This window comes from Alteromonas sp. G4i35, assembly GCF_054960375.1.
In genome coordinates, this window is the sequence record NZ_JBHNZD010000001.1 from 1 (window position 1) to 57,671 (window position 57,671).

A 57,671-nucleotide genomic window follows, 5' to 3' on the forward strand; every position below is an offset into this window, starting at 1 on the left:
CACATAAGGGGCAGTAATGCGTGGGCTAAAATCCGAGCGAAGCGACAGAGCCCACGTGTTACTGTCCCAGCGAGCCTGCGAGCGACTTAATGTGTTTGTTAGCCGCGTTCCTGCCAATACCCTGGTTTTCTGTGATTATGCATTACTGCCACAACATGAATTGTATCTGGCGAAACAATTTTATAGATAACAGAAAAAGGGAAGCGGCTTAAAATGAAGCGACGGTGATACTGCCCCATCTTTGGCCATGAAGAAGGCATAGTTCGAATTGACTCGAATGACTCTTCTAGCTCATGAATAAATTCGTGACCCAAGCCCTTATACTGTTCTTGGTACCACTCAAAGGAGTACTTCACCTCAATTTGGACATCTGGATGAAAAATAAGTGAATGCATTAACTCAGAACATTGCTTTTCAGTTCATCCCAACTAAGCCCACTAACACTGCCTGTTTCAAGCTCTGAACTTCGAGATTCAGCAAGTTTAAGCCAATCAGCGTCTACGTCATCTTCCGAGGTAGAGTTCAAAGAAGTTAAAAGGCAGTGGGCAGCAAGAGCCTTTTCTTTTGGACTAAGTTGCCCGATATTTTCGAGCAAAATTTTTAATGCGTCTGACATGTTTCGCCTCCATTGAGCCTTTATTCAATAATAACACCAAACAGAAACTGGAGAAGTATAAAAGTTCACCAAGTGGCTAACACCCCACTAAGGGGCAGTAACACGTAGGCTAAAATTAGGAGCGGAGCGACAGAGCCTACGTGTTACTGTCCCAGCGAGCGAAGCGAGAGCCTTGAGTGGTTTGTTATGCACGCACCAATACATCATACCGCTAGCGAAACTTCAAACCAGCTATATGAAACTTGCTTAGTTAACGGTGTTTCATAAATCAGAATTTCCACAATTTCGCCTTCTTCAAATCTGTTTGGTATTGGTAAAAACCTTGAAACACCTGCTGAATTCTCTATTTCTATTCCGTTTGAGTTAGTCGATATGATCCTGCCTTTAACTGTTTCTTGAATTCGGGGAGAGTCATATAGATATATTCCACAAATGAGAACTAAAGCACCGAATGAATACCCGAGGGCTTTTTTGAGGTTCACTATTTACTTTTCCTTGTAGTGCATAACACCCACATAAGGGGCAGTAACACGTGGGCTAAAATCCGAGCGAAGCGACAGAGCCCACGTGTTACTGTCCCAGCGAAGCGCCTTAATGTGTTTGTTATACCTCGATTTTTGCATGATTAACGGTGATGATAAAAGCTTCTGGCGAGTTAACACCCAAATAAATTTTCGTTTTTCCCTTAATAGGTGAACAGAGTTTGATAACAACATTCGGAACACCAGAGTAGTTAAACCGTTTGACGTCACGCGAACGCTTCACAAACGAATTATTTGGGCTTATTTCAGATATGTCCTTTAACGGTATGGTTAATGGTGCATAAAGTCCGTAACGGATGATTAAGTTTTTCCCATGAATTGAAATGGGACGCTTACCAACAGCTTTGTATTCTGCCAAGAAAAATATAAGCCCGAAGAGTGTAAGTCCTGTTGTGATATTTGCGGCGACGCTTGACCATAAAAAGTGAAGGAGTAAGTGGACAAGTGGCATTTCGATAATGATGAGGAGTATAAAGCCAAATAAGTTACTCTGAGCGTCATCCTTTCTATCGTAGAAAAAATGTTGTTCGCCACGATATGCGTTACTTTCTATTTGGGAAGCAAAAAGTGCAAAGCTCCAGACGCGTCCTTCAATTGCTAGAATTGAGCTGAACAGCGAAAAGCCGAAAATTTTCTCGATAGGATTTGCTACTGCTAAATCTGGATCTTCTTTGTTCGCAAGCGCAGCGCGAACGGCTAAACATACCGTAACTATTGCTACGAGCTCTAACACAAGAATGATGGCTATGACAAAATAACGACCACTTTCAAGGAAATGGAAAATGACTTTGTTTTGTTCGGGAATTACAAGGCTTCCTATGAACACGGAAGTGCTACACAAAATTGCCGCTTTTAAAAGTGCTTGTTGTTTATCTGATTCGCAAAGAAAGCACAAAATTGGAAGTGCTAATAGTGCGTCTAGCATAAATAGCCATTCATATTTGGCATTTCCATATTCGTTTAGGGCATTTGAAGTCGCGTAATAATACCACCACCAAATCGAAATGATGGTCAGAAACACTAGTGGAATTTTGCTTTTAACACTCGGGTTCATAAAATCCTTTTAGCGGTATAACACCCAAATAAGGGGCGCAAACATGGCGGCTATAATCGGAACGAAGTGACACAGCCGCCATGTTTGTGTCCCAGCGAGCCCGCGAGCGGCTTAATTTGATTGTTAGGCGGCATGCAGATCTATTGGCTGCACGTTATCTAAATTGATATTTTGCTTTGCCTGCCAAAGTTCATAGTTGTCTTGCATACTAAGCCAACTCTCAGGGCTGCGCCCTAATACCTTTGACAGTCTTAATGCCATTTCTGGCGTTACTGCACTTTTTCCCTTCACGACACGATTAAGTGTTGAAGCGGCAACCCCAAGATGGGTCGCAAGAGTCCTGCAACTTATGCCGTGTGGTTCCATATAGATGGACTCAATAAATTCACCGGGATGTGGTGGGTTATGCATATTCATTAGTGATAATCCTCGTAATTTAAGATGTAAGCATTACCATCCGTGAACTCGAAAGTTACTCTCCACTTGCCATTGACTGATATCGACCAAATGTTTGACCTTTCTCCCTTAAGTTGATGTAGAGAAAAGCCTGGTAGATTTATGTCATCGATATCTTGTGCGGTATGGATAGCAGCTAACTGCATACGAAGTTTTTTCGCATGCTTAGTCTGTATGCCTGAAGTTTTACCTTTTTCGAAAAAGAGCTTCAGACCCTTATGTTTAAATGACTTAATCATAGGAAGAGTGTAGCGTATTGCGCAACGCGGTGCAACTTAACGCCTAACAATTTAGTGTAAGGAAAAAATCCTTTATGCAAGGTGGATAGTTTCCGTATATCACATTTATAGTTTTATCACTTTCGCACGGAAATACACTTTCATCAATAACCTACACTTAGTATCTGAAAATACTGTACTTAAGTACGGAATCTTTCCTTTTTATTTTACGGACGAGTCAAAAACCGCAATTCTGTTTTTATTTACAGTAATTAAAATCAAAAAAATGAAATCAATGTTCATGCAAATGGTGATTGAGCATATGCACAACCGTCGCTATGCGAAGCGTTCGATAGAACTCTATAGCAAATGGATCATTAGCTTTATTCGATTTAATAATAATAGGCACCCATCTGAAATGGGAGATAAAGAAGTTGAAGTGTTTCTGTCTCACTTAGTTAACGCTAAAAATGTGGCTCCGGCCACTCAAGCTAGCGCGCTAAATGCGCTAGCGTTCTTGTATCGCGATATATTGGAAAGGCCACTTTCATGCGAACTCAACTTTGTTTCAAGTCGTAGGCAAGCCAAGCTTCCAGTTGTATTAACGCAGGAAGAGGTCGTTTCTCTTTTTGAGCAAATTCCTGCCAACCTAAAGTTACCAATATCTCTATTGTACGGAAGTGGTTTGCGGTTAATGGAAGCGGTTAGGCTACGAGTTAAAGACATTGATTTTGACTACAACGCTATTCGCATTTGGGATGGGAAAGGCGGTAAGCATCGCATTGTCACTTTGGCCGCGGAACTAAAGCCCGGTCTTACACGGCAAATCGCTATGGTAGAAAACTTCTTGGCGGCTGATTTAGAAAATCCAAAATACGCAGGCGTTTATCTACCTCACCGATTACGTTTGAAATACAAAAACGCGCCCAGAGAGTTAGGCTGGCATTATTTATTTCCTTCTTCTCGATTATCTGTCGATCCTGAAAGCAAAAGAGTGCGACGACATCATATTGATGAATCGAGTATACAAAAAGCAATACGGAACACGGCAAAAACTTGTGACATTAAAAAGAAAGTTACGCCTCATACGCTGCGCCACTCTTTTGCAACGCATTTGCTGCAATCGGGCGCTGATATTAGAACGGTGCAAACACAGTTAGGTCATTCAGACGTAAAGACCACGCAAATTTATACTCACGTGCTTCAGCAAGGTGCGCAGGGGGTGATAAGTCCTTTATCTCGTGTTTTGAAGTAATCTGAAAGGTATTAAAACCAACAAATAAGGGCCCGAAGGCCCTTTTCAAAACTTAGCTTTAAAATCTCTTATTTAAACGCTTATACACGCTCAAATACGGTAGCAATACCTTGGCCTAAACCAATACACATAGTCGCTAAGCCTAGGCTTACGTCTTGTGATTCCATTAGGTTGATAAGCGTACCCGAGATACGTGAACCAGAACAACCTAGTGGGTGACCAAGTGCAATAGCACCACCGTTAAGGTTAATCTTAGTATCTAGGTGGTCCATCCAACCTAGTTGCTTAATGCACGATAGCGCCTGTGCCGCGAACGCTTCGTTAAACTCAGCAAGTTCAATATCGTCCATAGTAAGGCCAGCGCGCTTAAGCGCTTTTTGTGTAGCTGGCACTGGGCCGTAACCCATAATTGCCGCATCACAACCAGCCACAGCCATTGCACGAATTTTCGCACGTGGCGTTAGGCCAAGCTCTTTTGCACGGTCTGCCGACATAAGTAGCATACCTGATGCACCGTCAGACAGCGCCGAAGATGTACCCGCAGTAACAGTACCGTTTACTGGGTCGAACACTGGGCGAAGTGCCGCCATGCTTTCAGCCGTGCTTTCTGGGCGTACTACTTCATCGTAGTCAATTAACTTTAACACGCCGTTTGCATCGTGACCTTCAACAGGCACAATCTCGTTAGCCCAGCGGCCTTCAAGGTGTGCTTTGTGCGCTAGCTGGTGCGAACGCGCACCGAATGCGTCTTGTTGCTCACGAGTAATACCGTTTTGACGGCCAAGTAGCTCGGCTGTCATACCCATCATACCCGACGCTTTCGCCGTGTACTTAGCAAGACCAGGGTGGAAGTCGATGTTGTAGTTCATCGGTACGTGACCCATGTGCTCAACACCACCAATCATGTAAATGTCACCACGGCCGCTCATGATGCCGCTTGTTGCATCGTGAAGGGCTTGCATTGATGAACCACATAAACGGTTAACCGTTACCGCGCCTGTTGTGCGTGGAATTTTTGTGAGTAGTTGCGCGTTACGTGCAACGTTGAAGCCTTGTTCTTTAGTTTGCTGAACACAGCCCCAAATGATGTCTTCAATTTCCGCTGGGTTTACGCCAGGGTTACGCTCTAGTAGCGCGGTCATTAGTGCTGCAGATAGGTCTTCTGCACGCACATTTCTGAAAACACCGTTTTTTGAACGACCCATAGGGGTACGTACGCAATCGATTACGACCACTTCTTTCATTAGTTTTTCCTCCGGGTCTTATGCGAAATAGGATTTACCAGAAGCGGCCATTTCACGAACGCCGTCTGAGATCTGATAAATAGGACCAAGTTCAGCGTACTTGTCTGCCATAGCAACAAAGTTCGCCAAGCCAATGGTTTCAATCCAACGGAAAATACCACCGCGGAATGGAGGGAAACCTAAGCCGTAAAGTAGCGCCATATCTGCTTCAGCTGCGCTATCTACAATGCCTTCTTCTAGGCAGCGAATTGCTTCGTTTGCCATAGGGATCATAAGGCGTGCAATAATGTCGTCTGCTTCAAAGTCTGTCTTCTCAGCTACGTGTGGCGCCATTAGTGCATATGCTTCTTCAGCCGGTGTTTTAGACGGCTTGCCGCGCTTATCAACACCGTAGTTGTAAAAACCTTTACCGTTCTTCTGACCTAAACGCTCTTCTTTGTAGAACAGTGTTACAGGGTCGTTGTCTAGGCGAGCCATACGCTCTGGAATACCCGCTGCCATTACGTCTGCTGCGTGATCGCCCGTGTCGATACCTACAACGTCCATTAGGTAAGCAGGGCCCATAGGCCAGCCGAAGATTTTTTCCATTACTTTATCAACAGCAACAAAGTCTGCGCCGTCGATAAGTAGCTTACTGAAGCCCGCAAAGTATGGGAACAATACGCGGTTTACCAAGAACCCTGGGCAGTCGTTAACCACAATTGGGGTTTTGCCCATTTTAAGGGTAGCGGCTACTACCGCATTGATGGTTTCTTCAGAGGTTTTTTCGCCACGAATAATTTCAACAAGCGGCATGCGGTGCACTGGGTTAAAGAAGTGCATACCACAGAAGCGCTCTGGCTTGTCTAGGCTTTCAGCGAGCTGATTGATAGAGATAGTAGAAGTGTTTGAACAGATGATAGCGTCGTCCGCTACGTTGTCCTCTACTTCTTTAAGCACAATACCTTTTACTTTCGGGTTTTCTACAACCGCTTCAATAACAAGGTCTGCATCTTTAAGCGTGCTGTACTCAAGGGTAGGCGTGATAGCGTTAAGTGTTTGCGCCATTTTGGCCGCGTCTACTTTACCGCGCTGCATGCCTTTACCAAGGATCTTCGCTGCTTCTGAAAGGCCAAGGTCTAGTGCACCTTGGTTAATGTCTTTCATGATAACTGGCGTGCCTTTCACAGCGCTCTGGTATGCGATACCGCCGCCCATGATGCCTGCGCCTAGCACAGCGTTAAGCTTAGATTGCTTAGTCGCTGCTTTCGCTTGCTTTTTACCTTTGCTTTTAACTAGCTGGTCGGCTAGGAAAATACCAATTTGCGCTTTCGCAGCGTCTGTTTTCGCTAACGCTACAAAGCCTTCATTTTCAAGCTTAAGTGCACCTTCACGGTCTAGGCCCGCTGCTTTTTGAACAGTCTCAACCATTTTGTGCGGTGCTGGGTAGTGTTTGCCAGCTTGCGCAAATACCATAGCTTGAGCAGTACTAAAGCTCATCATGGCTTCGTTTTTGTTTAGCTGTAGTGGGGCTTTCTTAACCGCACGACGAGCTTGCCAGTCAAATTTACCGTCAGCGGCGTCTTTCACCATTGAAAGCGCACCTTCAACAAGTGCTTCTGGTGCAACAACGGCATCAACTGCGCCTTCAGCAAGGGCTTTCGCGCCTTTTCTGTCGCGGCCAGTGGTCATCCACTCAAGGGCGTTGTCTGAACCAATAAGGCGAGGTAGACGAACCGTACCACCAAAACCAGGCATTAGGCCTAGTTTAACTTCTGGTAAACCAATTGAAGCAGTAGTGTCTGCAATACGCATGTCACACGCCAATGCCATCTCACAGCCGCCACCTAGAGCGAAGCCGTTAACTGCAGCGATGGTAGGGAAAGGTAGGTCTTCGAAGCGGTCGAATACTTGTGATGTATTGGCAACCCACTGTAGTACTTCTGCATCGTCCATGGCGAATAAACCAGTGAACTCGGTGATATCAGCACCCACGATAAATGCAGGTTTTGCACTGCGTACCACTAAGCCTTTAACATCGCCTTTAGCAAGTAGGGCTTGAGTTGCTTCGTCAAGTTCACTCACCGTTTGGCGGTCGAACTTGTTTACTGAACCTTGGGCGTCGAATACCAGCTCAGCAAAGCCGTCTTCTAACAGGCTGACGGAAAGACTTTTGCCTGTGTATATCATTATCATCTCCTTCGGCATTGGCCAGGATGTTAGTGAAGTAATCCAACTAATTTGTAGGGTCGTATGCATTCACTAACGCGTTAGGGTGGCTAGATTCTTTACAAAGCCACACAAAATTTCAACAAAAAATCAAACAAGCGTTTCAATTTGTCTAAGGTAGTGGTCGGATGACTTAAATTCAAGTGTAAATATCGAATTCAAGCTTCATTTCGCCATTGGTGGTTGTATAATGAGCGTTATTGACGCAAAGCGCCAATCCAGCAAAAGAATAATCTACAATCATGTCAACTATGTGTGTAAAGCATAGCTAACGACAGCTGGCACAACATCTTCTTTGGCAAGGAGCCAGGCTGAAATCTTCCCTTCGTTTATCAAACGAACGTAGTGGATCAGTCGCAATGCTGCTTTTTCAGCAACATTTTACAATCAGCTCGATTCGGCAAATTTGCCAGCGCTCATAAGCGTTCGAGTGTAGAGCAGGGTAGGAGTTCTATTGTGTCTGGTTTTTATTTTAGTTCGTGGTTAGGTCAGCGCTCGCTGACAAAAAACAATAAATTGTTCGCCACCGTCGTGGGGGCATTTGTTTGCTCACTCTCTTCATTTTTCTCTATCGGCGCATGGGCTACACAGCCTTTAACACTACCCGAAGATATTTTCGAAAAGGATCGCGCTCGTTATCTGGAAGTTGAAAAAAAGCTGTTAACGTATTCGAAGCGAAGCGTTCAGCGCCTCGATAACGACATTTATGAACTGGCGCATTATCCACTTTATCCTTATCTGCTTAGACTCAAGCTAGAGCGCACGATGTCAATAAGAACAAAGCGCGAGGTTAAGCAGTTTCTAGAAGATTTCAATGGTCAGCCGGTAAGCTACGGTGTGCGTTATAAATGGCTTAATTACCTTGCTAAGAACGATTATCGCAGCACTTTTTTAGACAATTATCGCCCAGGTATGGGCGCAAGGCTAACCTGTATTGCGCTTAATTACCGTTTAAAAGAAGGTGAAAGCGAACAAGCTATTTTGTCCGAAGTCGACGCTTTATGGCTTCACGGTCAGTCGCAACCGGATGAATGCGATCCGCTTTTTGCTAAGTGGAAAAAAGCGGGCATGATGACACCCGAAATGGTGATCAAGCGCATAGAGATTGCCGCGAAAGAAGATAACCGAAGCATTATCTCTTATCTTAAGCGCCAACTTCCCGGTGATAAGCAATACCTGGCTGACGCGTGGCTATCGGTAACCCGAGACACCAGCCGAGTAAATAGAACGGCGCTCTTTCCACTAAAAAATGCATCGCATGAAGCTGAGGTAATCGTATGGGCGGTCGAGAAACTTGCTTGGCGAAACCCTGACTTAGCCGGCACGGTATTTAACCGCTACAACGACAAAAACGTGTTCTCGACAGCGCAGCAGCACGTTATGCGAAGAGCAATAGCGCTTAGCTACACGCTAGACCGCCTTCCTCAAGCGCATCATTGGCTTGAACTTGCTGATGTGCAGGGTGCCAGTGAAGATGTAAAGCTTTGGCATATTTCCCATTTGCTTCGCACGAAAAAGTGGCAGGAAGTGGTTAATGTTATTGATAGCGCTCCTGCCAGTTTGCAGCAAGAAGAAAACTATCGCTATTGGAAAGCCCGTGCTTTAGAAGCGCTTGGTCAAACTATGCAGGCTACGGTGCTTTATAAAGAGCTTTCTCAAGAACGCCATTATTATGGCTTTATGGCAAGTGCGCACATAGGCGAAATTCCGTCGCTCGCACACACGCCAGCGCCAAGAGACACGGCAGCTATTGCCAGTGTGGCGAAAACTCCTGCTACTATGCGCTCTGTTGAATTTTTCAGGTTAGACAGAACCACAGAAGCGCGCCGTGAGTGGTTCTATTTACTGTCGCATTTACCCGAATCGAAAGTGACCGATGCGGGCATTTTGGCGTATGAGTGGGGCTTGTACGATCAAGCTATTACCAGTTTTGCGCGAAGTGGCTATTGGGATGATGTCGAGCGCCGATTCCCACTGGCCTTTAACGATGTATTCAGCGAAAAGTCGCAGGCATACAGCATTTCAAAGTCGCTGGCTATGGCTATTGCACGCCGCGAAAGTTCGTTTAGAAGCGATGCTATCTCTTCGGTGGGAGCGGCAGGGCTCATGCAGCTTATGCCGGGAACCGCGCGTTATGTAGCAAAAGAGAAAGTAAGTCGTAACACACTTTTTCAAGTAGACGATAACGTTGAATACGGCGTGCAGTACCTGCGTTATTTAATGGACAAGTTAAACAATAACCCTGTGCTGGTGTCCGCATCTTATAACGCTGGTTGGCGCAAAGTGTTGGAATGGTTACCTGCTAATGAAGCGCTGCCCGTGGATATTTGGATTGAGAATATTCCCTACAAAGAAACCCGTGCTTACGTGAAGGCGGTGATGGCGTATCAGCATATTTACGACCAGCAGTTAGGTGGAAACGAGAATATCTTCCCTCAACTTACCCGCGATATGATCCCATCGGCAGATGCAGTAAGTACACATCCGGTAACAGGTACACTGCAATTAGCACCGCGATAGCTATCAAAGGTTAGGCGTATACGGGTACGCCTTTCATTACGTTATTGTTTTACAGGTACGGGTTTACCAGTATAAGAAACTTAACGTATACAACAGCACAGCGGTCTGAGCCAGTATGCATGTCATGCTGGCCTCGTGATACACTAGTAGCTAACTAACGATTAAAAAGATAAGAGGGGCTATGTCGCAACATAAAGCAACCTACCAACAGCATATCGAAGAGCTTCAAGCTAGAACTCGCGAAGCACTGCAGCGAGAAGGGCTAGACGGACTAGTTATTCACTCAGGGCAGGGCAAACGTCTTTTCTTGGACGATAATCACTACCCATTTAAGGTAAACCCGCAGTTCAAAGCATGGGTGCCTGTTATTGATAACCCTAACTGTTGGCTGGTGGTAAACGGTGTAGACAAGCCTACGCTTATTTTCTATCGCCCTGAAGATTTCTGGCACAAAGTGCCACCAGAGCCAAATGACTTTTGGACTGACAGCTTCGACATTAAACTACTTCAACAGGCCGATGCGGTAGAGAAATTTCTGCCTTACGATAAAAGCCGTTTTGCCTATGTAGGCGAATATATTGAAGTGGCAAAAGCGTTGGGTTTTGACAATGTAAATCCAGACCGCGTGTTGCACTATTTGCACTATCAACGTGCTTATAAAACCGACTATGAACTTGACTGCATGCGTGAAGCTAACAAGCTGGCGGTGGCAGGCCATAAGGCAGCTGAGCAAGCCTTCCGTGAAGGCAAAAGCGAATTTGATATCAATCTTGCCTATGCCGCAGCAAGCCGACAAGGTGACAACGACGTACCATATACCAGTATTGTGGCACTTAACGAGCATGCTTCAATTCTGCATTACATGCAGTGTGATACCGTAGCGCCAAAAGAATCACGTTCGTTTCTGATTGATGCGGGTGCAAATTATCATGGCTATGCGGCAGATATTACGCGTACTTACGCTCAAGAAGGTGTTCATAATTCAGCGATGTTCCGCGACCTCATTCAAGCGGTAGATAAGGTAACGCTGACCTTAGTCGATTCGTTAAAGCCGGGTGTAGCCTACACAGACATTCACTTGTTAGCCCACGATGGTATTGCGCAAATTCTTCACGATACCGGCATGGTGAATTTAACGCCACCTGAGATTGTGGAAATGGGCATTACACGCACGTTCTTCCCACATGGCATTGGCCATTTCTTGGGGCTGCAGGTACACGATGTGGGCGGATTGGTTAATGATGACAGAGGCACGCCTAAGCCTGCTCCTGATGATCACCCGTTCTTACGCTGCACGCGTATGGTAGAAGCGCGTCAAGTGTTCACTATTGAGCCGGGCCTGTACTTCATCGATAGTCTACTGCGCGACCTTAAAGCGACGCCTGCGTCTAAGTACATCAACTGGGATACCATTGATGCATACAAACCGTTTGGAGGCATTCGCATTGAAGACAACATTATTGTGCATCGCGATAAGAACGAGAACATGACCCGAGATTTAGATTTAAATTAATCGACTTTTTGTGTATAGCCAACACAACCCATCGTTATAAATGCAAAGAGCAGCCTTAAGCTGCTCTTTTTCGTTACGCGCTTTTAAAATGTACGTTCTCTTTGTTGCGTCACCTTGATGTAGAACCACTATACCTGCGGTAACACGCCGCGATTACGAACATTTTAACTCTCGTTGAGTCGGTAATTATCTATGCGGACTGGTATTATTTGTAAACCAATGGTGCTGTGTGTAGTAATCAATAGGAAGATATACAAGTAATGATTAGAAAGGAGTCGTTATGCCACAAGGCGATATTGTAGGTTTATTAATAATGGCAACGGTGGCGGGTCTTGCTATGCCCGCAGGCGCTATTTTAGCGACTTATCAAGGCATTCAGCCTAAGTGGCTAGAAAAAGAGTTACGCCATGGCATTTTAGCGTTAGGAGCAGGAGCGCTAATTTCGGCGGTGGGACTTGTGCTCGTACCTGAAGGCATAAAAGACGTATCGGTATTTGCTGCCATAATGTGCTTCGTTGGCGGTGCCTTAGCTTTCATGGCCCTTGATATTTATCTAGCGAAAAAGAAAACCGCAGGCAGCCAGTTAGCTGCCATGCTCAGTGATTTTGTGCCTGAGTCTATCGCACTTGGTACTACGGCAGCGTTAGGCGGAGGTACCATGTTATTAGGCCTACTGATTGCTGTTCAAAACTTACCAGAAGGGTTTAATGCATATAGGGAAATGTTGCCAAAGAACAAACAGCGCAGTACCAAACTCATTATTATCTTTGTATTAATGGCGCTACTTGGCCCCTTGTTTAGCTTGTTAGGCTTTTATTATCTAGCGCAGTTCCCCGTTGTAATGAGCGGTATAATGCTGTTTGCCGCAGGTGGAATACTTTATTCGGTGTTTCAGGATATTGCACCGCAAATTCGTTTGGAAAACCATTGGCTTCCTCCGCTTGGCGGTATTCTTGGTTTTTTAGTGGGGATGATAGGCTTCATGCTCGAAGGCTAGCTTTTTAATAATTAGCTAGTTTTCGTAATTGGTAATTGCCAATAAAAAAAGCGTGTTGCTTACAACACGCCTTTTCATATCACTTATCGACAATTAGTTATCTATTGCTAGTTAGCTTGTACGCTCAATTGAGATATGTGCCAGCGCGATTAACGCCTCTTTATATTCAGAATCTTCAATAGCGTTTAAGCTGTTAATGGCCATTTGTACTTCTTTTTGCGCACATTCACGTGTGTAGTCCAAAGCACCGGTTTCTTCCATAATGCCTTGAATCCGCGTCAAGTGTGGTAGGCCATTGCTTTGTTCAATAGCTTCTTGAATAAGCGCTTTGTCGTCGTCATTTCTTGCGTGCCACATAGCGTAAAGTAATGGCAGAGTAGGCTTACCTTCAGCTAAGTCGTCGCCCGCATTCTTGCCCATTTCTTCGCTGTCAGCCATGTAGTCAAGTATATCGTCAGCTAGCTGAAAGGCTGTGCCTAGGTGCTTACCGTATTCTTGCATAGCGTGTTCAATGTGCTCATTTTGGTCGGTCAGCACAGCCGCTAACTGCGTAGCAGCTTCAAACAAACGCGCCGTTTTACCGTAAATAACATCAAAGTAACGTGCTTCTGTAGTGCTGGGATCGTTACAGTTCATCAGCTGTAACACTTCACCTTCAGCAATTTGGTTTGTGGCTTCAGACAGTATCTCCATAACGCGCATGCGTTTAAGGCTCACCATCATTTGGAAAGAACGGGTGTAAAGAAAGTCACCCACTAATACTGATGCCTGATTGCCAAAAATGGCATTGGCCGTTTCCCGCCCTCTGCGCATGGTCGATTCGTCAACCACATCGTCGTGCAATAGGGTAGCGGTATGAATAAATTCAACAATCGCCGCAAGGGTATGGTGATCGTTGTTGTCTATTCCCATAGCCCGCGCACTTAACACGGTAAGAAGTGGGCGTAATCGTTTGCCGCCACTGTTTACAATGTAAAAACCAAGCTGATTAATTAGGGCAACATCAGAGTCGACTTGTTGTTGAATCAGCTGGTTGACCGCCTGCATATCATCATTAGACAGGGCGCGGATTTGATCTATATCCATAGGCATGGCAATAAATACTTACTCTTACGTCTTGGGCAATTATTGGTGGCGATTGTACCTTAATCATCTGTACTATCCACCAAATTGTCTTAAAAAATGACGGCTTAACGCATTTACGTGTAATTCCTCAAATACGGTTAAACCAGATGTGAAAAAGGTGGGGCTGCGTTCTTCATATAAATTCTGTTCTGTGTTTAGCGGTTTGCCGCACGTACGCCCCCTTAATCATGCGATCACATGCAATTATAGGTGCTCTCGATAATTTTTCCTGTTAAGTCGCTATTTTTTGACGTTTGTATGAAGAAAACGAAGTGTTTAAGAGCAACTTTTTTTGTGATTTAGGGGAGTAGCATTGCCCCAAGCCACAGATACAAAGTGGGGAAGTAGTAATCGTAAAAACGATCCTATTCGTGGGATCCAACAGCTCGATCGCAGTCTGATCGCAATGCATATTTGAGGATCGTTTGCCGATCTCGCTCACGTGATCTTGCGCTGTTTGGATCGCATTTCTATGTAATTTGACCTATCAATATTTCCATTTTGATTTAATACGACCTAAAAATTTTTACTGTTTTTTCAAAAAAATTTGTGAATTTTTAACGGTTTTTGGGCATTTGAAGCTGCATCAAATACGCAATTGGGGCATAATTCGCCCCATGTTGGAAAAATAATCTATTTTTCTGCGAATCGGGGTTGTGATTTACGGATGTTTCACGTACAATTCGCGCCCTGTTTTTTGAATTGAAGCGTCAGTGGACGCAGAGCGGAGTTAACTATGTACGCGGTTTTCCAAAGTGGCGGTAAACAACACCGTGTGGCCGAAGGCCAAACCGTTCGTCTTGAAAAAATCGAAGTAGCCCCAGGCGAAACGGTTGAATTTGACAAAGTTTTAATGGTAAGCAACGGTGACGACGTAAAAATCGGCACACCAATCGTTGCTGGTGGTAAGGTGACTGCTGAGGTTGTTACACACGGTCGTGGCGATAAAGTAAAAATCGTTAAGTTCCGTCGTCGTAAGCACTCTCGTAAGCAAGCGGGTCACCGTCAGTGGTTCACAGAAGTGAAAATCACTGGTATCAACGCATAATAGGAGCACGAACACATGGCACACAAAAAAGCTGGTGGTAGTACCAAAAACGGTCGTGATTCAGAAAGTAAACGCCTAGGTGTTAAGCGCTTTGGTGGTGAATCTGTTCTTGCTGGTAACATCATTGTTCGTCAACGTGGTACTCGTTTCCACGCTGGTGACAACATGGGTATCGGTAAAGACCACACGTTGTTTGCACTAAAAGACGGTAAAGTTCAGTTCGACGTTAAAGGACCGAAGAACCGTAAATTTGTAAGCATCGTAGCTGAGTAAGCGCGTAAGCTTCTCGCCGAACAGGCTTAGAAAAACCCCGCGCTTGCGGGGTTTTTTGTTTTGTGAAACCTTTCTTTCTTTTTCTGTTCTTATATTAATAGCGATTATATTCTGAAAATGAATTAGCGCTGAGCAAGGTTTTACTTCTCAATTTTTTAGAATGCTGAGTAGACTCAAAAGCGCCGATGCGCAATTTGGTGTAAACTTAGTATTCGCATTAAATAAGTTAATAACCCACGGCATTACAGCCCGGAGTGATAAATGAAATTTGTAGATGAAGCTGAAATTCGCGTTGAAGCCGGTGACGGCGGCAACGGTACAATTGGCTTTAGAAGGGAAAAATACGTACCTAAAGGTGGCCCAGACGGTGGCGACGGTGGTGACGGCGGCAGTGTATTCTTACAGGCCGATGAAAACCTAAATACATTGATCGATTATCGCTTTGAGCGCTTTCACCGTGCTGAGCGTGGCCAAAATGGTCAAGGCGGCAACTGTATCGGTAAGAAAGGTAAAGACCTCACCGTAATGGTACCTGTGGGCACGCGTGCTACTGATAGCGATACTGGCGAAGTGTTAGGCGACTTAACCCGTCATGGTCAAAAGCTTAAAGTGGCACAAGGTGGTTTTCACGGTTTAGGTAATGCCCGCTTTAAAAGCAGTACGAACCGTGCCCCACGTCAAAAGACCAATGGTACACCAGGTGAAATTCGTAACCTTAAGCTAGAGCTTATGCTTCTAGCCGATGTTGGCTTACTTGGTATGCCTAACGCAGGTAAATCAACCTTTATCCGCTCTGTATCAGCAGCTAAGCCTAAAGTGGCTGATTATCCGTTTACAACCCTTGTGCCTAACTTAGGGGTGGTTCGTCAAGATTCACAGCGAAGCTTCGTTGTTGCGGATATTCCTGGTTTGATAGAAGGTGCTGCCGATGGTGCTGGCCTAGGTATACGCTTCTTAAAACACTTAGAGCGCTGTCGTATCTTGCTTCACGTGGTAGATATTTTCCCTGTTGATGAAACGGATCCTGCCGAGCACGCAAAAGCGATCATTGAAGAGCTTGAAAAATACAGCCCTAAATTGGCAGAAAAGCCCCGTTGGTTAGTATTTAATAAAGTCGATTTACTACTTGAAGAAGAAGCTGAAGAACGCTGTCAGCACGTGATCGATGCGTTGGGTTGGGAAGGCCCAGTTTATCAAATCTCTGCGTTCCAAAAGATGAACCTAGATCCTTTGTGTAACGACATTATGGACTTCATTGAAACTCTTCCAGCTGAACTGGAAGAGGAAGAAGAGAAGAAAGAAGTAGAATTCAAGTGGGACACTTACCACAAGAATACACTTGAAGCTCATGATGAGTTTGAAGATGACCTAGATGACGACGACTGGGACGAAGACGATTACGACGTGGAAGTTGAGTATCGTCGTTGAGAAACAATCACTGATAGACAATCGCTGAGTGACAGTCAATTGCGAAACAATTACTGATAACCAGTGCTCTAAAGCAAATTAGAACAACAAAAAGCTCGCATCGTTGCAAAGACAACGTGCGAGCTTTTTTGTAAGTAACGCGGTTAGGCTAATGCACCCTCATCGTGCTGGCTTACTCACTGGTATGATAGATAACCTTTCCCAGCAATTGAGCGCGAGTAAACTTACCCATGGCCTCTTGGCTTACAGAGTGGGCCTTGTTATCGCCCGTTAAGGTAAACGTTCCGTCGGTGTTAACATGGTCTACCCTTTTGATAATTACGCCGTAAGTGCTGCTTTTAACAACCACGATTTGCCCGCTACGCAGCCACCTAAAAGGCCATCTCATTGCACAGACAAAATCACCGTCGTTTAGAGAAGGCAACATGCTGCTCCCCGTAACCCGCATAATTTTAAACATTTAGAGGTCGGGATAAACCACTTCTTCAGAAGGTGGATAGGGGCACGTCGCTTTTTTGGTTGCGACATCCTTGGTTGCCCAGAAACGCTCGGCAAATTCATTCACTAACGAAAGCAGCTCTTCAGCTTTTTCTCTGCTGACGTGTTGCTTACACCCAGAACCGGCCAGCATGATTTTATGTACAAGCTCGTTAGTGTCTGGAAACTTCTCAAACTGAGGGGCTTTAAAGTAATCGCCCCATATTACCCTGACTTCTTGCTTTACTTTCTCTGCATGGGTTTCCTTTTCTGCTACTAGGCGGCTCATTTGCGCTTGATCTGCGAACGTAAGTGTCTCTTTTTTGGCCAGTTCGTTAAGTAGGTCTACGAAGCGAATAACACTCAACGCAGCCAACTGCGCCGAAAACGGATCGTAAATTTTGCAAGGAATGTCGCAATGTGCGCTAACCGCAGGGAAGGGGCTAACGGCATGAAGTTTTGAGAGTAATTGATGAATCATAATTTGTACCCCCTTACTTTGCTGAGCGCTTTTTAGCGTTGAAGTATTTGTAAGCCGCAAAGCCACACGCAGCTGCACAGCCTACAAGCGACGCGTAAAACAGAGCATGCATAACACCGCTAGTCCAGTGTTCATGATCGTGTCCTGCATGAGCGAATGCGCCTGAACTAAATACAGCGGCGTATAGCATTAGAGCTGAGCGTTTAAGGTTAACTTTCATGAATTCTCCTAAAGCGTTAGTAAAAGTAAGGTGAAGTAGTTAGGCGCATAAGTATCGGTGCAACTACACGGCGAAGCGCAGTGGTACATTGCTGTTCACGATGTTGTTCGAGGCGCTGATGACAGTATGAGCTCTGTCGACAATGGCGTTTCGGTGGTGAGGCAGTTTCAGGTGAAAGTATGTCTCTTCAAGCAAGCTTGTTAAGCCCATAATCTTAGCTGTCATTGCGCTGTTCTCACCGCCGTCTACCTCAAGCAGAATAACGGCGATATCAAACGCACAGCCAAGGTATGGAATTGCTTCACTGAACTGCCCGCTTTGCATAAGCATTGTGCCTTGCATTTCATCGCGCGCCATTACGTGTAGGGCCTGTTCTGGGTTGTTGTAAACCCAATCTGCGTGTTTAGGGCATAGATAGTTTATTTGCATTGTCGCGACCTCCTGTATACACACTAGAACAGTTAAAATAATAATGCAAATGATAACTGTTTCTATTTGTTGGGTGTTAAAGCTATACCCTTTGAGCCAATACACATTTGGTCGCTGATATTGATATACTGCCGCGGTTCAACAATAAAAACGGCTTTATAGGTAATGAAATGAAGATAGCGATGATTGCTGCTATGGCGAAAAACAGAATTATAGGCGCAGATAATGATATGCCGTGGCACTTACCGGCTGATTTAAAACACTTTAAAGCGATCACCTTAGGCAAAGCCGTCATAATGGGCCGCAAAACCTATGAGTCAATCGGAAGGGCATTACCTGGCAGGCCAAACATTGTTATAACGAGTAATGCTGACTACAGCTTATCTGACGCGACGGTAGTAGATTCACCAGAGTCAGCGATTGAGGTAGCCAAAGCGCTAAGCGCAGAGAACAGCGACAACGATGAAATAATGATTATCGGTGGCGGTACTATTTACCAAACGTTCTTAGATAGCGCTGACACTTTGTATCTCACACATATTGATTTGACTGTTGACGGAGATACACAGTTCCCAGACTATGAGGCGGCAGCAAGTTGGACGGAAGTATCACGTGATGAACATGACGCCGATGAGAAAAATCCTCACCCTTACATATTCGTTACCCTCGTTCGAAACTAACGGAGAGATTGGAACTAGGTCCAATTTAATATAAAAAAATGCCAGTGTTGTGAAACTCAAAAATTGAGAGCTTCACAACACTGGCACTTTTATTTTTGCGTTGCGCGTAGATGCTACTTCATTTGGTCGAACAGGTTCTCTAATGAAAGACCCTGATGACCCAACATATCGCGAAGACGGCGAAGTGCTTCTACTTGAATTTGACGAACACGTTCACGTGTTAAGCCAATTTCAGCACCCACATCCTCAAGTGTTGAAGGTTCATATCCCATAAGACCGAAACGACGAGCAAGTACTTCGCGTTGCTTAGGGTTTAGTTCTTCAAGCCAGGTTACAATATTACTTTTGATATCTGAGTCTTGTAAGCTCTCCTCAGGGCTAAACTCTTTCTCGTCAGCAATAATGTCGAGGAGTGCTTTATCATTTTCTCCACCAATAGGTGTATCGACAGAGGTAATGCGCTCGTTTAAACGCAACATCTTAGTGACATCTTCCACAGGCTTATCAAGCGCTAGTGCAATTTCTTCTGCAGTTGGCTCATGATCAAGCTTTTGTGAAAGTTCACGAGAAGCACGTAAATAAACGTTTAGTTCTTTCACTACATGAATAGGCAAACGAATAGTGCGCGTTTGGTTCATGATAGCGCGTTCGATGGTTTGGCGTATCCACCATGTGGCGTATGTTGAAAAGCGGAATCCGCGTTCAGGATCAAACTTCTCTACGGCACGAATTAGTCCTAAATTGCCTTCTTCGATTAAATCTAGAAGTGCCAACCCACGGTTGTTATAACGGCGAGCAATCTTAACAACAAGGCGAAGGTTGCTTACAATCATACGTTTACGAGAGGCTTCGCAGCCTTTCAGTGAGCGGCGCGCAAAATAAACTTCTTCTTCTGCGGTTAGCAGTGGTGAAAAACCAATCTCTCCTAGATAAAGCTGTGTGGCATCCAGGTTTTTAGGTTGGTCATCCTGACTGAAAATGGCGTCGTCATTTTCTAGTTCAGCGTCGTTAACTAAGGTTTCGTCAGCTTTCATATCAGCTGGCATATCGATGACTTCTAAGTCATCTTGCGGTTTTGATTCTAAGGCTTTATTTGACTTACCCATCATGAATCTCCTGCTACAAGGTTTACCTTATGACGTTTCTCCTTTGTCTTTTTTTATTGTTATTTATTTTTATTATTTTAATGCTGGCAGGTATTTCATAGGGTCTAATGATTTCCCTCTATACCTAACTTCAAAGTGAAGTTTTACCGAATTTGTTCCGCTGTCACCCATGGTTGCAATTTGCTGCCCTGCCGACACCCATTCTCGTTCTTTGACTAAAATAGTGTCGTTGTAGGCATAGGCACTTAGAAAGGTATCTGTATGCTTAATGATAACCAGATTACCGTAACCTCTTAGTGCGCTACCTGAGTAAACAACTTTTCCATCTGCTGCCGCTACGACTTTACTGCCTTTAGCACCAGCGATATCAATACCTTTGTTGCCTGACTCTGACTTACTGAAGGTTCCCACTACCTTACCTTCTGCAGGCCACACCCACTCTTGTACTTTGTCTGGAAAACTCGTCGGTGTTTGTTTTTTGACGCTTTGTGACGGCTTCTTGACAGTTGTAACATTTTGTGGCTTAACAACTTTTTCACTTTCACGATACGCCTGTGGTTGTGGGCGGTCAACCAAACTTTTGTCTACATTTGATGTGGTCGGAGTTGTTGACTGATTGGTCTTGGACTTAGGTATAACGGGGGCTGTAGCCACATTCGAAGGTGGTGTGACGTTTAAAACTTGACCAGGGAAAATGGTGTAAGGAGCTGATAATTGGTTGTATTTTGCTAAGTCGCGATAGTCATTTCCCGTGTACCATGCCACCGCATAGAGGGTGTCTCCCCGTTGAACTTTATAGGTTTTTTTTGTGTATTCTTCGCTTCCATCTGAAACTTGGCTATTTAATAAAACCACGGGAGCGGGTGCACTTCTTCCTGCACAGCCCCCGATGAGTACACAAATATATAACAAAATTCCTATGTGAAGGTGGGGCCTACGCATGTCATCGCAATAGTAAATAAGCGAATATTGCGAGGATGACTACTCCCCATCCAAGCACTTCTACATACTGCCTTAGCTTTTGCTCCATGGCTGCGCCCCCCCAGCGCATGAGTGCTGCGACCAAAAAGAAGCGTGCGCCTCGACCAACAGCAGATGCCAGTACAAATGGCAAGAAGGCCATTTGCAAGAAGCCAGCACTCACAGTGAAAATTTTATAAGGGATAGGTGAGAAACCAGCAAGAAAAACTACCCATACGCCGTAGTCTTTAAACCACTGCATTGCCGTGTCTATTTTGTGGGTATACCCCCAGCTCTCGATAAGCGGAGCCAGCCAAGCATCGAAAGCAAAGTAACCAAGCCAATAGCCAGCTATACCGCCCAAAATCGACGCGATGGTCGTAATAAAAGCGAACTGCCATGCTCTAGCAGGCTGGGACAGTGCCATTGGCGCAAGCATAACATCAGGTGGAATAGGGAAGAAAACCGACTCTGAGAAGCTTAACCCGCCCAAATATTTGGTTGCGTGACGATGTCTCGCCCAGCGTAACGCCATGTCATAACATGGCTCAAAAAGCTTCACATTAGCTCTCCTGCTACAAGGGGAACAAATCGGACCGATTCAATGGTCGATGTTTTTAGTTCACCTTCAATCCTATCAATACACAGTAACGATTGTTGCTCGTTACCTACGGGAATAATCAACCGCCCGCCTTCTTTAAGCTGATCGCACAGATCCTGTGGAAGACTTGCAGCGGCGGCGGTGACAATAATGGCATCGTAAGGGCCCTTGGATGCCCAACCTTTCCAACCATCGCCGTGTTTCATTGCAATATTGTGAAGGTCGAGCTGATTCATTCGACGTTTCGCTTGGAACTGCAATGATTTAATACGTTCAACACTGAATACTTTGGCAAAAAGCTGCGCGAGTATAGCGGTCTGATAACCTGAACCCGTGCCTATTTCTAACACTTTCTCGGGTTTATTAGGGCTATCTAGGAGCAACTCTGTCATTTTCGCAACAATATAAGGCTGCGAAATGGTTTGGCCTTGACCTATTGGCAATGCCGTATTTTGATAGGCCTTATGTTTCAGCGCGTCGGGTAAAAAGCTTTCCCGCGGCGTACCAGCAATGGCGTTCAATACTGCTTGCGAACGTATTCCCTCGTTATAAAGCAGTTGTGCTAACGCGTCTCCTTTTCTAGAAGCTCTCATGATGTTGCGTACTTTCCTTTATTCTTATCCACAGCCACGCGAGGTTTAGTCTGTTGCGCGCCACGCTTTCTCAATACTCTTTACACCCTGTTAATTGGGGACAAGGTTTCCACGCACTCTCTAAGGACTGAGGTTGCAAAGCAGCCACTTGGAAGCGCAAACGAGATAGTAAATGTATCACCCTTACTCTGCCATTCAAGCTGTGAAGGCCAAATTTTTATCGCACGACGCTCTTGTTCGAACCCGCACTGGCTTAAAAAGTCGATAACTTCACTATTTTGTTCTGCAACAGATTGTTCAAGCGCTAGTGTGTCAGCTTGCGTAACAAGTGCTCCTTTACCCCACAGCGGTGCTGAAGGGCATACGTCTTTGGCATTAAAACGACGTTGTGCGTCTTGCTGCTGCTCAGAGCCGTCGGAACCTTCGTTGATGAAAAAGCTGTTAGAACCTGAAAGCACCAGCGCGTCGCCGTGAGTGACCTTGTCGAACATGTCTTTTTCTAAGCGTGCAGAAAGCATTTCATTAAATAGCCAGCTGCGCAGTGCAGAAAGCGCCATGGAACGTTTGTTACGGTGTCTGATGGTTTCACCGTTTACCATTCGCTCGGCCATTACCAGGTTTCCACCGCGTTGCACTTCACCCATGTCATTTAAGCGCATTACGCCAAAGCGTTGTTCGCCGTAATAGTTCGGCACACCGTGCTTTTCAATTTCTTGAAGACGCTCTTCAATGGCCTCAGGATGCAGTACCTGGCGCAAGGTAATCGTAAAGTGATTACCTTTAAGCTGACCCGTTCGCAACTTTTTATTGTGACGCATTTGCTTAAGCACTTTAACGCCTTCCAGTTCAAAGTTGCTGAAGTCGAAGTCAGGCTTACCCGGCGCATGAATACCAAACCACTGTTGCGTTACCGCGTATTTGTCTTTGCGACCAGCATAGGTAATTTGGCGTAATGGAAGGTTAACGAAACGGGCTAGCTGCTCAGCGACAAACGCGGTATTGGTGTTGGTTTTTTCAATAAATACAAACTGGTGCTCGCCTTCACCACAAGGGGTATAACCCAAATCCTCGACAACTTGAAAATCGTCGGCTTGGAATTTAAAAATACCGGTGGATACAGGTTTTGCGAAATAGTACTGCCAGTGGTCAGTGTGTAAAGGCTTCATAATTTTTCCAGTAGAACAACGGCGTGAGAGGCAATGCCTTCTTTACGGCCTGTATAGCCTAGCTTTTCAGTGGTCGTTGCTTTTACGTTGATGTCGTCAAGCGATACGTTGCAGTCTTGGGCAATAATCTCACGCATAGCAGTAATATGCGGCGCCATCTTAGGTGCTTGCGCCACAATGGTCATATCTGCATTACTTAAGCGGTAACCTTTCTCCCTTACTACATTGACAACGTGACGCAGCAGCACGCGGCTGTCTGCACCCGCGTATGCGTCGTCTGTGTCAGGGAAGTGCTTGCCAATATCACCGAGAGCTGCTGCACCTAGCATTGCATCACACAGTGCGTGTAGTAATACATCGCCATCTGAGTGAGCTAACAGTCCTTGCTCATAGTCGATACTGACGCCACCTATTGTGATGGGGCCTTCACCGCCAAACTTGTGTACATCAAATCCGTGTCCAATTCGCATTATGATTGTGCCTTTTGATTTTTTGCGCTGTGGCTTTGAACTCTGTAGTTTTGAGCGTTCTGGCCTTGCGCGCTTAATTTTTGCTTAAGATAAAATTCTGCCAAAGGAAGATCGGCCGGATGCGTTATTTTTATATTTGCCGGACTTCCGCTTACCATGGCAACTTTGTAGCCTTCAAGCTCCATGGCAGAGGCTTCGTCTGTGATATTTGCGCCCTGTGATAAACCATTTTGAAGCGCGCGTTTTAGCAATGTTGCTGGAAAAAGTTGAGGCGTTAAAGCGTGCCAAAGACCGTCCCGGTCTTCAGTGTGAGAAATAACATTTGTTGAAGGTCTGACCCGCTTCATGGTGTCACGAACAGGGGTAGCTAGAATACCGCCAGAAACGTTATCACTGCTCATTAATTCGAGCAGTGCGGAAATATCGCTCTCTTCTATACAAGGCCTCGCGGCATCGTGAACCAGTGCCCAATCGTTCTCGCCAAGTGACATAAGCCCGTTCAATACACTATCAGCGCGTTCCTTTCCGCCATCTACAACGCGAATGGGTTTTTCACGTAACCGATATTGATCAAAATACGCGTCACCTGGGCTTATCGCTACGATCACGTCATCGATTAACGGATGCTGTAGCAGCGCGTCAATAGTGTGTTCAAGAATGGTTTTACCATTTAAGGTGAGGTATTGCTTTGGGCGGTCAGCCTGCATTCGGCTGCCAACTCCGGCTGCGGGGATAACCGCAACAACGCGGGGCGATGTCATTTTCTTCACTTAGAATCTGCGGGCAAAATACGGTAGAAGGTTTCTCCCTTTTTAATCAGACCGAGTTCATTTCGGGCTCTTTCTTCAATGGCTTCTAGACCAATTTTTAAATCGCTAATATCAGCTTTAAGTAGGGCATTGCGCTGAGCGAGGTTGGCATTTTGAAGGGCTTGAGAGTGAACTTCTTGTTTTCGGTTGAAGTAATCGGGAATACTATTTTTTCCAAACCATAGCCTGTATTGCAATAGACCAAGCAGTACTATCAATACAATGGGAAGCCATTTACCTTGCAACACAGATTCACCTGACAATGTGGTTAAGCGGAAAAAAGCAGAGGCTCTTCGCCTCTGCTGTGTCTTATTATGCCGCGAAGCAGCGTCGAGTCAAAGGCGCATTATTCACCTTGGCCCAATTTTCCCTTCAATTTATCAAACAGCTTACTTTTTTGCTGCTCAACAACGTTGTTAAGTTGAGCTTGAAGCAGCTCCTGAAGGGCGGCACTGTCGCCTTGGGCTGCGCTAAGCATACTGTTTACGTCAACAAGCTCGCCTGATAGCAATGATTGTTCGTTACTTATCATGCTGTTGAGTTTGTTGTTTAATTCATCCAGCTTGTCTTTTTGGCTGGCAGTAAGCTGTGAAAGCGCCGCTTTAGCCAGCTTATTATCCAGATCAGACTTAATGTTAAAGCCAGGGTCTGAAAGCGTGCCGTCTAGCAGCATCGTCATGTTTAGGCTGGTTAACGTTTGCAGTGCCTGCGCAATAGCACTGGTGATATCACTGGTGCCAGTTGCTTCCATAACGAGCTGCTGAAGGTCAACTTCGCCCGTACCGGTAAGCATGTTATCAGTGACTTTCATCGATCCATTGGTTTTCATCAGCGCTGATTTAAGCACCGCATTTAGTGTTTCATTACCGCTAAATGAAATGTTAGACATATTCACACCGGCTAGCTGCCAGACTTGGCTAGCGTCAACCCCGTTGCCGTCAATCCAGAATTCACCGCTGGAAGTAAACGACTTTAGTAACTCGCCCGCTGCTTCAATAGTAAAGGTGGTGGGGTTACCGAATACTTCGTGAACGTTTGTAATGTTGTTCCATTTGCTGGTGATAGATTCATTTTGCCAAAGCACTGATACATTGGCTTCTTTCACCAAAATCGACGGCACTTCAGTCGGTGCTTCACTTTTTTCTTCACCTTGAATGAGCGGCATAACAATTTGCATTGCTGCCATAAGGTACTCAGTGTATTCCGCCGCTTTGTCGCCAAACACAAAGTAAGTGACTTGAGAAAGTGCCGCTTGGTCACCTGCAATTACCCCTTTCAGCAACGCGTAATCTTCTTGTGGCGCTTTCTTAAGTGCTTCAACACTTTCACTAAGGGCTTGTTTGGCATCACTCGCTTTTTCCGTGAAATTGCTAATAAGCGCGCGGTCTGCCTGCATTTCTTCTTTCAACTTATCAAATGAAGACTTTGCCTGTACCAAGGCTTGAGGGTCTTTGTAGTTCGTTTCTTTTAGCTGGGCTACCTGCGTTTTGTAGTACTCAATGCGCGACTTATCAGGTAAAGATTCATAGTCGTCTTTCAAACCTTTTCCATAGGTTTCGTAGGCAGACTTTGCATTTTCAATGGCAGCAGTGGTTTTTAGTGGATTGCGGGCGAGAAGTTCGTCAACCGTAGGCACGGCTTCTTTGGCTTTTGCTTTAATTTCGTCAAATGACAGTGAACGTTCTGGAACGCGATACACTTCACCTTCAGACTCGCGCTGTGTATCGAACTGCACTTTCAGTAAATCAAGATTGTTTACGATAACTTGATCATCTAACAATGGCTTTAGCTCGACGTCTGCATGAGCTTCGCCTACAAAAACTTGGTTGTGAGTAGGCTTTGTGGGGTTGGTGAGTGCAATACCTTTCAGCGTAACAGTTGTTGGAAAAAGAGAGTGGTCGAACTCGTCGATATTCACTTCTGCTCCATAGGATTCGCCCAGCTTGGACTCAAGAATAGATTTGATGATGGTATTGGCGAACAGGAAATACACCAAAAATAGCAACACGAAAAAACCGACAACCCACAATAAAATAGGCTTACCCTTTGAACCACTGCTCATATTCAACTCCTTGATTTTTTGCGCGTCTGGCTTTTATTGCGCATAAGTCACTACTTTGGTGGCTAGTATATCGCTCAATAAAAAGTAATCGATTAACCGCCACTTATGGTGCCTCTGAGTGTAATGCACTCAGGTCTTTTCTTCTATACGCAGAAGGTAGGTGTATTGATTAAACCATGTGAGCTTTTAAACAACTTGACGTAAGAGAAGCAAAATTCGGCAAAGTTTACTTTTTTTAAAAGAAAATTACCCTGAACTATGGAGTGGTAGCAGCAGTAAAGTGAGCCTGCTTCTCAATGCTTTGCAGCAAAGCGCAGCAGGCTCGTTGAAATGTAAAATGCTTTGCAGCAAAGCGCAGCAGGCTCGTTGAAATGTAAAATGCTTTAAAGCTTAAAGCGGTTCGCAATGTCCATTATTGCTATACAGCTTGCGCGTAACGCCTGGCTCGCAGCTGCTAATTCATCTGCCGTTCTCAAGCTACTATCAGCAGCACCCGAAAGCGCATTGATGCGCATATTCGCTTCGGTAGCGGCTTCCGCTTGCTGCTCGGTAGCCCGCGCTATTTCGCTACTCATATCTGCAATTTCAGTCATTAAGCGATCAGCTTCTTGTAGATTTTGGTTCGCCTGTATAGCGTTGTCTACCGTTTTGGTTGACGCTGACTGGCTTACTTTTACTGCATCTACTGCGCTTTTGGCATTACTTTGCAGCTTTTCTATCATCGCTTGGATTTCATCGGTACTTTGTCCGGTTCGACTTGCCAGTGTACGCACTTCATCAGCTACGACGGCGAAACCTCGTCCTTGCTCGCCAGCTCTCGCTGCTTCTATAGCAGCGTTAAGCGCCAGTAAGTTAGTTTGTTCGGCAATGCCGCGAATTACATCAAGCACTGCACCAATGCTTTCAGTCTGCGCAGCAAGTTCGGTAACAGCGCTACTTACGCTTTCAATATCAGAGGTAAGAGAGCGTATATCGTTTACGGTACTATCCACAACCGAGGCGCCGTTTTGCACGTTACCCCGCGCGCTGCTGGTACTCTTTTCTGCAGAATCTGCGTTATTGCTAACCTCATTTATCTGCGTTGTCATCTCTTCCATGGCAGCGGCAACTTGAAGCATGTTTTCATTTTGCGTCTGTGCCTGAGCGTTACTATTTTTACTTGATGTTTCTACAAGTTCTGCTTGCTGGGTCAGTGAATTAATATTCTCACGGATCCCCAACAGAGAATGGCGCATTTTTTCGGTATATTCATTAAAGTAGCGTGCCAAACGCGTTACTTCATCTTGGCCAGTTTCAGGCAATGAGCGGGTAAGATCACCTTCTCCTTGTGAGATATCCTTCATTCGCTCACTTACTTCTTGAACCGGTTTCACTATGCTGCCGCCAATCACATAAACAAGCACCACAACTAGCACTATGCTAACCAGACAAAACACCGCAATCACATTGCGAAGATGAGCAAATTCTTTTTCAAGATTGGTAAGGTAGATACCAGAGCCCACTGTCCATCCCCACGGCTTGAACTCTTTAACGTAGGAAATTTTGTCGGTAGGTGACTCTTCACCGGGAAGCGGCCATACATAATCGACAAACCCTTCACCTTTCGATTTAACTTTTTGCGCCATTTCTATAAAGAAGGCTTTGCCATTCCCGTCTTTAAAGGTTCGTAAATCTTGACCGTCAAGGGCGGGCTTGATGGGGTGCATAACCATAGATGGCGTTTGGTCTTGGATCCAGAAGTAGTTGCTGCCGTCGTATCGTAGCGCTTTGACGGCCTCTAACGCCTGTTGCTTAGCGGTTGCCTCGTCTACGTCGGTGCGCGCCGCGAAGCTACTGAGCATGGTATGAACCACCTCGACCAAGTGCTGATTTTCATCATAAGACTTTTGCTTTAATGCTTCGTAATGCCTGTTTAAAACGACGGCAGTAAGAAGTACAAATAACAGCGTAATTAGGGCAACGATAATGCCCAAACGTTGAATTAAACTGAATTTTCTTAACCACATCGGCAAATACCTATCTATTTGTATTTTTGTTTTTTTAAAGTGTAGACGGTTTTTATACTTCTACTTATTACTCCAGAGTTAAATTAGACAAATGTACCAAAATTTAAGTGTGGCACTTTTGGGTGGTGTTTATTCAGCAATCTAAAGGCAGTCGAACTGTTGATTTAAGCTCTTTAAGCGAGATACTTGATGATATATCTGATATGCCGGGGAGTTTTCGCAGTACTGTATCTACAAAGTGGCCGTAATCATCCAAGTCTCTGGCCACTACTTGTAGTAAGAAATCAGCGCCACCTGTGATGTTGTGGCAGCTTAAAACGTTGTCGCAGCGTTGAATAATATCAATAAAGTCACTCGTTGTTTTTGTGTCATGGGCTGTGTAAGTGAGCTGTACAAACGCCAGCACGCCATACCCTAGCTTTCGTTTGTTCAGGTTCGCTTGGTAACTCTCAATGTATCCTTCACTCTCTAATCGTTTTACGCGTCTCCAGCAGGGTGTTTCACTCATATTGAGCTTTTCAGCCAACTTGGCGTTCGACAATTTTCCGTCCTTTTGAAGTAAGGCTAAAATTTTCTTATCAACATTATCCATGCTCTTCTTTACGTCCTATTTGATGGATTCTTTCCTCAATTAAATATCAATTAAAAGCTTCTTTCAATTTGGGCTATCTAAGCTAAATAGAAAGCAAGGTTATTTCGCGAGCACTCTTTTAGAATTAGTCACAATGGTGTGAACACTTATTAGTCTTATTTTGGAGGGCTGTAATCATGAAAGCTGTGGTATTTGAATCGTTTGGTGGAAAATTAAATATTCAGGACGTAAAGAAGCCCATGCCAAAATCTCACGGGGTAGTGATACGGGTAAAAGCCACAGGCGTGTGCCGCAGCGATTGGCATGGCTGGATGGGACATGATGATGGAATAAACTTACCTCATGTACCGGGTCATGAATTTGCTGGTGTTGTCGAGTCCGTTGGAAGCGATGTAAAGCGATTCAAAGCGGGCGATAAAGTTACGGTTCCTTTTATTAGTGCGTGTGGAAGATGTTCAGAATGCTCTTCGGGTAATCACCAGGTGTGTGGTAACCAAACACAGCCGGGCTTTACTCACTGGGGCTCGTTTGCAGAATATGTAGAAATCGATTTTGGAGACGTTAATCTGGTTCGTCTCCCTGAAGAAATAGACTACGTGACTGCGGCTAGCTTGGGTTGCCGTTTTGCTACATCATTTCGCGCAGTGGTTGACCAAGGTAAGGTGAGCGCTGGGCAATGGGTCGCTGTTCACGGCTGTGGTGGCGTTGGGCTATCTGCTGTGATGATTGCATCGAGTATTGGCGCAAACGTTATTGCCGTTGATATTTCGGATGACGCACTAGCATTGGCGCAAAAGCTTGGCGCTGATGTAGTGATTAATGCTAAGAATGAAAAGGATGTGTCTGCGACAATCAAGCGCCTTTCATTAGGCGGTGCGCACGTGTCAATTGACGCCTTAGGAAATCCTATTACCTGTGTAAACTCGGTAAATAGCTTAAGAAAGCGTGGTAAACATGTTCAAGTTGGTTTGCTATTAGCTGAACAGTCAACGCCTCCTATTCCCATGGATACGGTCGTTGCACATGAGCTTGAAGTAATAGGTAGTCACGGTATGCAGGCGTATCGTTACGAGGCCATGTTTGGCATGATCGCCACAAAAAAGCTGAATCCCCAAGCCCTGATTGGAAAGATAATTTCACTTCAAGAAGCGCCTAAAGCGTTGACTGAAATGGACAAATATTCACAACTTGGCGTGACCGTTATTTCTTTTGATGAAAAGTGAAAAACAGGGCTTGTTGAGCTGCATGTGAAATGTCATCTAACGCACTGAATACGTAGCTTGACAGAGAATCAAAAAAACTTTGCTGGTAGGGGCTTGGCAGGGCGATTTTGTGTGCTACCATCCGCGCAAATTTGGCACTGTCGTGATCTTCATCCAAAAGTATAAAGTTAAAAGAAGAACGACAGGTCAACGCAGGGTTTCGACTTTGCTTGTTTTTTAGCCGCTTCCATGTAACCGTGAGCAGTCTTACACGGCGGGAACGCTTTTTGTTACAGCTATTTCTATGAAAGGGTTGCAATGCTCATTAACGACACACTTCATACAACTTCACCCCTACGCCAGCGTATAAGAGACTACTATCGCATTAGTGAGTCGGTGGCTGTGGATCAAATCCTTCCCATTGCCGAGGTAAACCCACGTGCACGAAGCCGTGCATGGGAACGCGCACGAAAGATGGTGCTTCAAATTCGCCGAGAGCAAGAAGGGCACGGTGGTGTTGACGCATTATTAAATGAATACTCGCTATCAACAGCAGAAGGTGTGGTATTGATGTGCTTGGCTGAAGCCTTGCTGCGTGTTCCAGACAAAGACACTCAAGATGAGCTTATTCGTGACAAACTGTCTCAGGGACAGTGGACACCTCACTTGGGGAATTCAGAGTCGTTATTTGTTAACGCGTCGGCGTGGGGCTTGTTATTTACGGGCAACATGGTGAACTATGCCGACAAGCGCAAGAAAGAACAGTTTGGCTTGTTAAAACAAACCCTTGGCCGCTTAGGTGAACCTGTTATTCGCCGCGCTATGAACATTGCGATGCGCGTTATGGGTCGTCAGTTTGTTATGGGCGAAACCATTGAAGATGCGGTAGATCGCGCCAAAGAGAAAGAAACCAAAGGGTACGTATATTCTTACGACATGCTAGGCGAAGGCGCACGCACTATGCGCGACGCTGAGCGTTACTACGATGCATACGTAAAAGCAATAAAAGTAATCGGTAAAGCGGCTAACGGACGCGGTCCTAAGCGTTCACCGGGGATCTCGGTAAAGCTTTCTGCTATTCACCCACGATTTGAATTTTCTCACCGCGAACGCGCCATGGCAGACATTCCGCCGCGCTTGAAAGCGCTGTGTATGATGGCGAAAGAATACGATATCGGTTTAACCGTAGATGCGGAAGAAGCTGACCGTCTAGAGCTTTCTCTAGATATTATTGAAGCTGTATTTCGCGATGAAGACCTGAACGGTTGGACAGGCTTTGGCTTGGCCGTACAGGCCTACCAAAAACGCGCAATCCACGTTATAGAGCACTTACGTGAACTTACCCTAGAGGTAGGTCGTCCGCTAATGGTGCGTTTGGTTAAAGGCGCTTATTGGGATACTGAGATTAAGCTTACTCAACAAGCGGGCCTTGAAGAGTTTCCTGTATTTACCCGTAAGTCGTCAACAGATGTGTCATACCATGCCTGTGCGAACCGTCTACTTGAGTATCGCGACACCATTTACCCGCAGTTTGCGACTCACAATGCCTACACAGCGTCTGTTATTGTTGAGCTTGCTGGTGACGACAAAGAAGGTTTTGAGTTCCAGTGTCTGCACGGTATGGGCGATACCCTTTACGATCAGGTGGTAACACAGGATAAAATTCAGTGCCGTGTTTATGCACCTGTAGGTGAACACGAAGACTTATTGGCCTACCTTGTACGTCGTCTTCTTGAAAACGGCGCGAACTCGTCGTTTGTAAACGCCATCGTTGACGATGAAAAACCGGTTGAGTCTTTGCTTGAAGATCCGGTAGAGAAAACACAACGCCTGAAAGTACGTTATAACAAGTTAATCAAAACCCCACGTGGGCTGTATGCGCCAGAGCGCGATAACTCCCGTGGTCTAGACCTTACCGACACCAATGCGGTAACGGCGCTTAAACATGAACTTGAACGCTGGCAGGATTACTACAAAGTGACCGGTGAAGTGCCAGAAGGTGCGACAGCGGTACTTAGCCCAACTAACCACAACGACGTGGTAGGTTATCACCATTACGCTACGCCTGATGATATGCGCAAAGCATTAGATGAAGCCGAAGCTGGGTTTGAAGCATGGTCTAAACGCGATGTAAGCGAGCGCGCTGAAATACTTAATCGAACAGCAGATGCGCTTGAGCGCCACATGGCAGAACTCATCGCTATCTGTATGCGTGAAGCCGGTAAAGTAGCGCAAGACAGCATTGATGAAGTGCGTGAAGCCGTTGATTTCTGTCGCTACTACGCGGCGCGTGCAGAAGAGCTTGCTGAAGATCAACGCTTACTTCCTCGTGGTGTTGTGCTTTGTATTAGCCCGTGGAACTTCCCACTAGCCATCTTCTTAGGCCAAGTGGCAGCGGCACTTGTAACAGGTAACACTGTTATTGCTAAGCCTGCTGAACAAACCAGCATTATTGCGCAGCGTGCGGTAGATATTATGCACTCGGTAGGCCTGCCAGAAGACGCACTGAAACTTATTGTGTCGCCTGGTAAAGAAGTGGGCGAAACCCTTCTACCAGACGAGCGCATTAAAGCGGTAATGTTCACAGGTTCAACGCAAACCGGTACGTTAATTTCCCAAGTGCTTGCAGAACGTGGTGGCGAACAGGTGCCATTGATTGCAGAGACGGGCGGTCAAAACTGTATGATTGTTGATTCAACTGCACTGCCAGAGCAGGTAGTTGATGACGTGATCCACTCTGGTTTCCAAAGTGCCGGTCAGCGCTGTTCAGCGCTTCGCGTATTGTTCGTACAAGATGAAATTGCTGATGACCTTATCGAAATGCTAACCGGCGCCATGAAAGAGCTTACCGTTGGTGACCCAACGCAGCTTGCTACCGATGTAGGCCCTGTTATTGATGAGAAGGCGCTTAAGAGCCTGACCGATCACCAAGAGTATATGGAAGATAAAGCTAAGCTGCTTTATCGCAATGAAATGCCAGCAGGCTTTGAAAACGGTACTTTCTTTGCGCCGACCTTATATGAAATCAAGAACATTGATGTGCTTGAAAAAGAAGTGTTCGGTCCTGTGGTACATATTGTTCGCTTTAAGTCGAAAGACCTTGATAGTGTGCTAGAGCAAATCAATGGTACAGGTTACGGCCTAACTATGGGCATTCACTCGCGTATTGAAGAGCGTGCTAACGAACTAGCAGCCAAGAGCCGCGCGGGTAACGTATACATTAACCGCAACATGATTGGCGCTATTGTTGGCGTTCAGCCTTTCGGTGGACGTGGATTGTCTGGTACAGGTCCAAAAGCGGGTGGTCCTAATTATCTGCCTCGTTTAATGATGGAACGTGCCACACCTAAGCCATCGCACATTGATGATGTAGATGGTACTGATGCAGCGCTTGTCGGTGATGAAAAGATTGCCGAGCGTGCGCACGTAATGATGGATAAAGCGAAAGCGGTAGAAGTGCAGTGGCGTCATACGCCGTTGAATGACCGTATTTCTATGGTACGTCAGCTTCTCGCTAAAATTGCGAAAGTGGACATCGTTGACGAGCTTGCTGATGACTTGAACCGTACGCTTGCGACGGCGCGTCAGCAGTTAACCAGTGTTGAACGCAAGCTAGCCAAGCCACAAACCTTGCCGGGGCCAACAGGTGAATCGAACAAGCTTTACCTAGAGCCTCGCGGGATCTTGGTGTGTTTTGCCGATAAAGAAGTAACCTTCGAATACTGGTTACTGTCTATTGTGACCGCGCTATCAACGGGTAACCCGGTAGTATCAGTTGTGTCTGAAATCTTCTATGAAGAAGCAGTAGAAATTCAAAACAAGTTTGAATCAACTGGCGCACCAAAAGGCTTATTCCAGGTAGCGCGTCTTGCGCATCTAGATACCTTGCTAATGGATGAAGATTTATCTGGCGTGGTGGTCGACTCTGGTACTGAACGTACTGCGCGTATTACAGCAATGCTGTCATCTCGCGAAGGGGCTATCTTGCCTGTTATCACAGCTGAATATAATGACAACCTTATTCAGCGTTTGATGACCGAAAAAACCATCAGTATTGATACTACGGCATCGGGTGGTAACACATCGTTGATGACCCTAGTTGAAGATGATGAATAAGCGGTAATACTTGTGGTAAATACCGACTTGGCAAGATAGCGATTTAATTGAGAGCTATCTTCACAACATGTCATTCAAAGGCCAGCGCTAAGCTGGCCTTTTTAATACCTTATTCTTACCTTTCTCATTTATTTCTAATTCCTTGCTCTTTCCTTAACCGGACCTTAACCCTGCGTTTGAAATACTCGTGTCAGTTAATTTAAAAAAGCTGCGCATAGACCTTCGAAAGTAGCCTGTGCGCCAAATAATAGGCACAAGTCATGGGCAAGATAAAACTGACGGTAAATAGCATTACCCTTTGCATTTTGCTGTCTGCATGTACAAGTACTGATGACAGAGCGTTGAGCGAATCGGCATCGTCGTCAACGGGTAACAACGTTGTGTGGCAGTCTCAAGCACAGCAACAAGAATCAACACAAACCTTGCTGCTGAATTCGGACACGACGTTAACCGATGTCATTGATATCAAAGAGTTACCCCACTTAGCCGGTTACATTGATGAAGCCCTGTCTTCTAATGCTAGTCTGCAGCAGTCGTTAATAACGCTTAGAAAAGCACAATTAGCCATTGATAGTGCAAAAGCGGATAGGAACCTTAATGTTGACGCGAGCTTCTCTGCGTCAAAAAGTGAAACCACCAATAGCAATGCATCTACCAGCTCCAGTACGAGCTCTAACTCGATCAGTCCAAGCTATAGCGCGAGCATGAATGTCAGTTGGGAGCTGGATCTATGGCAAAAAATCAGCGATGGAATAAGTGCAGCAAATTTAGATGCAGCAAGTGCCAGAGCCAGTTATCAGTCTGCCAGAGATTCTCTGGTCGCTAACGTAGTAAGAAGCTATATCGACGTACTCACTCAGCAGCAATTACTGAATATTGAGCAGTCTCGGCTAACGGTACTAGAAAATAACGAAGCCGTTATTTTAAAGCGCTATAGCACCGGGCTGGGAAGCCTAGACGATTTAGATACTGCGCGTACAAGCAGTGCAAATACTCGCGCTACTATTGCCCAATATGAAAATGCACTTTTAACAGCAAAGCGCACGTTGGCCGTACTCTTAGGCAGGCAAAACCAATCGCTAAACGAGCTCAACACTCAAGTTAGTTTTCCCGACGTGTTATTGCCGCTAACAACTTTGCCGAAACAGGATCTGGCACGTAGACCCGATCTTCAGGCGGCCTTTTATGCGTTAAAAGCAACAGAGTTTGAAGTCGATGTGGCGTACAAAGCCCTGTTGCCAAGCATTAGCTTGTCTGCATCCCTTTCTGATAATGCCTCTACACCTTCACAAGCTTTGTTTACTAACCCTTTGTGGAGTTTGCTTGGACAGATGACCGCGCCACTGTTTCAGGGGGGCGCTCTAAGGGCGCAAGTTGAAGATGCAAAGCTAACCTCAGCCAATGCCTGGTGGCAGTATCGCGAAACGTTATTAACGGCGGTACAGGAAACCCAAAATGCGCTGGATAGCGAAACCGCGTTGAGTGCTCGAATTAGCCACACCAACGTGGCGTTAGCAAATGCGGAGCGCAGCGTCTCTACCATTGAAGGTCAATATCGACAGGGCCTTGCTGACATCTTGGACTTACTTTCCGTATATGACACGCGCTTTAACTTACAAGCTCAGGCAGTTGAGCTGCACGCCCAGAAATTACAAAACCGAATTGACTTAGGCCTAGCCCTTGGCCTTGGAGTGTCACAATGAGAAACAAACGAATTATTGTAACCTTACTCGCCGCTGCAAGTATTGCGCTAGCGGTTATGTATACCATGATGAATATGGGTGCCCAACATCCCGGCGCAAAACCGCAGACCGAATCAAAGCCAACGTCTCCAGCAATTTCCGCGAATGCTGAGCAACCACAAAATGCCGCTCAGGCAAAGAAAACTGCAGGTGGTGAAAGGACAGCAGCATTACCTGCTGCCGATAGCGGTGTGAACAGGCTTAACAAGGCAAGCGACACGTCATCAGTGAATACCACTAATCGCAGCCCGAAGGGGGAACAAAGCGGCAATACTCAGCTGGCTCAAGTAGGCGTTATTGATGTAACCGCCGACAGCTATAACGCTAAGGTGAGGGGGTATGGTCAGGTTGTTCCGCAAGATAGTTTGAGCTTAGTCGCACAGGTTAGTGGTCAAGTTACTGATATATCTTCGTCTTTTAAAACTGGTGCCCTAGTGGCAAATAACACGGTATTGGCACGTATTGATGACACCAACTATCAACAGGCGTTAGCAAGTGCAAATGCTACCTATCAAGCGGCTGTGGTAAGTCTGGAAGAAGAGCGATTACAGGGTATTCAAGCGAAAGATGAATGGACACGTTCAGGGCTTGATGGTGAACCTTTATCGGCATTAGTACTGCGTGAGCCACAGCTAAAGGCGGCTCAGGCCACTTTGGATGAAGCCGAGCAAAGTGTAAATTCAGCCAAGCGAGATTTGGCGTTTACCTCGTTACGTGCACCTTTTAATGCATTGGTGGTCAGCCGTGACATTGCGCTAGGGAGCTATGTTCAAGCTGGCAGTGCGGTCGCCACACTCTATTCTGCAGATATTGCCGAAGTGGCTATTGGCCTTTCACCTAGCCAATGGGCTCAACTACCTTCTGGTGATGAACCGCAGTTGTCTGGTGATGCCTCCCTTAACTGGCCGGTAACGCTTACCGATACCACTACAGGAAATACCTGGGTTGCCAATATCGTTCGCGCTGAATGGCATCAAAGTGATACAACGCGTCAGCGTAACGCCATAGCGGTTGTTGAGAAGCCGCTGGCGCAATCAACGCCTCTTTTATTCGGCAGCTTTGTGCAGGCAGACATTGAAGGAAGAGCACTCGACAATGTCTGGAAACTGCCGGCTTCTGCTATCTCGCAAAAGCAAGAAGTATGGTTAGTAATGCCATCTACCGGGCAGTTGGCAAAGTTCATGCCTTCGGTTTTGTTTGAAAGCGAAGGTTATGCCTACATCACCCCACCAAAAACCAGTGAAGTTACGGGCGATATTGTGAGTAATGTTGCGGGTAAAACCTCGGGTAACGCTAGCGGCAACAGCATGTCAGAACAGGTTGGCGAAATACGCCAAGCGCTGGTGGTTGCGCGCCCTTTAAACAGCTATCTGGTGAATACCAAAGTATTGCCTGTAGTGGAAGGACAAACAGGAGGGCAAGCCGATGACAAATAATCGAAACGGCGCGCCGTTTGGCGGGGGCGAGAGTCCGAAAAACAATAGGAATGGTGGGAATAACGCCCGGGGAATTATCGCTTGGTTTGCGCAGAACTCAGTAGCGGCCAATTTGCTCATGGTCAGCCTTATCGTGCTTGGCTTGGTTTCCATGAACGATATCCGCAAAGAGGCATTCCCAAGTATGGAGCCACGCTTTGTTACCATTTCAATGACATACGACAGTGGCGACCCTAAACAAGCAGAAGAAGGGATAGCTATCAAAATTGAAACCGCGCTGGAGGCAATCCCGGGGATTAAGCGAATTACCTCTACCTCGAACGCCAGCGGCGCCAGTGTGCAGGTAGAAAAAGAAACCGAATACGATTTAGACACGCTTTTCAACGACATCAAAACCGAAGTAGATAGTATTTCTAACTTCCCGTCGGATGCTGAAAACCCTGTTATCAGCAAAGCACGCCGACAAGAACACGCTATTTGGGTGCAGCTTTATGGTGACGTCGATCACGCTTCGCTTCAATACTTGGGTGAGCAATTAGAGCGAGATTTACTGGCAACAGACGACATTCGCGAAGTCAGCGCAGGCAGCTTTGTCGACCCTATGATGTCTATTGAAATAGACGAAGGTAAACTTCAAGCCTACGGATTAACGCTGTCAGACGTGGCTGATGCCGTTAACCAGGAGTCGAATACCGCGCTTACAACCAGCTTGCGCAACAAAGAAAAAGTGATTCGTTTAAAAGCGTCTGAACAGTCTTACTGGGCGAAAGATTTTGCCAACATCCCCCTCATTACCGACACCAATGGCGTCATACTCACCGTTGGCGATGTTGCTACAGTGCGCGATATGTTTGCCGACGACAGCTATCACTTGTCACGTTACAACGGTACCAATGGCTATGGCATCCAGGTGCTTATGGACGAATATGGTGACGTAACAAAAATGGTACAGCAGGCTCACGAAGTAGTGGACGCATGGCACGAAAAAGGCTTGCTACCTGAAGGCGTAGAGCTTGAAACCTGGTATGACAAAAGCACGCTTATTACCGAGCGATTGACGTTACTTACCAGCAATGCGCTTATGGGCATTGTGTTGGTATTTGTTACTCTTGCCGTGTTTCTAAATTTACGCGTGGCATTTTGGGTGGCGGCTGGCTTGCCCTTTATCTTCTTCGGCACCTTGTACTTCATGACCGACAGCTATACGGGAATGACGCTAAACGAAATGACCACATTCGGTTTTATCATGGCCCTTGGCATTGTGGTGGACGATGCCGTGGTGGTGGGGGAAAGCGTGTACGCCACGCGTAAACAGCATGGCGATACGCTTCAAAATACCATCTTAGGTACCCATAAAGTGGCGGTTCCTACACTGTTTGGTGTACTAACCACAGTGGCCACTTTTTTCGCATTATCGAACGTATCGGGCGGCTTAGGTACGCTTTATTCTCAGTTCGGCACTATCGTTACCTTGTGTTTGTTGCTGTCGGTGGTGGAATCGAAGCTGATCTTACCTTCACATTTAGCCCATCTGCCAACCAATCAAAAAGCGCGGAGGGGATTAGGTGGCGTATGGAACAAAGTGCAGCAAAAAGCGGATGGTGGACTTCAGTGGTTTAACTACCGCGTGTATCAGCGCCTATTGAAAGTCACCGTAGCCTACCGTTATGCCGCTGTATTGTTGTTTATTGCCTTATTTGTCATGGTGGTTAGCCTACCGCTTACAGGTGCGGTAAGAGTAAGCTTCTTCCCCAGCATGCAGGGCGACACGGTTTCGGCCAATATGTCGCTTTACAGCGATGCCAGCTATGGACAGAACGAACGCAACTTAATGCTGCTAGAGAAAAATGCGCTTGAGGCAGACCGCCAATTAACCCAAGAAAATGGCGCAGATAAAAGTGGCATTAGCAGTTTGCAAGTAACGGCGAGTGGTGATCAAAGCGGCACAATCACCATTTCACTTGATGAAGACTCCTCTTATTCTCTTGATGAATTGTCGGCACGCTGGAATACGTTAACTGGCAATTTAGAAGGCGTAAAAAGTCTAAAAATACGCTCACGCCGAGAGATGGTCGACGGGTTTAACGTTGAAATTAAAAGCATTAACGACGATACCCTGACGGCGGCTAACGATGCCTTTATTGAAGTACTTAACAATATCGATGGTGTATATGCAGTTGAGAGTTCGCTAACACCCGGCGAAGCCATGATGCGCTTTGAACTTACCCCCGAAGGACGAGCGTTGGGGTTGAATACGCAAAGCCTATCGCAGCAACTGTTAAAAGCATTTGGTGGCGAAATTGTTCAGCGCTATTTGCGCGATAAAAACGAAGTAAAAGTGCGGGTGCGTTATCCTGAACAAGACAGAATGAATCCGTCTGATGTAATGAACACGCAATTGCGTCTGGACGACGGCACCGTAGTACCGCTTTCTGTAGTGGCTAACGTTATTCAAGATGTACAAGAAAAACAGGTGGTACGTATAGACGGCCTACGCGCCCTAACGGTTAGCGCGTCGGTGGATAGCGATGTTATCACCTCAACCGAACTGGTGAATTACTTAAACAACGAGTTTGTTCCTCAGCTATCGCGTCAGTATCAGGACTTATCGCTTTATTTTGCCGGTGAGGCTGAGCAGCAAGCTGAAACGCAAAGCTCAATGCAGAGCGTGTTTATATTAGCCTTGTTGTCTATTTTTGCGTTGTTGGCGATTCCGCTTAAATCCTACGTACAGCCGCTTATTATTATGACCGCCATCCCCTTTGGTATAGTCGGAGCCATTATCGGCCACTGGTCGAATGGATTAATGATAAGTCTGCTCTCGCTGAACGGCATATTGGCGCTTAGCGGTGTGGTGGTTAACGACAGCTTGTTGTTAGTTTCACGATTCAACGCTTTGCGAGAAGAAGGTGTGCCGGTGGAAACGGCAGTTATTGAAGCTTGTACCAGTCGCTTGCGGGCTGTGTTGTTGACCTCAATTACCACCTTTGTAGGCTTATATCCCATATTGGGCGAAACTTCGGTACAAGCGCAGTTCTTAATTCCGGCAGCTGCGTCGCTGGGTTACGGTATATTGTTTGCCACCGTCATCACACTTTTATTAATACCCGCATTACTGTTAATTTATGACGATGTAAGCCGTCTAATGGCAAAGCATTTGGTTAAGCCTTTAACGGAGAGTACGGCTAATGATCCGCGTGTTACTAGTGGAAGATGATATGGGCCTGGCGGGCAATATTATAGACTATTTAGAGCTTGAAGACATGGTATGTGACCACGCTGCAAACGGTGTAGCCGCGCTGTCTCTTATCCAAAAGCATCCGTTTGATGTTGTGGTGCTGGACATTAATTTACCGCGACTTGATGGCTTAAGCGTATGTGAAAGGGTGCGGGAAGACGGCAACGATACGCCTATTATTATGCTAACCGCCCGTGACCAGTTGGAAAACAAGCTAGAAGGGTTTCAAAAAGGCGCCGATGACTATTTAGTGAAACCGTTTGACATGCCCGAACTGGTTGCTCGGGTTTTTGCACTGGCGCACAGGCGTTCATCACAAGTGAAAAAGCTGCGCTTTGGCAACGTAAGTTTAGCAATGGGAAGCGACGTAGTAAGTGTTGAGAACGTGCCTATTAAGTTAAGCCCCACAGCATTTACGCTGCTAAAGGCATTGTTACAGCAACAAGGAAAAGTTATGCCACGGGAGCGTCTTCTCGATGCGGTTTGGGGAGAAGAAGCGCCAGAGAGCAATGCGCTTAAAGTGCATCTTCATAATTTGCGTAAATCACTGGTGCAAGCGAATGCCACCATAGAGGTAAAAGCAGTAGCCGGCACAGGCTTTTGTGTGACGTTAAAACCAGAGCAGTCCAATTCAGTGCAAAGTACAAGCGCGGAACCAAAAAGTACAAATAAAGGAAACGATCAGTGGTAAATGGCCTTCGCATCAGCTTAAGACGCTACGTCTTGTGGTCGCTATTAAGTTTGGCCGCCGTGGTTATCGTGCTCTTTTCAATACAAAGCAGCGATAGCTTTTTCGATGGTATGGACGGCATGCTGAGAAATACCATGATACGGGCGGCAGAAAGCGCAGAGCTTGATGACAACAAGCATGCTCAAATTCTCGATTTACATGTTTTTGCGAACTACGAGAGTTTGCCTGTCGAAGTGAAGCAGAGCTTTTCCAAAGAGAGCTTTATACCGTTTTCACTTATGAAAGATATCAACAAACCTGATTGGTTTTCCCGTCCTATTTCGGCTCACTTTGCCGTGTTAGTTCCGTTAGAAAATGGAGAATCGCGATACGTTACCCAAGTGTTTGTCGCGCCACCTTCTGACGGCAAAAAACACTTTAGAATAAACCATGTTATTTACAGCGCCATTGTGGGCGTAGTTGCACTGGTTTCGTTCTTTGTCGCCTTGCTTTTTCTTATGCGCAGCGTGTCTCGCCCCATAGAGTCATTGCAGAGGTGGGCGGCGTCTTTGGATGAACAAGAGCTCGATAAGCCTATCCCGGAGTTTCGTTATAAGGAACTTAACGCGCTAGCAGGGATGATACATGGCAGCTTGCAAAACGTGCGCAACACCCTAAATCGAGAACGGGAATTTGTTAACCATGCGAGTCACGAGCTTAGAACGCCGATTGCCGTCATTAGAAGTAGCGCGGCATTACTGCACAGAGTGATCGATAGTGAAAATACTAAAGGCAATAACGCGCTTGCGCGGGTGGATCATGCCTCAAAAACCATGGCAGATTTGACCGAAACTCTACTTTGGTTAGGAAGAAATGAAGAAGCAGCTTTACCCAAAGAAAAGGTTAACCTTAAAGCAATGGTTGAGGCTCTAAGCCAAGATTTAATGTATTTGCTGTCGGGAAAAGACGTGAGTGTGCAGCTGCAATTGAGCGATTGTGAGTTAACGCTGGCGAAAACGGCGAGCGAAATTGTGATAGGAAATGTGATTCGAAACGCTTATCAGCACACGCAGCAAGGAAGAGTCACAATAAGTCTTTCAGATGCAACGCTCACCGTGCTCAACGAAGAGGACGGCCTTGAAGAAGAGGCGCTTAACGAAAAAGGCCAAGCGACTTTATCTGCGCCGACTATCAGTGAGTTAGATGGCGGATTTGGAATAGGGTTAAAACTCATTGATAAGCTTTGTGCGAAGCTTAAATGGGGTTATGCACATGAGAGGAAAACAGCCCGAGGTTCACATGATGACCAAGGTGATGTTTCTCGTATGACAAGAGGGTATAGAGTGGTGCTTACGGTACGATAATAGGCGCATATAACTCATCAAAGTGTTTGCACTTTGTCACTTCTAATCTGTTTACCGAAACGAGCCCAATAAAAAACGCCGATGCTAACATCGGCGTTTTTTCGTTTTTTAGCGTACAGCTATAAAACCTACACTACATCCACTCGCTGCTTCTGCGTTTGCGCTTGGGAAGGTAAGTCAGCATTACGCCCAGTAATATACCCACACCGGCTACCATACCACCGCGTGTAAACCAGGTAACCAGCTCATCTTTATTCGCGCTATCTACTTTGGCGGTAAGACGAGTTATCTCAGAGGCTTGTTCCTCGCTAGTTGTTGTAAGCTTCGATACCTGCTGACGTGCATCGTTAAGTTGCTGGCGAAGTCTGGCGTTTTCAGACTGCGCTGTTTGCAGTGCGCTTTGGCTCTCAGCTAGCTTCTCACTTATGATTGGCAATTGCTCGGCTTGCGACATGGTATTGGACACAAAGCGGCTTTCAACCCAGCCTTCGCGACCTTCATTGTCGGTAATTTGCGTGAATTCAGCATCGTTATCGCGTGCAAGCACAGTAATAGGTGTGCCTGCTTCAATTGAACCTAGAATACGGTAGTTACGACCAGGTCCAGTATGCATAAAGATAAACAAGTCATCTCTAATGTAATGCGAAGAAGACGCTTCTAAATCAGCGGTATCTTGTAGCGAAAATGCTTGAAAAGAGCATGCAATAAGGGCTGCTGCTAACCACTTTCGAATCATATGAAGTCCAATTTTAGAATTTAAAACGTGAAGATGGTATTGGTTGACCGCGATAAAGGCAAGTTTGTTCCACTTTTGTCTAATTAAAGCATCTTGTTTCATGGCGCCAGCATTGCGAAAAGTAAGCGACAAAGGTAAGGTGTCAGCATCATAAGCTGTGCCTAGCGCAACCATGTCAGAAATAGAATTAAAATTTGTAACGGGTGACAACGCCCACCATGCGTTTAGTCAACGTGTACTTCCTCTTTTCGAAAAAAACAGTATTCAGGTTAACTCTCATCGTGAAATGCGCCTAGAGAACGACTATTACGATACAGATAAGCTCGATTTTCAAAACAATAAAATGGGCTTTCGTGTTCGAGGTAACAATGGTGAATACGAACAGACGCTAAAGACTAACGGCGTGGTCAGCGGTGGTCTGCACAAACGCATGGAATACAATGTGAGCCTTGATAATTCAAGGCCCGACCTCACGCTATTTGAAGCCAGCGCTTGGCCCCAGGATTGGGATGTGGCGGCAAAAAACACGCGGCTATCTAAACAGTTTAGCACTCACTTTACTCGCAATGCCTATGTGGTTAGCGTGGGTGAAAGTGTGGTTGAGATTGTGCTGGACTGTGGCGAAGCAAGTACAGAAAAAGCCAGTTCCCCAATCAACGAAATAGAGCTTGAATTGATGTCAGGTGATATCAACAGTTTGTTTACGTTGGCGGTGCTAATAAACGACAACATGCCGGTACGCCTTAGTGATGTATCAAAAGCGGCGCAGGGATATCAATTACTTCACGGTTTTAACGCTAAAGTTCGACACCTGCCAGATTTCCTTGCGCTTGAAGACACAACCACCACAGAAGAAGCATTTAGCCACGCGGTTCAAACTGCATTGGCGCATTGGCAGCACCACGAGCATGTGTTTTGCGAAAGTGGCTCAATAAAAATGCTGGCTGAAGTTGCTAAAAGCGTACGTTTGTTACTGCAAAGTGTATCGCTTTACTTGCCGGTTCTGCAGTGCCCTGAGCTACTAGCCCTGCATAAAAAGCTGGTCACCCATGCTCAAAAGTGGGGCTGGCAAGACGACTTACAAAGTTTGCGTTACTTGCTCTCTAAAAAGAGCATGTTTAACAAAACTCTCAGCAAACATCCTGCAGTAGTAAGCTATTTGCAAGGACGACAAACAGGTTTAATGCAGGCTCATGAGCCCGAAAAGCTGTTTTTCGACAACGATGCCACAGACATTAAGCTACACGCCATAAGTCTTATTCAGAATAAGCCGTGGCAAAAAGTCGCAACGGGTTTTGATCATCCCGTGCTTGATCATGCAAAAGGCTGGCTGTCGCAAGGTTGGCAAACTGTACAGCAAAGTATGCCGCTAAATAAAACCATGGGGCCTGCCAATTACAGCGCTGTAGAAGTAATGCTTAGGCAGACATTATGGAGTGGATTTCTGCTGGGTGACTTGTTTGTAGAAGAGCGGGGTAATTTTCGCGCACCGTGGTTAGATTTGCTCACTGGTATTGATGAGCTGAATGCGCTGCTTATGTTAAAGCAGTCAATAGACGACGCCGAAGTAGACTCTCATGACGAGGTGCGAAAATGGACGTCAGAAAAGCTCAGTACATTAATTCGTATTATGGAACGAACTCGCACAGTGGCTATGCAACGTGACGTTTACTGGTAATTGTTTTCTATGTATATGTGGTTACTGTAAACATGCACGGTAAAGGCAACTCGAATCTCAAGGATGGAGGGCGCTGATGACCTCAGCCATAAATGACTATTTCCTTTACGCACTGCTTGGCATTTATGCCATTGGCTTTGTGCGTCTGTTCGTTCAAAAAGTCAATTTACGCAGTGGACGCTGGCTAACGGCAGCGTTTTTGTGCTGGCCTGTGTTTATGCTGGATGAGTGGCTTCGTATGGCAAATGCCACAGGGTTGGCTAGTATCTACGGGTTATCAGAAGTATTTGCTGTAATCGCGATTACGTGTTGTTACCGCGCAATAAAACCCATGCTGTTAGCTTACCCTACGGCAAGAAAGCGACTGTGGTGGCCGGTAGTAGTGACCGGCGTTTTTCAGTGCGCCATTCTCCTGATACCCGTAGACGATAAGCAGCAATGGCTCTCATCGTCTCCTCATGGTCAGCCTCTGCTATTGTGGCCTGCCTATATTGCATCACTGTTAACGGGGTTTAGCGTGTTGCTCATAGGTATTCTTATTACCGAGCATATTCAAATGTACCATAGGCACTTACCAGAGCAGGCGGTGGATATAAAAAACCTGAAAATGCCTAGGCTTGCCGGAGTAATGGGAAGCTTGGTTGGCGTTGCGTTTATGAGTATTCTACTTGTGACGGCCGCAACATTCGGCTTCTTCCCTGTTCCTTTTTGGGAAGGGTTTCATCATCTGATGATTGGAACGGCAATTCTAATTGTACTGTTTTCACTAACCTTTATACGACGGACGTCCCCGTCGCCACTCGATTACGAACGCTTAGATGAAGGCAAGGCAACGCCTTATGAAATTAGCAGTATTATTTCTAAAGCAGAACGCTACACCATAGAATCAAAGGCGTACAAGGTTCGCTTCCTTACCCTCAGTGAGTTTTGTAAAGGGGCAGATATCGACCCCACCTCGCTCGCATTGGCCTTGCAACTTACTGAAAAGAAAAACTTTAGACGTTTCATTTTCCACTACCGCTTAGAGTACGCCAAGAATGTTCTGCTGCGCAGCGACGCTAAACTTGAAGCCGTGGCAAAACGCATGGGGATAAATTCAGAAAAGTTCTTGAGTGAGTATTTGGTTAAACACCTAAACTCCACGCCGCTAAGATAACAAGAGTATTGTGCTAGACGTTGAGTTCGCGTTAGCCACCAAATGCATTTATCAATATTTGATGGGTGAAGGTTTTACGTAAATAAAAGCCGCGAGGACGGGTTTTAATACGCTGACCTTCTGGCCCCAACGCGTCAGTGAGCACTTTCCCGTTTGCCGCCTTAGGACGAATGTGTAAGGCCTCGCCTTGACGAGAGGTGATCGACTCAACCTGTCCAGTTGCAATTTGCTCGACCAGTTCCTCCCAATCGTGTCTTAATACCGCATCTTCGTGTTCATTCGGTCGCCAGTAAAAGCCTGTTGCTACCCGCCTATGGGCCAGCGGAATAGCTCTGTCACCTTCAATAGGTAGCCACAATACCTGCTGTAGTTTGTTTCGCACGTTAGACGTTTCCCATGTAATGCCGGGCGTCATCAAAAGCGGGGCAAAACAGACGTAGGTGGTTTCTAAAGGCGAAAAATGGGCGTCGATGGGAATGGTTTTAAGTTCGATGCCAAGTTCAGGAAAGTCCTGTTGAGGCTTCGAACCTGCACTCGCGCCCAGCCACTTCTCTATCAGCATGCCTGGCCACCCCTTATGACGTTGTAAATTGGCCGGAATGGCTACATTTGCCATATCCGCAAGCTCTCCAAGCGTCAAGCCTGCTATCGCATGACAACGGGCTAAAAGGCTATCTGGAGATGACGGGGGAGACGCTGGTGGCTGCATAAATATGGCTAATTTCCTGTTTGAAAAGCGGGTACGAATATTAAGACTATGATTGGAGCATAGTTTGTGGAAGAATGAAAACATATAACAGTATAGTGTGCCCGGGAGTCTATGTGATAGATGCCGATGGATTCCGTGCGAATGTGGGCATAGTGATTTGCAACAAAATGGGTCAAGTATTTTGGGCAAGACGTTATGGTCAACATTCATGGCAGTTCCCTCAAGGCGGAATTGATGAAGGGGAATCTGCTGAACAAGCTATGTACCGCGAGCTTCACGAAGAAGTAGGGCTGACACCGAAAGATGTCACTATTTTAAGTGTTACCCGTAACTGGCTTAGATATAAGCTGCCGAAGCGATTAATTCGACAAGGCAGTAACCCTGTTTGTATAGGGCAAAAACAAAAATGGTTCTTGTTGCAGCTCGATTGTAACGAGCGAGACGTTAATGTACTTAAAACAGGTCATCCTGAATTCGATGACTGGAGGTGGGTAAGTTACTGGTATCCAATAAGAAACGTTGTATCGTTTAAGCGCGATGTATACAGACGAGTAATGAAAGAATTCTCGCCTGTAGTTATGTCTGCGCAGCATCGGCCTCAACAGCGCCAAAACGCAGCGCCACATAAACGTGGCAAGAAACGCAGGCGTGGATAAGCGTATGCGAAGTTCAGGTACGCAAAACAGGGGTGTGCAATATTGCGGTGTGCGGAGTAAGCAGCGAGTAAACTGCGAGTAAAAAAGGAAAAACCAGTGAGCCCTCAGAGCCAGCAAGGAACAATGTTAACCACGTTAAAGCGTATCGTGCAGGAAATGAATCAAATTCCTGCTCTCGATACGGCGTTGTTTAGGCTAGCCTCGCGGGTTAAACAGACCCTAGATGTCGATTCATGCTCTATTTATCTTGCCGATTACGACACCCAAGAATTTATCCTTAAAGCCACTGACGGACTACATCCCGATGCAGTCGAGCAGGTACGCATTGGCTTCTCAGAAGGGCTTATCGGGCTGGTAGGTCAGCGGGAAGAGCCCCTTAATATCGTTAATGCTCATAGCCATCCTCGATTCAAACATTACCCCGAAGTTCAGGAAGAAAACTATAACGCCTTTTTAGGTACGCCTATTATCAACCAACGGCGTGTGCTTGGTGTTATTACCCTTCAGCAATCACAAATGCGCCGCTTCAGTGAAGACGAAGAAGCATTCTTAGTCACCCTTGCTGCGCAGCTCGCGTTAGAAATAACCAATGCTGATATTCGCGGGGCTTTGACGCTGTCAAATTCGAACGACAATACTGCGCGGCAAAAAAATGTGCGTGGTATTGCGGGTTCTCCAGGCCTTGCTATTGGCAAGGGAGTGTCTCCAGACAAATCTATTAACCTTAAAAACTGGGTCGTAAAGCGCACGCAATCTCCTCAAGATCAAATTCAACTCTATCGCAAAGGGGTTGAAGTTACGCGAGGTCATGTCGATGCGTTATCGAAGCGGTTAGATGACGGCATCCCCGACGATGTTAAGTCCATTTTTCAGCTGTATCATCATCTGCTAGATGCCAACAGCCTTGGGCGGGAAGTAGAAGAAAAAATTCGCCAAGGTTGGGATGCGGCGTCTTCATTAAAAATGGTTGTAGAAAGCTATGCCGCACGCTTTCAAGCAATGGACGACCCTTACATGCAAGAGCGTGCCATTGATATTGTCGATTTATCCGACCGTATTCTTGCCAACATTTTGTATGAAGCGAATGGCAAAAAGGTTACTGAAAAAACGATAACCGAAGCCAGTATTCTCGTAGCTGATGAAGTCTCAGCGCCTATGCTTGCCGAATTTCCAAGAGGTAAGCTAAAAGGCATTATTTCTATTCGCGGTTCAAATAACTCTCACGCGGCAATATTGGCTAGAGCCATGGGCGTGCCTGCAGTGATGGGCTGTCAAAACGTCACGCCAGCACTACTCGAAGACAAAGAGATTTTGCTTGATGGGTATTCAGGCGAGGTCATTGTATCGCCTGAACGTAACATCAAGTCTGAATTTATACAGCTCATTGAAGAAGAGTCGGCCATCGCAGAGAAAATTGACGCCGAGGCTGATAAACCTTGCGAAAGCGTTGATGGCTGTAGAATGTCTCTTTATATCAACGCTGGCCTTTCAGCTGAAGTCGAGCTAAACGCTGAACAAATTGGTGCGGGTGTAGGGCTTTATCGCACCGAGATCCCCTTTATGTTACGCGAGCGTTTTCCTTCAGAACAAGAGCAAGTAAAGCTGTACCGCCAAGTGCTTGAGGCCGCGCCTTCATTGCCTATCACTATGCGTACTCTCGACGTAGGAGGCGATAAGCCACTACCGTACTTCCCAATTAATGAAGAAAACCCATTTTTGGGGTGGCGAGGCATCCGCCTAACCCTTGATCATCCAGAAATTTTCTTGGTTCAGGTTCGCGCCATGCTGCGTGCAAGTGTAGGCCTAAGCAATTTGCAAATTATGCTGCCTATGATCTCCACCGTATCTGAAGTGCAGGAGTCTAAGCGACTAATTAATCAGGCATATTATGAAATTTGTGATGAGATTGCAGAGTCAGGACAAACGTTAACCAAGCCTAAGTTAGGTATTATGCTAGAAGTCCCGTCGGTACTTTATCAGCTACCTCAATTAGCAAAGCACGTGGATTTCTTTTCGGTAGGCAGTAACGACCTGACCCAATATCTGCTCGCGGTGGATAGAAACAATACGCGGGTGGCAGGGCTCTACAATAGCTATCATCCTGCGGTATTAGGGGCGCTTTACGACGTGGTTCAAAAAGCCAATCAAAATCAAGTGCCCGTAACTATCTGCGGTGAAATTGCAGGTGAGCCAGCTGGAGCATTACTGCTAATGGGAATGGGTTATCGCCGCCTAAGTATGAACGGCTTTAACTTAAGAAAAATAAACTGGCTTATTAGAAAAGTCACGCTGGATGAATGTAAGCAGTTACTGTCATTGGCGCTCACCTCTGTTAGCCAAGAAGAAGTTTTTGTGCACTTGAATCAATATCTTGAAACCAAGGGCCTGGGAGGCCTTATCCGAGCAGGTGCTTAAGGAATGGATCCGTTAGTTGTAATAGTTCTCAGCTGCCTTATTTTAGGTTCTGTGGTAGGTGTTCTGGCGGGTATGCTGGGCATTGGCGGTGGGCTTATCATCGTTCCTGTGTTGTCGTATTTGCTTATACATTTCATGGGAATGACCACTGAAACCGTAATGCCTGTCGCTATCGCTACCTCATTATCTACCATCATCTTCACAGGAATGTCGTCGGCCTTCGCGCATTACAAGCTGGGTAATATTCAAAGGCATGTTGTGCTTTACACAGGCTTAGGTATTGCTTTTGGCGCATTTGCCGGAGCTCAGGTAGCAAGCCATATTTCTGGTGAACTGCTTAAAGATGTGTTTGCGGTGCTGGTTATTTTAATTGCGATGCAGATGATATTTGGTAAGCAAAAAGCCTCAGAAAATGACGCATCAAAAGGTACGCTTGCGACTGTTGGTGGTGGAGCTGGCTTACTAAGTGCACTTATGGGGATTGGTGGCGGTGCATTATTGGTACCTGCGCTGGTATGGTTTCGTGTTAATGTACGCGCGGCAATTGGCTGTGCTGCCTTTTGCGGACTTATTATTGCCGTTTTTGGTACCACGAGTTTTATTGTGGCCGGTTACAATGCGATAGATGTACCAGAACATAGTTTAGGTTATGTGTATTTACCGGCAACAGCTGGTATTGTTGCCACCTCTATGTTTACCGCAAACATAGGTGCAAAGCTTGGGCAGCGAGTAAATGTTCGTGTGTTAAAAGCGATGTTGGCGTGCTTACTCGTGTTGGTGAGCATTAGAATGATTTTAGGAATTGAATAAAGTAATGGAACAGAGCAGTTATCTGGTATTTCCCAGTATCGACCCCGTTATCTTCAGTGTCGGTCCGTTAAGTGTCCGCTGGTACGGCCTTATGTATTTGGTGGGCTTTATCGCCGCGTATCTATTGGCACAAAAGCGTCTTTCACAAACCAACTGGAGCCGTGAGCAGTTAAGCGACCTGCTTTTCTGGAGCTTCGTTGGCGTAATATTAGGCGGTCGAATAGGCTATGTGCTTTTCTACCAGTTTGGTATGTTTCTCGACGATCCCTTGTACTTATTCAAAATTTGGGCTGGTGGAATGTCCTTCCACGGCGGGCTTTTAGGGGTGCTAACAGCCTTATTCTGGCGCGCCAAGTGTATGAACACGACCTTCCTTCGACTAGGCGACTTTGTTGCCCCGTTAGTACCCATCGGCTTGGGTGCTGGACGCATAGGTAACTTCTTAAACGCTGAACTTTGGGGGCGTAGCACCGATGTGCCTTGGGCGGTCATTTTCCCCAACGCGGGTAATATCCCCCGTCACCCATCACAGCTTTACGAGTTTGCGCTTGAAGGCGTACTACTCTTTATTATCCTATGGCTATATTCTGCCAAAAAGCGTCCAGTAGGGGCGGTCAGCGGCTTGTTCTTACTTGGTTACGGCACCTTCCGATTTATCGTTGAATACTTCAGAGAACCCGACGCACATATTGGCTTATATCAAATGGGACTAAGCCAAGGGCAACTTCTTTGTTTACCTATGATAGCTTTAGGAATAGGATTAATAGTCCGTGCTTACATGCGCGGAAAAGACCATGTTGAACAGCAAAAAATATAAGAATAACGATGAAAGAATATCTCGCTCTAATGCGCCATGTACGTGATACGGGTGTGAAAAAGGAAGATCGAACTGGTACAGGTACGTTAAGTGTATTCGGCTATCAGATGCGTTTTAATCTACAGGAAGGTTTCCCCTTGGTGACAACAAAGAAGTGTCACCTTAAATCCATTATTCACGAACTACTTTGGTTTCTTAAAGGCGAGACAAACATCGCTTATTTGAAAGAGCACGGTGTGAGTATTTGGGACGAGTGGGCTACCGAAGAAGGCGAGCTTGGTCCGGTTTATGGACACCAGTGGCGCAGTTGGGATCGCGGTGATGGCACATCGGTAGACCAGATTGCCGAAGTGGTTGAGCAAATCAAAAACAATCCAGATTCTCGTCGACTTATCGTTAGCGGCTGGAACCCTGCAGTGCTCCCTGATACCAATTATTCTCCTAAAGAAAATGCAGCGATGGGCAAACAAGCATTGCCACCTTGCCATACACTTTTCCAATTTTATGTATTAGACGGTAAGCTTAGCTGCCAACTTTACCAGCGAAGCGGCGATATTTTCTTGGGCGTTCCGTTCAATATCGCAAGTTATGCTTTACTGACCATGATGATGGCGCAAGTGTGTGATTTAGAGCCCGGCGATTTTATTCATACGCTAGGCGATGCGCATCTGTATTCAAACCATCTTGAACAGGTAGAGTTGCAGCTAAGTCGTGAGCCTTTCGAGCGCCCAACGATGGAAATTAATCCTGAGGTGAAAGATATCTTCGGGTTTTCCTTCGACGACTTCACGCTTAAAAATTACCAGTCACACCCACACATTAAAGCCCCTGTTGCCATATAAGGAGTTACCATGAGTACTCCGATATTAATATGCGACGACTCAGGTTTCGCAAGGCGCCAGATGGCGCGCAGTTTACCTGATGGGTGGGACGTGGATATTTCGTTTGCCGAGAATGGTGAGCAAGCCCTCGCGCTTGTTCGCGAAGGCAAAGGCGATGTGGTGTTTCTCGACTTAAACATGCCGGTAATGGACGGTTATCAAACCATGGAAGCCATTCGCCAACAGGATCTTCCTTGCTTGGTAGTTGTCGTTTCCGGTGATGTACAAGCGCAAGCGCGAGAAAAAATGCTCGCTCTTGGTGCCCTGGATTTCATAAGAAAGCCAATTGATAACGAAAAACTCAGCCACATCCTAGCCTCTTACGGGATTTACAGTGGCGAGACGCATTCTTCTGGTGCGAGCTTACAAAAAGCGCAAGACGATAGCGACTCAAATGCCGTTTTAGCCAAGCGCCAGATGAGTAAAGAAGATCAATTAGACGCATGCCGTGAAATGGTCAATATTGCCATGGGGCGTGCGGGTGAGAATCTTGCTCAACTGCTAGGTGAATTTATTGATTTGCCCATACCAAACGTCAACTTAATTGAAAGCAACGAACTGTCTATGGCGGTTGCGGAAATTAATCGTAACGACAGTGTTTCGGCAGTTTCAAAAGGCTTTATTAGTGAAGGTATAAGCGGCGAAGCGCTGGTTATTTTTAACGACACAAACTCTCAAAACATCGTTGAACTATTAAAGTATCCGCCGTCGGCTTCCTCCGACAAACTAGCGCTAGAAGCACTAATGGATGTTTCCAATATTCTTATCGGTGCCTGTTTAAACGGTTTGTCAGAGCAGTTAAATGTCGCCTTTAGCCACACACATCCGGTGTTACTGGGGCAGCACCAAGGACTATCAACGCTTTTAAGTGATAACGTGCAGCGTTGGGGCAAGCTCATGGCTATCGAAATAGGTTATGCCATTAAGGCCAGAGATATTTCCTTTGACCTGCTGTTGCTATTTCCTGGTGATGCCATGAACCATATCTATTCTCGGCTGCTCGATGATGACGCTGTGACACAAGACAAGGAAAGTCTATGAATGCATCTACAGACGCACTTTCCACCGGTGCTTTAGTTAATTCTTCTCAAGTACCCGCAGAGCTTCTCGATTCCATTGAAGTGGGCATTGCAGTGCTAGACCGCAACTTCAACGTTCAAGTGTGGAACAAGTTTCTTGAAAACCATGGTGCAAAGAAAGCGGAAGCAATCATTGGAGACAGTCTTTTTTCTCATTTCCCGGAAATAGAAGAAAAATGGCTGAGAACCAAAGTTGACCCTGTGTTCAATTTGAAGAGCCCGGTGTTTATTATTTGGGAGCAGCGTCCTTACTTGTTTAAGTTTGGTTGTAATCGCCCTGTAACCAGCGCTGCAGAGTTCATGTACCAAAATGTGACCATGTTCCCTATTGTCGATAAGCGCGGCAACGTAGAGCGGTTTTGTATGCTTGTTTACGATGTCACTGAGCAGGCGCTCGGTAAGCGTGGAATGGAGCATCTTAACGAAGAGTTGAAAACTGCGAGCCGCGTGGACGGTCTCACTGGGCTATATAATCGTCGCTACTGGCAGGAACGCTTTGATGAGATGCACAAACTTTGTGTGCGCCGAGAAAAGCCAAGTACTGCGCTTATGCTCGATATCGACCATTTCAAACGCATTAACGATACTTATGGTCATCAGGCTGGGGATAAGGTGATTAAGATGTTAGCAGCGCTGATTAAGCGCTGTGTGCGGGAAACCGACCTTGCAGGGCGCTACGGCGGCGAGGAATTTGCCATTATTCTGAATGACTCTTCGGTTGAAGATGCCAAGATAGTGGCCGAACGTATCCGACAATTAGCACAGCGTTTAGTGGTAGAACACGAAGGTGAGTCAATAAGTTTCACTGTTAGTTTAGGCCTTGCACAATTCTCTCCTGACTTTAAAGGAGCGATGGCATGGCTTGAGTGTGCCGATCAGGCGCTTTATGAAGCAAAAGAAAACGGCCGAAATCAATATCGCATTTATGCAGCGCCTGGCGCGTTATAGTGCTAGGCGTAGGGTGTTTTTGAGCTCTTGAAAGGTGACAGGCTTCACTAAGTGGTATCGAATACCTGCCTGCAGCGACGCTTCTTTATCGCTTCTGTGGGCATTGGCCGTAAGGGCGATGATTGGAAGGTCAGGGTGACCTTCTTTCATTATTTTAGCGACTTCCAAACCATTGATATCTGGTAAGTTGATATCCAACAGCACACAGTCAAACGCATTTTCACTCACTCTAATAATAGCGTCGTCACCGGTGTAGCTCACAGTAACTTCGTGGCCCATACATTGAAGCATATACTCCACCATTTCTGCATTAATGGGCTCGTCTTCTACCAGCAACACATTGGCCTTTTTCGTTGTTTCAACAACTCTTGCGTTACTTGCTGTAAGGTGATGGAGCGCATCTACAAAGCGGTTTCTATCGATGGGTTTAACAAAACTTTGATAGATGGGCAGTTCACTGTTTGCAATAATGTTGGCAATATCTGGGGTTGCTGATAACACAATAACGGGCGGTACCCGTTCACCAAAAATTGCCTTAAGCGTCCTCACTAGTTCAAGACCATTCATGCCCGGCATATACAAATCGGCAATAATGCCTGAAAACTGGAGTATTTCTTCGTGCAGATTGAGCAAGTTCGCACCAGATGAAAACGTGCGTGCGCTAAAGCCCTCTTTGGTAATAATTGATTGTAAATGCAGCCTAGATATCTCTAAATCGTCAACTACGGCGAAGGTCGCATTAGACGGTGCTGAATTTGTAGCGGGAAGATCCTCAATAGGTTTCAGAGGCAGTAAAATTTTAAACTCTGTACCAACTCCAACTGTACTGGTTACCTGAAGTGCACCGCCCAGCTTATCAACGCTGCGTTTAGCTACAGACAAGCCAATTCCTGCACCCGGGAAGCGTTGGCCAGTTGAGTGTTCGCCGCGATAGAAGCGTTCAAACATGCGCTTTTGCGTCGCCTCATCAATTCCTATTCCAGTATCACTAATTATAATAACGAGAAAAATCCCTTGGTTTTTCACCAAGGTTGTAACGGTGACGTCGATAAGTCCATTAGCCGTAAATTTAACGGCGTTATCAAGAATGTTAACTACCACTTTAGAAAGGGCGACAGGATCCGTTTCTGCGTAATGGGGCACACTGTGACTACAGTGCATATTAAATTCGATTTTTTTGTCTTTTACGCGTACAGAGAACGGCGAGATACATTCGTCGAGCAAGCTGATTAGGTCGACATCTGAAAAGTGCAGGTCGTCTTCAGTGTTATTGATTAATACATCGGTAAGGTTGTTGGTAAGATTAAGAAGTCGATAGCTGGATTGTTCAGCCTGCTGAATTAGTCTGGTACGCTGCTCTTCCATGTTAGGAATAAGTTCAAGAGCACTGATAATTGCACTTATTGGCGCTCTGAATTCATGGCTAATCAGCTGCAAAAACTCTTTGTTTTGCAAATCTCTATCGTCATCCACAACGGCAAGTCTCAACTTCGATTTACCAAACTTTTTAGGCGACTTGTTTGCATTACTTTTGTAAAAAAGCCATGCGATAAAATACCAAAGTACTATGACGACTGCGCCCAAAATAGTAGTGAGAAGCATCTTATTGCGCAACGCCTGAATACGCAGTAACAACGCGTTTTCTTCCGCCTGCATGGCATTGACCATAGGCAGCAGGCTAAATTGCTGTTGAATACGTTGAGTTGCGTCGGCTATCGGCAACTCAATAAGAGTATGAAGTAAATCTAGTGTGGTTTGCGCGACCTGCCGTGCAGACGCGCTATTCAATCCTTCTTTTGCTATTGCAAAGTCTCTTTCGGATAAGACTGTGGGCGAGATTGCTTGGTCTGCACTACTGCGAAGGTATTCAGATATACCTTGAACGGTGACCTGTAGCTCGCGCTTTAAAATAGTGTAATTCGCGGGTCCAGAAAACGCGCTGCTCTCCATCCGAAACGTAAATTGATTGATACTAGACTCAGTGGCAAGAATATTATCCTCTAAGTAACTCTGCTGCTTTAAGGCTGTTATGAGTGCTTGTTGCTTGCTCATCAGCGCGATTAAAACCGCAATAACAACCATAGCGATCAACAGTGCTGTAACACTCACTTTTGAAAAACTGAATGTCCGCGAAATTGATGATGATTTGCGCTGCGAGTGGCCAGCCTGATTTGAGCTCACGTTCATCCTTGCAAGTAATATGCGGTAGAGATACCTACCTTAAATGTAGGCAACTAACGCTAACTTGCAAGGAAGTAGAAAAAAATTACGGTGACTCAACGCGCTTTATATGGTGCCTAATTGAATACAAAAAGCAAAGGCTGGGAATTACCATGACTGCTGTGAGAATAAAGAACAAGCTCCAATTGCCTTCAAGACTATCTACAACAAAGCCGCTGCTAGAAGCGACCAAGGTTCTGCCCGCAACACTCAGGGAGGCCATGAGTGCGTATTGGGTTGCACTAAACGCCCGATTACACAATAGTGAGATAAACGCGACCATGGCAACGGTGCTCCAAGCCCCTGTAAAGCCATCGACAATAACGGTTATGGCTAAAAGAGATGTGGAAGGGCCTGTTTGCGCGATCAGTGCAAATAGTAAGTTAGACGCGGCCATGGCCACACCCGCAATCATTAATCCGCGGTAAATACCGTAGCGAATGTTAACCAATCCACCTAACAGTGAAAACACAATGGTTACCCACCAGTTGAGCAATTTTGAGTAAGTAGCGATATCGCTATTAGAAAAGCCAATTTCTTTATAAAACACGATACTCATGCGGCCTAGAAATGCTTCACCGATTTTAAATAGAAAGATAAACAGTAAAAACGACGCCGCTAATTTAACGCCGTTTCGATTGAAAAATTC

52 protein-coding genes (1 of these 52 running past the window's edge) are annotated in these 57,671 nt (G+C 45.9%); 24 read left to right on the top strand and 28 right to left on the bottom strand.

The genetic code is table 11. The annotated features are described in order from the left end of the window. Window positions 1-98: 98 nt before the first annotated feature. The 6 genes from ACFI6L_RS00005 to ACFI6L_RS00030 all read right to left on the bottom strand — a co-directional run bounded on the left by ACFI6L_RS00005 (window position 99) and on the right by ACFI6L_RS00030 (window position 2,907). The gene (locus ACFI6L_RS00005) at window positions 99-395 is read right to left on the bottom strand and encodes a type II toxin-antitoxin system RelE/ParE family toxin (protein WP_462573176.1); all 297 of its coding nucleotides are present in this window, start codon (window positions 393-395) and stop codon (window positions 99-101) included. Further along, window positions 395-616 carry an addiction module protein gene (locus tag ACFI6L_RS00010; protein ID WP_462573177.1) on the bottom strand — a complete coding sequence of 74 codons (222 nt, stop codon included), beginning with the start codon at window positions 614-616 and terminating at the stop codon, window positions 395-397. Before ACFI6L_RS00010 ends, ACFI6L_RS00005 begins: the two co-directional genes overlap by 1 nt. A gap of 203 nt (window positions 617-819) precedes the next feature. Beyond that, window positions 820-1,098, bottom strand: a complete 279-nt coding sequence (locus ACFI6L_RS00015) for a S1 domain-containing protein (protein ID WP_462573178.1) — start codon at window positions 1,096-1,098, stop codon at window positions 820-822. 121 nt (window positions 1,099-1,219) lie between these two features. Then, the gene (locus ACFI6L_RS00020) at window positions 1,220-2,212 is read right to left on the bottom strand and encodes a hypothetical protein (RefSeq protein ID WP_202942779.1); all 993 of its coding nucleotides are present in this window, start codon (window positions 2,210-2,212) and stop codon (window positions 1,220-1,222) included. Between the two features lie 123 nt (window positions 2,213-2,335). Beyond that, window positions 2,336-2,629, bottom strand: a complete 294-nt coding sequence (locus ACFI6L_RS00025) for a HigA family addiction module antitoxin (protein WP_032095616.1) — start codon at window positions 2,627-2,629, stop codon at window positions 2,336-2,338. After that, window positions 2,629-2,907, bottom strand: coding sequence for a type II toxin-antitoxin system RelE/ParE family toxin (locus ACFI6L_RS00030; protein ID WP_462573179.1), 279 nt, complete (start codon window positions 2,905-2,907; stop codon window positions 2,629-2,631). The genes ACFI6L_RS00025 and ACFI6L_RS00030 overlap by 1 nt, the downstream gene beginning before the upstream one ends. Before the next feature lie 265 nt (window positions 2,908-3,172). Between ACFI6L_RS00030 and ACFI6L_RS00035 the strand changes: the two genes are divergently transcribed. Continuing rightward, the gene (locus ACFI6L_RS00035; RefSeq protein ID WP_338852949.1) at window positions 3,173-4,141 is read left to right on the top strand and encodes an integron integrase; all 969 of its coding nucleotides are present in this window, start codon (window positions 3,173-3,175) and stop codon (window positions 4,139-4,141) included. Between the two features lie 80 nt (window positions 4,142-4,221). Here the strand turns inward: ACFI6L_RS00035 and fadA are convergent, their stop codons facing one another. Both fadA and fadB read right to left on the bottom strand, forming a co-directional pair. After that, complete coding sequence (gene fadA / locus ACFI6L_RS00040; RefSeq protein WP_069943690.1) at window positions 4,222-5,385, bottom strand: acetyl-CoA C-acyltransferase FadA; 1,164 nt, start codon at window positions 5,383-5,385, stop codon at window positions 4,222-4,224. An 18-nt stretch (window positions 5,386-5,403) separates the two neighbouring features. After that, complete coding sequence (fadB, locus tag ACFI6L_RS00045; RefSeq protein WP_014975560.1) at window positions 5,404-7,554, bottom strand: fatty acid oxidation complex subunit alpha FadB; 2,151 nt, start codon at window positions 7,552-7,554, stop codon at window positions 5,404-5,406. 495 nt (window positions 7,555-8,049) lie between these two features. Between fadB and ACFI6L_RS00050 the strand changes: the two genes are divergently transcribed. From ACFI6L_RS00050 to ACFI6L_RS00060, 3 genes are all read left to right on the top strand, one after another. Next, window positions 8,050-10,113, top strand: a complete 2,064-nt coding sequence (locus ACFI6L_RS00050) for a transglycosylase SLT domain-containing protein (protein WP_462573180.1) — start codon at window positions 8,050-8,052, stop codon at window positions 10,111-10,113. 181 nt (window positions 10,114-10,294) lie between these two features. After that, window positions 10,295-11,626: a Xaa-Pro dipeptidase gene (gene pepQ, locus ACFI6L_RS00055; RefSeq protein WP_014948148.1), complete on the top strand. Its 1,332-nt coding sequence runs from the start codon at window positions 10,295-10,297 to the stop codon at window positions 11,624-11,626. Between the two features lie 280 nt (window positions 11,627-11,906). Next, on the top strand, window positions 11,907-12,623 hold the full coding sequence (locus tag ACFI6L_RS00060; protein ID WP_462573181.1) for a ZIP family metal transporter: 717 nt from the start codon (window positions 11,907-11,909) through the stop codon (window positions 12,621-12,623). Window positions 12,624-12,734: 111 nt separating this feature from the next. On the opposite strand, the gene ispB is transcribed toward ACFI6L_RS00060, so the two are convergent. Then, complete coding sequence (gene ispB / locus ACFI6L_RS00065) at window positions 12,735-13,709, bottom strand: octaprenyl diphosphate synthase (RefSeq protein ID WP_014948150.1); 975 nt, start codon at window positions 13,707-13,709, stop codon at window positions 12,735-12,737. A gap of 775 nt (window positions 13,710-14,484) precedes the next feature. On the opposite strand from ispB, the gene rplU reads away from it, so the two are divergent. The 3 genes from rplU to cgtA all read left to right on the top strand — a co-directional run bounded on the left by rplU (window position 14,485) and on the right by cgtA (window position 16,497). Continuing rightward, window positions 14,485-14,796 carry a 50S ribosomal protein L21 gene (rplU, locus tag ACFI6L_RS00070; protein WP_012517169.1) on the top strand — a complete coding sequence of 104 codons (312 nt, stop codon included), beginning with the start codon at window positions 14,485-14,487 and terminating at the stop codon, window positions 14,794-14,796. Window positions 14,797-14,811: 15 nt separating this feature from the next. After that, a complete protein-coding gene (gene rpmA / locus ACFI6L_RS00075) occupies window positions 14,812-15,069 on the top strand; it encodes a 50S ribosomal protein L27 (protein WP_012517170.1) in 258 nt (85 codons plus the stop codon). Window positions 15,070-15,330: 261 nt separating this feature from the next. Further along, on the top strand, window positions 15,331-16,497 hold the full coding sequence (gene cgtA, locus ACFI6L_RS00080; protein ID WP_014948151.1) for an Obg family GTPase CgtA: 1,167 nt from the start codon (window positions 15,331-15,333) through the stop codon (window positions 16,495-16,497). A 172-nt stretch (window positions 16,498-16,669) separates the two neighbouring features. Here the strand turns inward: cgtA and ACFI6L_RS00085 are convergent, their stop codons facing one another. The 4 genes from ACFI6L_RS00085 to ACFI6L_RS00100 all read right to left on the bottom strand — a co-directional run bounded on the left by ACFI6L_RS00085 (window position 16,670) and on the right by ACFI6L_RS00100 (window position 18,104). Beyond that, complete coding sequence (locus tag ACFI6L_RS00085) at window positions 16,670-16,957, bottom strand: S24/S26 family peptidase (RefSeq protein ID WP_156077851.1); 288 nt, start codon at window positions 16,955-16,957, stop codon at window positions 16,670-16,672. After that, window positions 16,958-17,455: a superoxide dismutase, Ni gene (sodN, locus tag ACFI6L_RS00090; RefSeq protein ID WP_069943695.1), complete on the bottom strand. Its 498-nt coding sequence runs from the start codon at window positions 17,453-17,455 to the stop codon at window positions 16,958-16,960. A gap of 13 nt (window positions 17,456-17,468) precedes the next feature. Beyond that, window positions 17,469-17,675 carry a hypothetical protein gene (locus ACFI6L_RS00095; protein WP_014978232.1) on the bottom strand — a complete coding sequence of 69 codons (207 nt, stop codon included), beginning with the start codon at window positions 17,673-17,675 and terminating at the stop codon, window positions 17,469-17,471. Window positions 17,676-17,738: 63 nt separating this feature from the next. After that, window positions 17,739-18,104: a hypothetical protein gene (locus ACFI6L_RS00100; RefSeq protein ID WP_039224426.1), complete on the bottom strand. Its 366-nt coding sequence runs from the start codon at window positions 18,102-18,104 to the stop codon at window positions 17,739-17,741. Between the two features lie 182 nt (window positions 18,105-18,286). Here ACFI6L_RS00100 and folA point away from each other — a divergent pair, with 182 nt between their 5' ends. Beyond that, window positions 18,287-18,784: a type 3 dihydrofolate reductase gene (gene folA, locus ACFI6L_RS00105; RefSeq protein WP_462573245.1), complete on the top strand. Its 498-nt coding sequence runs from the start codon at window positions 18,287-18,289 to the stop codon at window positions 18,782-18,784. Window positions 18,785-18,897: 113 nt separating this feature from the next. On the opposite strand, the gene rpoS is transcribed toward folA, so the two are convergent. The 11 genes from rpoS to ACFI6L_RS00160 all read right to left on the bottom strand — a co-directional run bounded on the left by rpoS (window position 18,898) and on the right by ACFI6L_RS00160 (window position 29,149). Further along, on the bottom strand, window positions 18,898-19,890 hold the full coding sequence (gene rpoS / locus ACFI6L_RS00110; protein WP_014978235.1) for an RNA polymerase sigma factor RpoS: 993 nt from the start codon (window positions 19,888-19,890) through the stop codon (window positions 18,898-18,900). Between the two features lie 72 nt (window positions 19,891-19,962). Beyond that, the gene (locus tag ACFI6L_RS00115; RefSeq protein WP_370134124.1) at window positions 19,963-20,802 is read right to left on the bottom strand and encodes a peptidoglycan DD-metalloendopeptidase family protein; all 840 of its coding nucleotides are present in this window, start codon (window positions 20,800-20,802) and stop codon (window positions 19,963-19,965) included. Window positions 20,803-20,833: 31 nt separating this feature from the next. Beyond that, entirely contained in the window at window positions 20,834-21,412 is a 579-nt protein-coding gene (locus ACFI6L_RS00120) for a YqaA family protein (RefSeq protein ID WP_014948159.1), read from the bottom strand. Continuing rightward, on the bottom strand, window positions 21,409-22,044 hold the full coding sequence (locus tag ACFI6L_RS00125) for a protein-L-isoaspartate(D-aspartate) O-methyltransferase (protein ID WP_014948160.1): 636 nt from the start codon (window positions 22,042-22,044) through the stop codon (window positions 21,409-21,411). The genes ACFI6L_RS00120 and ACFI6L_RS00125 overlap by 4 nt, the downstream gene beginning before the upstream one ends. Window positions 22,045-22,124: 80 nt before the next feature. Beyond that, on the bottom strand, window positions 22,125-23,210 hold the full coding sequence (gene truD / locus ACFI6L_RS00130) for a tRNA pseudouridine(13) synthase TruD (RefSeq protein WP_168462881.1): 1,086 nt from the start codon (window positions 23,208-23,210) through the stop codon (window positions 22,125-22,127). Continuing rightward, a complete protein-coding gene (gene ispF, locus ACFI6L_RS00135) occupies window positions 23,207-23,680 on the bottom strand; it encodes a 2-C-methyl-D-erythritol 2,4-cyclodiphosphate synthase (RefSeq protein WP_014948162.1) in 474 nt (157 codons plus the stop codon). The genes truD and ispF overlap by 4 nt, the downstream gene beginning before the upstream one ends. Continuing rightward, entirely contained in the window at window positions 23,680-24,441 is a 762-nt protein-coding gene (gene ispD, locus ACFI6L_RS00140) for a 2-C-methyl-D-erythritol 4-phosphate cytidylyltransferase (RefSeq protein WP_462573183.1), read from the bottom strand. Before ispD ends, ispF begins: the two co-directional genes overlap by 1 nt. Window positions 24,442-24,446: 5 nt before the next feature. Then, window positions 24,447-24,737 (bottom strand): cell division protein FtsB, encoded by a 291-nt coding sequence (gene ftsB, locus ACFI6L_RS00145; RefSeq protein ID WP_014948164.1) that lies wholly within the window; start codon window positions 24,735-24,737, stop codon window positions 24,447-24,449. 98 nt (window positions 24,738-24,835) lie between these two features. Next, window positions 24,836-26,551, bottom strand: a complete 1,716-nt coding sequence (locus ACFI6L_RS00150; protein WP_039224435.1) for a TIGR03545 family protein — start codon at window positions 26,549-26,551, stop codon at window positions 24,836-24,838. Window positions 26,552-26,934: 383 nt separating this feature from the next. Then, window positions 26,935-28,557 carry a methyl-accepting chemotaxis protein gene (locus ACFI6L_RS00155; protein ID WP_014948166.1) on the bottom strand — a complete coding sequence of 541 codons (1,623 nt, stop codon included), beginning with the start codon at window positions 28,555-28,557 and terminating at the stop codon, window positions 26,935-26,937. 133 nt (window positions 28,558-28,690) lie between these two features. Beyond that, window positions 28,691-29,149: an Lrp/AsnC family transcriptional regulator gene (locus tag ACFI6L_RS00160; protein WP_110288546.1), complete on the bottom strand. Its 459-nt coding sequence runs from the start codon at window positions 29,147-29,149 to the stop codon at window positions 28,691-28,693. Between the two features lie 176 nt (window positions 29,150-29,325). Between ACFI6L_RS00160 and ACFI6L_RS00165 the strand changes: the two genes are divergently transcribed. The 7 genes from ACFI6L_RS00165 (at window position 29,326) to ACFI6L_RS00195 (ending at window position 42,917) form a co-directional block, all read left to right on the top strand. Next, window positions 29,326-30,372 (top strand): zinc-dependent alcohol dehydrogenase family protein, encoded by a 1,047-nt coding sequence (locus ACFI6L_RS00165; protein ID WP_462573184.1) that lies wholly within the window; start codon window positions 29,326-29,328, stop codon window positions 30,370-30,372. Window positions 30,373-30,669: 297 nt separating this feature from the next. Beyond that, a complete protein-coding gene (gene putA / locus ACFI6L_RS00170) occupies window positions 30,670-34,467 on the top strand; it encodes a bifunctional proline dehydrogenase/L-glutamate gamma-semialdehyde dehydrogenase PutA (RefSeq protein ID WP_462573185.1) in 3,798 nt (1,265 codons plus the stop codon). Between the two features lie 260 nt (window positions 34,468-34,727). Further along, window positions 34,728-36,170: an efflux transporter outer membrane subunit gene (locus ACFI6L_RS00175; protein ID WP_462573186.1), complete on the top strand. Its 1,443-nt coding sequence runs from the start codon at window positions 34,728-34,730 to the stop codon at window positions 36,168-36,170. Then, window positions 36,167-37,645, top strand: a complete 1,479-nt coding sequence (locus ACFI6L_RS00180) for an efflux RND transporter periplasmic adaptor subunit (protein ID WP_462573187.1) — start codon at window positions 36,167-36,169, stop codon at window positions 37,643-37,645. Before ACFI6L_RS00175 ends, ACFI6L_RS00180 begins: the two co-directional genes overlap by 4 nt. Then, entirely contained in the window at window positions 37,635-40,862 is a 3,228-nt protein-coding gene (locus tag ACFI6L_RS00185) for an efflux RND transporter permease subunit (protein ID WP_462573188.1), read from the top strand. Before ACFI6L_RS00180 ends, ACFI6L_RS00185 begins: the two co-directional genes overlap by 11 nt. Continuing rightward, window positions 40,834-41,574, top strand: a complete 741-nt coding sequence (locus tag ACFI6L_RS00190) for a response regulator transcription factor (protein ID WP_462573189.1) — start codon at window positions 40,834-40,836, stop codon at window positions 41,572-41,574. The genes ACFI6L_RS00185 and ACFI6L_RS00190 overlap by 29 nt, the downstream gene beginning before the upstream one ends. Then, entirely contained in the window at window positions 41,568-42,917 is a 1,350-nt protein-coding gene (locus ACFI6L_RS00195) for a sensor histidine kinase (protein WP_462573190.1), read from the top strand. Before ACFI6L_RS00190 ends, ACFI6L_RS00195 begins: the two co-directional genes overlap by 7 nt. Before the next feature lie 133 nt (window positions 42,918-43,050). Here the strand turns inward: ACFI6L_RS00195 and ACFI6L_RS00200 are convergent, their stop codons facing one another. Then, entirely contained in the window at window positions 43,051-43,863 is an 813-nt protein-coding gene (locus ACFI6L_RS00200) for a TIGR04211 family SH3 domain-containing protein (protein ID WP_014948175.1), read from the bottom strand. On the opposite strand from ACFI6L_RS00200, the gene ACFI6L_RS00205 reads away from it, so the two are divergent. Beyond that, on the top strand, window positions 43,826-45,331 hold the full coding sequence (locus ACFI6L_RS00205) for a CYTH domain-containing protein (RefSeq protein ID WP_101563441.1): 1,506 nt from the start codon (window positions 43,826-43,828) through the stop codon (window positions 45,329-45,331). The genes ACFI6L_RS00200 and ACFI6L_RS00205 overlap by 38 nt on opposite strands. A 76-nt stretch (window positions 45,332-45,407) precedes the next feature. Then, window positions 45,408-46,487, top strand: coding sequence for a helix-turn-helix domain-containing protein (locus ACFI6L_RS00210; protein WP_049587333.1), 1,080 nt, complete (start codon window positions 45,408-45,410; stop codon window positions 46,485-46,487). Window positions 46,488-46,518: 31 nt separating this feature from the next. Here ACFI6L_RS00210 and mutH read toward each other — a convergent pair whose 3' ends face one another. Beyond that, complete coding sequence (gene mutH / locus ACFI6L_RS00215) at window positions 46,519-47,196, bottom strand: DNA mismatch repair endonuclease MutH (protein ID WP_039224444.1); 678 nt, start codon at window positions 47,194-47,196, stop codon at window positions 46,519-46,521. Between the two features lie 113 nt (window positions 47,197-47,309). Here mutH and rppH point away from each other — a divergent pair, with 113 nt between their 5' ends. From rppH to ACFI6L_RS00250, 7 genes are all read left to right on the top strand, one after another. After that, the gene (rppH, locus tag ACFI6L_RS00220; protein WP_014948179.1) at window positions 47,310-47,852 is read left to right on the top strand and encodes an RNA pyrophosphohydrolase; all 543 of its coding nucleotides are present in this window, start codon (window positions 47,310-47,312) and stop codon (window positions 47,850-47,852) included. A 123-nt stretch (window positions 47,853-47,975) separates the two neighbouring features. After that, the gene (gene ptsP, locus ACFI6L_RS00225) at window positions 47,976-50,267 is read left to right on the top strand and encodes a phosphoenolpyruvate--protein phosphotransferase (RefSeq protein WP_039224899.1); all 2,292 of its coding nucleotides are present in this window, start codon (window positions 47,976-47,978) and stop codon (window positions 50,265-50,267) included. A 3-nt stretch (window positions 50,268-50,270) separates the two neighbouring features. Continuing rightward, window positions 50,271-51,077 (top strand): sulfite exporter TauE/SafE family protein, encoded by an 807-nt coding sequence (locus ACFI6L_RS00230; protein ID WP_014975612.1) that lies wholly within the window; start codon window positions 50,271-50,273, stop codon window positions 51,075-51,077. 4 nt (window positions 51,078-51,081) lie between these two features. Then, window positions 51,082-51,894, top strand: coding sequence for a prolipoprotein diacylglyceryl transferase (lgt, locus tag ACFI6L_RS00235; protein WP_014978255.1), 813 nt, complete (start codon window positions 51,082-51,084; stop codon window positions 51,892-51,894). Window positions 51,895-51,902: 8 nt separating this feature from the next. Then, the gene (locus tag ACFI6L_RS00240; protein WP_014948183.1) at window positions 51,903-52,736 is read left to right on the top strand and encodes a thymidylate synthase; all 834 of its coding nucleotides are present in this window, start codon (window positions 51,903-51,905) and stop codon (window positions 52,734-52,736) included. Between the two features lie 9 nt (window positions 52,737-52,745). Continuing rightward, window positions 52,746-53,816, top strand: coding sequence for a response regulator (locus ACFI6L_RS00245; protein ID WP_039224447.1), 1,071 nt, complete (start codon window positions 52,746-52,748; stop codon window positions 53,814-53,816). Beyond that, a complete protein-coding gene (locus ACFI6L_RS00250) occupies window positions 53,813-54,802 on the top strand; it encodes a sensor domain-containing diguanylate cyclase (RefSeq protein ID WP_014948185.1) in 990 nt (329 codons plus the stop codon). Before ACFI6L_RS00245 ends, ACFI6L_RS00250 begins: the two co-directional genes overlap by 4 nt. Here ACFI6L_RS00250 and ACFI6L_RS00255 read toward each other — a convergent pair. Both ACFI6L_RS00255 and ACFI6L_RS00260 read right to left on the bottom strand, forming a co-directional pair. Further along, window positions 54,797-56,983, bottom strand: a complete 2,187-nt coding sequence (locus tag ACFI6L_RS00255) for a hybrid sensor histidine kinase/response regulator (protein ID WP_462573191.1) — start codon at window positions 56,981-56,983, stop codon at window positions 54,797-54,799. The genes ACFI6L_RS00250 and ACFI6L_RS00255 overlap by 6 nt on opposite strands. A gap of 85 nt (window positions 56,984-57,068) precedes the next feature. Then, window positions 57,069-57,671: the end of an AmpG family muropeptide MFS transporter gene (locus ACFI6L_RS00260; protein WP_202285531.1), read on the bottom strand. Its footprint extends 744 nt past the window's final position; only the last 603 of its 1,347 coding nucleotides appear in the window; its start codon lies off the right edge, out of view — the gene reads right to left on this strand; it ends in the stop codon at window positions 57,069-57,071.

Excerpts from the sequence above, each read along its gene's own strand:
- ACFI6L_RS00005 (WP_462573176.1), bottom strand. The coding sequence starts at position 395 with ATGCATTCACTTATTTTTCATCCAGATGTCCAAATTGAGGTGAAGTAC.
- ACFI6L_RS00010 (WP_462573177.1), bottom strand. The coding sequence starts at position 616 with ATGTCAGACGCATTAAAAATTTTGCTCGAAAATATCGGGCAACTTAGT.
- ACFI6L_RS00020 (WP_202942779.1), bottom strand. The coding sequence starts at position 2,212 with ATGAACCCGAGTGTTAAAAGCAAAATTCCACTAGTGTTTCTGACCATC.
- ACFI6L_RS00025 (WP_032095616.1), bottom strand. The coding sequence starts at position 2,629 with ATGAATATGCATAACCCACCACATCCCGGTGAATTTATTGAGTCCATC.
- ACFI6L_RS00030 (WP_462573179.1), bottom strand. The coding sequence starts at position 2,907 with ATGATTAAGTCATTTAAACATAAGGGTCTGAAGCTCTTTTTCGAAAAA.
- ACFI6L_RS00035 (WP_338852949.1), top strand. The coding sequence starts at position 3,173 with ATGAAATCAATGTTCATGCAAATGGTGATTGAGCATATGCACAACCGT.
- fadA (WP_069943690.1), bottom strand. The coding sequence starts at position 5,385 with ATGAAAGAAGTGGTCGTAATCGATTGCGTACGTACCCCTATGGGTCGT.
- fadB (WP_014975560.1), bottom strand. The coding sequence starts at position 7,554 with ATGATATACACAGGCAAAAGTCTTTCCGTCAGCCTGTTAGAAGACGGC.
- pepQ (WP_014948148.1), top strand. The coding sequence starts at position 10,295 with ATGTCGCAACATAAAGCAACCTACCAACAGCATATCGAAGAGCTTCAA.
- ACFI6L_RS00060 (WP_462573181.1), top strand. The coding sequence starts at position 11,907 with ATGCCACAAGGCGATATTGTAGGTTTATTAATAATGGCAACGGTGGCG.
- ispB (WP_014948150.1), bottom strand. The coding sequence starts at position 13,709 with ATGGATATAGATCAAATCCGCGCCCTGTCTAATGATGATATGCAGGCG.
- rplU (WP_012517169.1), top strand. The coding sequence starts at position 14,485 with ATGTACGCGGTTTTCCAAAGTGGCGGTAAACAACACCGTGTGGCCGAA.
- rpmA (WP_012517170.1), top strand. The coding sequence starts at position 14,812 with ATGGCACACAAAAAAGCTGGTGGTAGTACCAAAAACGGTCGTGATTCA.
- cgtA (WP_014948151.1), top strand. The coding sequence starts at position 15,331 with ATGAAATTTGTAGATGAAGCTGAAATTCGCGTTGAAGCCGGTGACGGC.
- ACFI6L_RS00085 (WP_156077851.1), bottom strand. The coding sequence starts at position 16,957 with ATGTTTAAAATTATGCGGGTTACGGGGAGCAGCATGTTGCCTTCTCTA.
- sodN (WP_069943695.1), bottom strand. The coding sequence starts at position 17,455 with ATGATTCATCAATTACTCTCAAAACTTCATGCCGTTAGCCCCTTCCCT.
- ACFI6L_RS00095 (WP_014978232.1), bottom strand. The coding sequence starts at position 17,675 with ATGAAAGTTAACCTTAAACGCTCAGCTCTAATGCTATACGCCGCTGTA.
- ACFI6L_RS00100 (WP_039224426.1), bottom strand. The coding sequence starts at position 18,104 with ATGCAAATAAACTATCTATGCCCTAAACACGCAGATTGGGTTTACAAC.
- folA (WP_462573245.1), top strand. The coding sequence starts at position 18,287 with ATGATTGCTGCTATGGCGAAAAACAGAATTATAGGCGCAGATAATGAT.
- rpoS (WP_014978235.1), bottom strand. The coding sequence starts at position 19,890 with ATGGGTAAGTCAAATAAAGCCTTAGAATCAAAACCGCAAGATGACTTA.
- ACFI6L_RS00125 (WP_014948160.1), bottom strand. The coding sequence starts at position 22,044 with ATGAGAGCTTCTAGAAAAGGAGACGCGTTAGCACAACTGCTTTATAAC.
- truD (WP_168462881.1), bottom strand. The coding sequence starts at position 23,210 with ATGAAGCCTTTACACACTGACCACTGGCAGTACTATTTCGCAAAACCT.
- ispF (WP_014948162.1), bottom strand. The coding sequence starts at position 23,680 with ATGCGAATTGGACACGGATTTGATGTACACAAGTTTGGCGGTGAAGGC.
- ispD (WP_462573183.1), bottom strand. The coding sequence starts at position 24,441 with ATGACATCGCCCCGCGTTGTTGCGGTTATCCCCGCAGCCGGAGTTGGC.
- ACFI6L_RS00150 (WP_039224435.1), bottom strand. The coding sequence starts at position 26,551 with ATGAGCAGTGGTTCAAAGGGTAAGCCTATTTTATTGTGGGTTGTCGGT.
- ACFI6L_RS00155 (WP_014948166.1), bottom strand. The coding sequence starts at position 28,557 with ATGTGGTTAAGAAAATTCAGTTTAATTCAACGTTTGGGCATTATCGTT.
- ACFI6L_RS00160 (WP_110288546.1), bottom strand. The coding sequence starts at position 29,149 with ATGGATAATGTTGATAAGAAAATTTTAGCCTTACTTCAAAAGGACGGA.
- ACFI6L_RS00165 (WP_462573184.1), top strand. The coding sequence starts at position 29,326 with ATGAAAGCTGTGGTATTTGAATCGTTTGGTGGAAAATTAAATATTCAG.
- putA (WP_462573185.1), top strand. The coding sequence starts at position 30,670 with ATGCTCATTAACGACACACTTCATACAACTTCACCCCTACGCCAGCGT.
- ACFI6L_RS00175 (WP_462573186.1), top strand. The coding sequence starts at position 34,728 with ATGGGCAAGATAAAACTGACGGTAAATAGCATTACCCTTTGCATTTTG.
- ACFI6L_RS00180 (WP_462573187.1), top strand. The coding sequence starts at position 36,167 with ATGAGAAACAAACGAATTATTGTAACCTTACTCGCCGCTGCAAGTATT.
- ACFI6L_RS00185 (WP_462573188.1), top strand. The coding sequence starts at position 37,635 with ATGACAAATAATCGAAACGGCGCGCCGTTTGGCGGGGGCGAGAGTCCG.
- ACFI6L_RS00190 (WP_462573189.1), top strand. The coding sequence starts at position 40,834 with ATGATCCGCGTGTTACTAGTGGAAGATGATATGGGCCTGGCGGGCAAT.
- ACFI6L_RS00205 (WP_101563441.1), top strand. The coding sequence starts at position 43,826 with ATGTCAGAAATAGAATTAAAATTTGTAACGGGTGACAACGCCCACCAT.
- ACFI6L_RS00210 (WP_049587333.1), top strand. The coding sequence starts at position 45,408 with ATGACCTCAGCCATAAATGACTATTTCCTTTACGCACTGCTTGGCATT.
- mutH (WP_039224444.1), bottom strand. The coding sequence starts at position 47,196 with ATGCAGCCACCAGCGTCTCCCCCGTCATCTCCAGATAGCCTTTTAGCC.
- ptsP (WP_039224899.1), top strand. The coding sequence starts at position 47,976 with ATGTTAACCACGTTAAAGCGTATCGTGCAGGAAATGAATCAAATTCCT.
- ACFI6L_RS00230 (WP_014975612.1), top strand. The coding sequence starts at position 50,271 with ATGGATCCGTTAGTTGTAATAGTTCTCAGCTGCCTTATTTTAGGTTCT.
- lgt (WP_014978255.1), top strand. The coding sequence starts at position 51,082 with ATGGAACAGAGCAGTTATCTGGTATTTCCCAGTATCGACCCCGTTATC.
- ACFI6L_RS00240 (WP_014948183.1), top strand. The coding sequence starts at position 51,903 with ATGAAAGAATATCTCGCTCTAATGCGCCATGTACGTGATACGGGTGTG.
- ACFI6L_RS00245 (WP_039224447.1), top strand. The coding sequence starts at position 52,746 with ATGAGTACTCCGATATTAATATGCGACGACTCAGGTTTCGCAAGGCGC.
- ACFI6L_RS00250 (WP_014948185.1), top strand. The coding sequence starts at position 53,813 with ATGAATGCATCTACAGACGCACTTTCCACCGGTGCTTTAGTTAATTCT.